The sequence below is a fragment of the Streptomyces antnestii genome, from assembly GCF_004005495.1.
Taxonomy (GTDB): domain Bacteria; phylum Actinomycetota; class Actinomycetes; order Streptomycetales; family Streptomycetaceae; genus Streptomyces; species Streptomyces antnestii.
This window is the reverse complement of sequence record NZ_RZYA01000008.1, coordinates 115,344-170,944: the sequence shown is the minus strand read 5'-3', so window position 1 is coordinate 170,944 and position 55,601 is coordinate 115,344. Positions and strand designations below refer to the sequence as shown.

At 69.9% G+C, this 55,601-nt stretch carries 56 protein-coding genes and 2 pseudogenes (2 of these 58 cut by a window edge); 25 read left to right on the top strand and 33 right to left on the bottom strand.

Annotated features, from left to right (window positions below; all coding sequences use genetic code 11):
- The 7 genes from EOT10_RS18985 to EOT10_RS18955 form a co-directional block, all read right to left on the bottom strand.
- Window positions 1-45 carry the 5' end (the start) of an ABC transporter ATP-binding protein gene (locus tag EOT10_RS18985; RefSeq protein ID WP_127829421.1) on the bottom strand. It extends 1,014 nt beyond the left edge of the window, so 45 of the gene's 1,059 nt are visible here — the first part of the coding sequence; it begins with the start codon at window positions 43-45; its stop codon lies off the left edge, out of view.
- 144 nt (window positions 46-189) lie between these two features.
- On the bottom strand, window positions 190-975 hold the full coding sequence (locus EOT10_RS18980; RefSeq protein ID WP_127829420.1) for a GntR family transcriptional regulator: 786 nt from the start codon (window positions 973-975) through the stop codon (window positions 190-192).
- Window positions 972-1,895 (bottom strand): ABC transporter permease, encoded by a 924-nt coding sequence (locus EOT10_RS18975; protein ID WP_127829419.1) that lies wholly within the window; start codon window positions 1,893-1,895, stop codon window positions 972-974. The genes EOT10_RS18980 and EOT10_RS18975 overlap by 4 nt, the downstream gene beginning before the upstream one ends.
- Window positions 1,882-2,829 carry an ABC transporter permease gene (locus EOT10_RS18970; RefSeq protein ID WP_127829418.1) on the bottom strand — a complete coding sequence of 316 codons (948 nt, stop codon included), beginning with the start codon at window positions 2,827-2,829 and terminating at the stop codon, window positions 1,882-1,884. Before EOT10_RS18970 ends, EOT10_RS18975 begins: the two co-directional genes overlap by 14 nt.
- A gap of 18 nt (window positions 2,830-2,847) precedes the next feature.
- Window positions 2,848-4,128, bottom strand: a complete 1,281-nt coding sequence (locus EOT10_RS18965; RefSeq protein ID WP_127829553.1) for an NAD(P)/FAD-dependent oxidoreductase — start codon at window positions 4,126-4,128, stop codon at window positions 2,848-2,850.
- Window positions 4,129-4,154: 26 nt separating this feature from the next.
- Window positions 4,155-4,823 carry a haloacid dehalogenase type II gene (locus EOT10_RS18960; RefSeq protein ID WP_127829417.1) on the bottom strand — a complete coding sequence of 223 codons (669 nt, stop codon included), beginning with the start codon at window positions 4,821-4,823 and terminating at the stop codon, window positions 4,155-4,157.
- A 26-nt stretch (window positions 4,824-4,849) separates the two neighbouring features.
- Complete coding sequence (locus tag EOT10_RS18955) at window positions 4,850-6,388, bottom strand: ABC transporter substrate-binding protein (RefSeq protein ID WP_223281067.1); 1,539 nt, start codon at window positions 6,386-6,388, stop codon at window positions 4,850-4,852.
- Window positions 6,389-6,701: 313 nt separating this feature from the next.
- On the opposite strand from EOT10_RS18955, the gene EOT10_RS18950 reads away from it, so the two are divergent.
- From EOT10_RS18950 to EOT10_RS18940, 3 genes are all read left to right on the top strand, one after another.
- On the top strand, window positions 6,702-7,124 hold the full coding sequence (locus EOT10_RS18950) for a hypothetical protein (protein ID WP_127829416.1): 423 nt from the start codon (window positions 6,702-6,704) through the stop codon (window positions 7,122-7,124).
- Between the two features lie 130 nt (window positions 7,125-7,254).
- Window positions 7,255-8,406 (top strand): PLP-dependent cysteine synthase family protein, encoded by a 1,152-nt coding sequence (locus EOT10_RS18945; protein ID WP_223281066.1) that lies wholly within the window; start codon window positions 7,255-7,257, stop codon window positions 8,404-8,406.
- Window positions 8,403-9,644 carry an MFS transporter gene (locus EOT10_RS18940; RefSeq protein WP_127829415.1) on the top strand — a complete coding sequence of 414 codons (1,242 nt, stop codon included), beginning with the start codon at window positions 8,403-8,405 and terminating at the stop codon, window positions 9,642-9,644. The genes EOT10_RS18945 and EOT10_RS18940 overlap by 4 nt, the downstream gene beginning before the upstream one ends.
- Before the next feature lie 102 nt (window positions 9,645-9,746).
- Here the strand turns inward: EOT10_RS18940 and EOT10_RS18935 are convergent, their stop codons facing one another.
- Both EOT10_RS18935 and EOT10_RS18930 read right to left on the bottom strand, forming a co-directional pair.
- Window positions 9,747-10,157, bottom strand: coding sequence for a (2Fe-2S) ferredoxin domain-containing protein (locus EOT10_RS18935; protein WP_127829414.1), 411 nt, complete (start codon window positions 10,155-10,157; stop codon window positions 9,747-9,749).
- Window positions 10,154-12,130, bottom strand: coding sequence for a heavy metal translocating P-type ATPase (locus tag EOT10_RS18930; protein WP_127829413.1), 1,977 nt, complete (start codon window positions 12,128-12,130; stop codon window positions 10,154-10,156). The genes EOT10_RS18935 and EOT10_RS18930 overlap by 4 nt, the downstream gene beginning before the upstream one ends.
- Window positions 12,131-12,223: 93 nt before the next feature.
- Here EOT10_RS18930 and EOT10_RS18925 point away from each other — a divergent pair, with 93 nt between their 5' ends.
- On the top strand, window positions 12,224-12,604 hold the full coding sequence (locus tag EOT10_RS18925) for an ArsR/SmtB family transcription factor (protein WP_127829412.1): 381 nt from the start codon (window positions 12,224-12,226) through the stop codon (window positions 12,602-12,604).
- A gap of 184 nt (window positions 12,605-12,788) precedes the next feature.
- Here the strand turns inward: EOT10_RS18925 and EOT10_RS18920 are convergent, their stop codons facing one another.
- The 9 genes from EOT10_RS18920 to EOT10_RS18880 form a co-directional block, all read right to left on the bottom strand.
- Window positions 12,789-13,178, bottom strand: coding sequence for a VOC family protein (locus EOT10_RS18920; RefSeq protein WP_127829411.1), 390 nt, complete (start codon window positions 13,176-13,178; stop codon window positions 12,789-12,791).
- Window positions 13,179-13,320: 142 nt separating this feature from the next.
- On the bottom strand, window positions 13,321-14,436 hold the full coding sequence (locus EOT10_RS18915; RefSeq protein WP_127829410.1) for an FAD-dependent oxidoreductase: 1,116 nt from the start codon (window positions 14,434-14,436) through the stop codon (window positions 13,321-13,323).
- A gap of 111 nt (window positions 14,437-14,547) precedes the next feature.
- Window positions 14,548-15,525 carry a PDR/VanB family oxidoreductase gene (locus tag EOT10_RS18910; RefSeq protein WP_127829550.1) on the bottom strand — a complete coding sequence of 326 codons (978 nt, stop codon included), beginning with the start codon at window positions 15,523-15,525 and terminating at the stop codon, window positions 14,548-14,550.
- Window positions 15,525-16,004, bottom strand: a complete 480-nt coding sequence (locus EOT10_RS18905; protein WP_127829409.1) for a hypothetical protein — start codon at window positions 16,002-16,004, stop codon at window positions 15,525-15,527. The genes EOT10_RS18910 and EOT10_RS18905 overlap by 1 nt, the downstream gene beginning before the upstream one ends.
- 31 nt (window positions 16,005-16,035) lie before the next feature.
- Window positions 16,036-16,851 carry an amino acid ABC transporter ATP-binding protein gene (locus tag EOT10_RS18900; protein ID WP_127829408.1) on the bottom strand — a complete coding sequence of 272 codons (816 nt, stop codon included), beginning with the start codon at window positions 16,849-16,851 and terminating at the stop codon, window positions 16,036-16,038.
- Window positions 16,848-17,855 carry an amino acid ABC transporter permease gene (locus tag EOT10_RS18895; RefSeq protein WP_223281065.1) on the bottom strand — a complete coding sequence of 336 codons (1,008 nt, stop codon included), beginning with the start codon at window positions 17,853-17,855 and terminating at the stop codon, window positions 16,848-16,850. Before EOT10_RS18895 ends, EOT10_RS18900 begins: the two co-directional genes overlap by 4 nt.
- Before the next feature lies 1 nt (window position 17,856).
- Entirely contained in the window at window positions 17,857-18,783 is a 927-nt protein-coding gene (locus EOT10_RS18890; protein ID WP_127829407.1) for an ABC transporter substrate-binding protein, read from the bottom strand.
- A gap of 118 nt (window positions 18,784-18,901) precedes the next feature.
- Window positions 18,902-19,141 (bottom strand): hypothetical protein, encoded by a 240-nt coding sequence (locus EOT10_RS18885; protein WP_431313302.1) that lies wholly within the window; start codon window positions 19,139-19,141, stop codon window positions 18,902-18,904.
- Between the two features lie 189 nt (window positions 19,142-19,330).
- Complete coding sequence (locus EOT10_RS18880) at window positions 19,331-20,407, bottom strand: aromatic ring-hydroxylating dioxygenase subunit alpha (RefSeq protein ID WP_189491764.1); 1,077 nt, start codon at window positions 20,405-20,407, stop codon at window positions 19,331-19,333.
- Between the two features lie 116 nt (window positions 20,408-20,523).
- Between EOT10_RS18880 and EOT10_RS18875 the strand changes: the two genes are divergently transcribed.
- The gene (locus EOT10_RS18875) at window positions 20,524-21,219 is read left to right on the top strand and encodes a GntR family transcriptional regulator (RefSeq protein ID WP_189491759.1); all 696 of its coding nucleotides are present in this window, start codon (window positions 20,524-20,526) and stop codon (window positions 21,217-21,219) included.
- A 152-nt stretch (window positions 21,220-21,371) separates the two neighbouring features.
- On the top strand, window positions 21,372-22,262 hold the full coding sequence (locus EOT10_RS18870) for an SDR family NAD(P)-dependent oxidoreductase (protein ID WP_127829403.1): 891 nt from the start codon (window positions 21,372-21,374) through the stop codon (window positions 22,260-22,262).
- A gap of 176 nt (window positions 22,263-22,438) precedes the next feature.
- Here the strand turns inward: EOT10_RS18870 and EOT10_RS18865 are convergent, their stop codons facing one another.
- The gene (locus EOT10_RS18865) at window positions 22,439-22,882 is read right to left on the bottom strand and encodes a MarR family winged helix-turn-helix transcriptional regulator (RefSeq protein ID WP_127829402.1); all 444 of its coding nucleotides are present in this window, start codon (window positions 22,880-22,882) and stop codon (window positions 22,439-22,441) included.
- Between the two features lie 92 nt (window positions 22,883-22,974).
- On the opposite strand from EOT10_RS18865, the gene EOT10_RS18860 reads away from it, so the two are divergent.
- The gene (locus EOT10_RS18860) at window positions 22,975-23,322 is read left to right on the top strand and encodes a DoxX family protein (protein ID WP_127829401.1); all 348 of its coding nucleotides are present in this window, start codon (window positions 22,975-22,977) and stop codon (window positions 23,320-23,322) included.
- Window positions 23,323-23,461: 139 nt separating this feature from the next.
- Here the strand turns inward: EOT10_RS18860 and EOT10_RS18855 are convergent, their stop codons facing one another.
- Window positions 23,462-24,043 (bottom strand): TetR/AcrR family transcriptional regulator, encoded by a 582-nt coding sequence (locus EOT10_RS18855; protein WP_127829400.1) that lies wholly within the window; start codon window positions 24,041-24,043, stop codon window positions 23,462-23,464.
- A gap of 149 nt (window positions 24,044-24,192) precedes the next feature.
- On the opposite strand from EOT10_RS18855, the gene EOT10_RS18850 reads away from it, so the two are divergent.
- From EOT10_RS18850 to EOT10_RS18800, 11 genes are all read left to right on the top strand, one after another.
- Window positions 24,193-24,771, top strand: coding sequence for a TetR/AcrR family transcriptional regulator (locus EOT10_RS18850; protein WP_127829399.1), 579 nt, complete (start codon window positions 24,193-24,195; stop codon window positions 24,769-24,771).
- A 355-nt stretch (window positions 24,772-25,126) separates the two neighbouring features.
- Complete coding sequence (ureA, locus tag EOT10_RS18845) at window positions 25,127-25,957, top strand: urease subunit gamma (RefSeq protein WP_127829398.1); 831 nt, start codon at window positions 25,127-25,129, stop codon at window positions 25,955-25,957.
- On the top strand, window positions 25,954-27,720 hold the full coding sequence (locus EOT10_RS18840; protein WP_127829397.1) for an urease subunit alpha: 1,767 nt from the start codon (window positions 25,954-25,956) through the stop codon (window positions 27,718-27,720). The genes ureA and EOT10_RS18840 overlap by 4 nt, the downstream gene beginning before the upstream one ends.
- A 113-nt stretch (window positions 27,721-27,833) precedes the next feature.
- Window positions 27,834-28,865, top strand: coding sequence for an agmatine deiminase family protein (locus EOT10_RS18835; protein WP_127829396.1), 1,032 nt, complete (start codon window positions 27,834-27,836; stop codon window positions 28,863-28,865).
- A gap of 60 nt (window positions 28,866-28,925) precedes the next feature.
- Complete coding sequence (locus tag EOT10_RS18830) at window positions 28,926-30,533, top strand: ABC transporter substrate-binding protein (RefSeq protein WP_223281064.1); 1,608 nt, start codon at window positions 28,926-28,928, stop codon at window positions 30,531-30,533.
- Window positions 30,530-31,489, top strand: coding sequence for an ABC transporter permease (locus tag EOT10_RS18825; protein WP_127829395.1), 960 nt, complete (start codon window positions 30,530-30,532; stop codon window positions 31,487-31,489). The genes EOT10_RS18830 and EOT10_RS18825 overlap by 4 nt, the downstream gene beginning before the upstream one ends.
- Entirely contained in the window at window positions 31,486-32,340 is an 855-nt protein-coding gene (locus EOT10_RS18820) for an ABC transporter permease (protein ID WP_127829394.1), read from the top strand. The genes EOT10_RS18825 and EOT10_RS18820 overlap by 4 nt, the downstream gene beginning before the upstream one ends.
- Window positions 32,341-32,351: 11 nt before the next feature.
- Entirely contained in the window at window positions 32,352-33,371 is a 1,020-nt protein-coding gene (locus EOT10_RS18815; RefSeq protein WP_223281063.1) for an ABC transporter ATP-binding protein, read from the top strand.
- Window positions 33,364-34,161, top strand: a complete 798-nt coding sequence (locus EOT10_RS18810; RefSeq protein ID WP_127829393.1) for an ABC transporter ATP-binding protein — start codon at window positions 33,364-33,366, stop codon at window positions 34,159-34,161. Before EOT10_RS18815 ends, EOT10_RS18810 begins: the two co-directional genes overlap by 8 nt.
- Before the next feature lie 156 nt (window positions 34,162-34,317).
- Window positions 34,318-35,769 (top strand): purine-cytosine permease family protein, encoded by a 1,452-nt coding sequence (locus EOT10_RS18805; RefSeq protein WP_127829392.1) that lies wholly within the window; start codon window positions 34,318-34,320, stop codon window positions 35,767-35,769.
- Between the two features lie 46 nt (window positions 35,770-35,815).
- A complete protein-coding gene (locus EOT10_RS18800) occupies window positions 35,816-36,988 on the top strand; it encodes an agmatine deiminase family protein (protein WP_127829391.1) in 1,173 nt (390 codons plus the stop codon).
- A gap of 92 nt (window positions 36,989-37,080) precedes the next feature.
- On the opposite strand, the gene EOT10_RS18795 is transcribed toward EOT10_RS18800, so the two are convergent.
- The gene (locus EOT10_RS18795) at window positions 37,081-38,205 is read right to left on the bottom strand and encodes an agmatine deiminase family protein (RefSeq protein ID WP_127829390.1); all 1,125 of its coding nucleotides are present in this window, start codon (window positions 38,203-38,205) and stop codon (window positions 37,081-37,083) included.
- Between the two features lie 299 nt (window positions 38,206-38,504).
- Here EOT10_RS18795 and EOT10_RS43160 point away from each other — a divergent pair, with 299 nt between their 5' ends.
- Window positions 38,505-38,639: a hypothetical protein gene (locus EOT10_RS43160; RefSeq protein WP_262985420.1), complete on the top strand. Its 135-nt coding sequence runs from the start codon at window positions 38,505-38,507 to the stop codon at window positions 38,637-38,639.
- Window positions 38,636-39,082, top strand: a complete 447-nt coding sequence (locus tag EOT10_RS18785) for a hypothetical protein (protein ID WP_127829388.1) — start codon at window positions 38,636-38,638, stop codon at window positions 39,080-39,082. Before EOT10_RS43160 ends, EOT10_RS18785 begins: the two co-directional genes overlap by 4 nt.
- Before the next feature lie 75 nt (window positions 39,083-39,157).
- On the opposite strand, the gene EOT10_RS18780 is transcribed toward EOT10_RS18785, so the two are convergent.
- From EOT10_RS18780 to EOT10_RS18730, 11 genes and pseudogenes are all read right to left on the bottom strand, one after another.
- Window positions 39,158-39,643 (bottom strand): iron chaperone, encoded by a 486-nt coding sequence (locus EOT10_RS18780; RefSeq protein ID WP_127829387.1) that lies wholly within the window; start codon window positions 39,641-39,643, stop codon window positions 39,158-39,160.
- A 45-nt stretch (window positions 39,644-39,688) separates the two neighbouring features.
- Window positions 39,689-40,354: a VOC family protein gene (locus tag EOT10_RS18775; protein ID WP_127829386.1), complete on the bottom strand. Its 666-nt coding sequence runs from the start codon at window positions 40,352-40,354 to the stop codon at window positions 39,689-39,691.
- Window positions 40,354-40,491: pseudogene (locus EOT10_RS42000) on the bottom strand (AraC family transcriptional regulator); the annotation flags it as partial. The pseudogene EOT10_RS42000 and the gene EOT10_RS18775, both read right to left, overlap by 1 nt.
- Before the next feature lie 51 nt (window positions 40,492-40,542).
- The gene (locus tag EOT10_RS18765) at window positions 40,543-41,040 is read right to left on the bottom strand and encodes a cupin domain-containing protein (protein ID WP_127829385.1); all 498 of its coding nucleotides are present in this window, start codon (window positions 41,038-41,040) and stop codon (window positions 40,543-40,545) included.
- A gap of 152 nt (window positions 41,041-41,192) precedes the next feature.
- Window positions 41,193-42,059, bottom strand: a complete 867-nt coding sequence (locus EOT10_RS18760; protein ID WP_127829384.1) for a 3-hydroxybutyryl-CoA dehydrogenase — start codon at window positions 42,057-42,059, stop codon at window positions 41,193-41,195.
- Window positions 42,060-42,075: 16 nt separating this feature from the next.
- The gene (locus EOT10_RS18755) at window positions 42,076-43,779 is read right to left on the bottom strand and encodes a CocE/NonD family hydrolase (RefSeq protein ID WP_127829383.1); all 1,704 of its coding nucleotides are present in this window, start codon (window positions 43,777-43,779) and stop codon (window positions 42,076-42,078) included.
- Window positions 43,776-45,266, bottom strand: a complete 1,491-nt coding sequence (locus tag EOT10_RS18750; protein ID WP_127829382.1) for a purine-cytosine permease family protein — start codon at window positions 45,264-45,266, stop codon at window positions 43,776-43,778. The genes EOT10_RS18755 and EOT10_RS18750 overlap by 4 nt, the downstream gene beginning before the upstream one ends.
- Window positions 45,263-46,003, bottom strand: coding sequence for an enoyl-CoA hydratase/isomerase family protein (locus EOT10_RS18745; RefSeq protein WP_127829381.1), 741 nt, complete (start codon window positions 46,001-46,003; stop codon window positions 45,263-45,265). The genes EOT10_RS18750 and EOT10_RS18745 overlap by 4 nt, the downstream gene beginning before the upstream one ends.
- Window positions 46,000-47,181: an acyl-CoA dehydrogenase family protein gene (locus EOT10_RS18740; RefSeq protein WP_127829380.1), complete on the bottom strand. Its 1,182-nt coding sequence runs from the start codon at window positions 47,179-47,181 to the stop codon at window positions 46,000-46,002. Before EOT10_RS18740 ends, EOT10_RS18745 begins: the two co-directional genes overlap by 4 nt.
- Before the next feature lie 117 nt (window positions 47,182-47,298).
- A complete protein-coding gene (locus tag EOT10_RS18735; protein WP_223281062.1) occupies window positions 47,299-49,386 on the bottom strand; it encodes an acetate--CoA ligase family protein in 2,088 nt (695 codons plus the stop codon).
- Complete coding sequence (locus EOT10_RS18730) at window positions 49,383-50,246, bottom strand: SDR family oxidoreductase (protein ID WP_223281061.1); 864 nt, start codon at window positions 50,244-50,246, stop codon at window positions 49,383-49,385. The genes EOT10_RS18735 and EOT10_RS18730 overlap by 4 nt, the downstream gene beginning before the upstream one ends.
- A 262-nt stretch (window positions 50,247-50,508) precedes the next feature.
- Between EOT10_RS18730 and EOT10_RS18725 the strand changes: the two genes are divergently transcribed.
- From EOT10_RS18725 to EOT10_RS41995, 3 genes and pseudogenes are all read left to right on the top strand, one after another.
- Window positions 50,509-51,375: a TetR/AcrR family transcriptional regulator gene (locus EOT10_RS18725; RefSeq protein WP_127829378.1), complete on the top strand. Its 867-nt coding sequence runs from the start codon at window positions 50,509-50,511 to the stop codon at window positions 51,373-51,375.
- Window positions 51,356-52,123: an NUDIX hydrolase gene (locus tag EOT10_RS18715; RefSeq protein ID WP_223281060.1), complete on the top strand. Its 768-nt coding sequence runs from the start codon at window positions 51,356-51,358 to the stop codon at window positions 52,121-52,123. Before EOT10_RS18725 ends, EOT10_RS18715 begins: the two co-directional genes overlap by 20 nt.
- 82 nt (window positions 52,124-52,205) lie before the next feature.
- A pseudogene (locus EOT10_RS41995) lies at window positions 52,206-52,289 on the top strand (GNAT family N-acetyltransferase); the annotation flags it as partial.
- 24 nt (window positions 52,290-52,313) lie between these two features.
- Here the strand turns inward: EOT10_RS41995 and EOT10_RS18705 are convergent.
- Entirely contained in the window at window positions 52,314-53,627 is a 1,314-nt protein-coding gene (locus tag EOT10_RS18705; protein WP_223281059.1) for an MFS transporter, read from the bottom strand.
- Window positions 53,628-54,093: 466 nt separating this feature from the next.
- Here EOT10_RS18705 and EOT10_RS18700 point away from each other — a divergent pair, with 466 nt between their 5' ends.
- Together EOT10_RS18700 and EOT10_RS18695 are read left to right on the top strand one after the other, a co-directional pair.
- Complete coding sequence (locus tag EOT10_RS18700) at window positions 54,094-55,116, top strand: alcohol dehydrogenase (RefSeq protein ID WP_127829377.1); 1,023 nt, start codon at window positions 54,094-54,096, stop codon at window positions 55,114-55,116.
- A 155-nt stretch (window positions 55,117-55,271) separates the two neighbouring features.
- Window positions 55,272-55,601, top strand: partial view of a CapA family protein gene (locus EOT10_RS18695; RefSeq protein WP_127829376.1) — the beginning only. The gene runs 843 nt beyond the window's last position; 330 of the gene's 1,173 nt are visible here — the first part of the coding sequence; its start codon is at window positions 55,272-55,274; its stop codon lies off the right edge, out of view.

The window sequence follows — 55,601 nt, the reverse complement described above, 5'->3', positions numbered from 1 at the left end:
GGGCTCTTTCCCTGTGGATGCGGAGGTGCGCGGGCGTAGGTGCATGATGCAGCTCCTCTGGCTGGCTGGATCGCGACGAGCAGAGGCGTGCGGGGCGGAGGTGTGTGCGGGGGCTGAGGTGTGCGGGGCAGGGTTGTACGGGGCACGGATGTACGGGGGAGGGGGTGCGCGGGGTCGGAGGCGTGCGGGTCAGGAGTAGGGCAACTGCGGAGGAGGCGGCTGCTCCTGGGTCTCGCGCAGGCGCCTGCGCAAGGTCACCGTGGCCTCGTCGAAGTGCTGGGTGAGGGTCTTGATCGCCGCACCCACGTCGTCGCCGGCGATGAGCTGGGTCAGCTCACGGTGCTCGTGCAGGAGGTCGCCGCGGGCGGGGTGGGTGTCGGCCATGATGTTGAGGCACAGCCGGGTCTCGGAGATCAGGCTGCTGTACATGCGGCTGAGCCGGGGACTGCCCGCCGCCTCGATGACCGAGGTGTGGAAGCGGAGGTCCAGATCCCCCACCGCCTCCCAGTCGTCCTGCGCCGCGGCCTGCGCGATCGCGTCGACCGTCGCATCGAGTGTCTCGATCAGACCCGGCGGCCGGGGGGAGGTGATGACGCGCTTGAAAGCCGCGGTCTCCAGGGCCAACCGTGCGTAGAAGATGTCGACGATGTCCGTCTCGGTGAGGAAGGGGACGAACACTCCTCGGTGCGGTCGGCGCTCCAACAACCCTTCGTGTACGAGGAGTTGGAGGCTTTCCCGCACCGGCCCCCGGCTCACCCCCAGGTGTGCCGCCAGCTCGACCTCGTTGAACTGGTGGCCCGGCGGGAAGTTGCCGCGGTGCACACCCTCGCGGATCCGCTCCGTCACGGTGGTGGCGAGGGTACGCCGGCTCACACGCGGAGTGGCTGCGGGCGGCAGCGAATCAAGGGTGGGCGTGAGTGGGTCGGCGGTGGGCGCGAGCGGATCGGTGGTGGGCGGGAGTGGATGGTCGGTCATGACGTCGTTCCCCGTGTGGTCGGTGGTGCGGTCTTCTGGCTGCTGCCGGTCCTGCGTCGCGGGCGGGCGGAGTCCGCGCCCTGGCCGATCATGGTGACACTCAGCGCGGTGAGGAAGATGGCCGCTCCCGGCAGGACGACCAGCATCGGCATGCGTTCCATGTAGGGCTGCGCGTCGAGCAGCATCGCACCCCAGTCGGAGTCGGGCGGCTGAACTCCGAGGCCGAGGAAGGAAAGCCCGCCGACGGTGATCAGCTTGTGCCCGAAGCGCAGGAAGCCGACGGCCAGCATCGGCCGGAGCGCGTTCGGGACGACGTGCCGGAAGATGATGAAGGACTTGGAACAGCCCAGCGTCTCCGCCGCCTCGATGTAGCCCTTGGCGTTGATCTCCAGCGTGAGGCCGCGCATGAGCCGGGCGAACGGTGTCCAGCCCACCGCCGTGAGGGCGGCGATCAGTGTGCCGTACCCGGTGCCGAACACGGCGATCAGGAGCAGCGCGACGATCACGTCGGGAACGGCGATGAGCAGATCGACCGTGCGCATCAGGATCTCGTCGAGCAGTCCGCCGCGGCGTGCGCTGACAGCGCCGATCAGGGTGCCGATGACGGCCGACGCAAGGAGCGTGACGGCGGCGATGGAGACCGAGAACCGGCCGCCGTACATGAGCCGGCTGAGCAGGTCCCGGCCGAGCTGATCGGTACCCAGCCAGTGCGCTGAACTGAAGCTGGCCAGACGGTTGTTGAGGTCCTGGGCAGCCGGGTCGTACGGCGCGATCCAGGGCGTGAGGAGCAGGGTGACGAGGACCGCCGCGAACACCACCGCGCCGATCCGCAGGGTCCAGTGCCGGCCGCGGGCGAACCGCAGTCCTTGTACGAGGCGGCCGGCGTGCTGTCGGGGAAGGGCCGGGCTAGACAGAGCCATCGTGCAACCTCACAGCCGGATTGATGAGGGCGTACAGCACGTCGGTGACCGTGGTGACGAGGACGGCCAGGGCGACGATGCTGAGGATCCCGGCCTGGATGATGGGGATGTCGTGGTTGACCACCGCCCGGTAGACGAGCTGCCCCATCCCTGGCACGGCGAAGATCACCTCGACCACCACGGAACCGCCGAGGAGCCCCGCGAACCAGAGCGAGAACAGGGTCATCACCGGCAGCAGCCCGTTGCGCAGAGCGTGCCGGAGCAGTGTCTGCGGCTGGCTGAGCCCTCGGGCGCGGGCCGCGGTGATGTACGGGGCCTTGAGCACGTCGACCATCGCCGCCCTGGTCACCTGGGTGAAGTAGGCGAGGGGGCGCAGGGCGAGGGTGAGGGCGGGCAGGACGAGGTACTGCGGTGTGCGCCAGCCCGCCGACGGCAGCCAGCCCAGATGCTGGGAGAAGACCAGCACGAGGATCGGTGCCAGCCAGTACTCGGGGACGGCGACGAAGCTCTGCGTCAGGAACGTCACCGCCGTGTCCGCCCGTTTGCCGGGGCGCAGGGCCGCGAGCGTGCCGAGCGGCAGCGCGGCCACGAACGCGGCCCCGAGGGCGACGGCGGTCAGCGTGAACGAGACACCGAGCGCGCTGCCGAGGAGCTGGTCGACCGGGGTGCGGCTGGTGAACGAGAGCCCGAAGTCACCGTGCAGCGCACGCCCCAGCCAGTCCAGGTACTGCAGGATCAGGGGCTGGTCGAGTCCCAGGTCGTGGCGCAGCGCTTCTACCGCGGAGGGATCGAGGGCCTGGCCGGCGACCCGGGAACGCAGGATGGTGCGCACCGGGTCGCCGCCGCTCGCGTACGGCACGAGGAAGGTGACGACGGACACCGTGAACAGTGCGACGACCAGGACGAGCAGACGTCGTAGAGCGAATCTGACCATTGTGCCCGCACCTCCTCGCTACTTGATGACGTCGAGCGCCCGGTAGTAGGCCCCGGCCAGCGGCAGGAACCAGGGGGGCCCGAAGTAGTGCCCGGGCACGTGCGGGAAGTGCATCCCCCGCCAGGGGTTGGCCTCGGGCCGGCCGTCGAGCACCTCCGCCATCTGGCGGCCCATGTGGGTCGACATCTGGACGCCGTGTCCCGAGTAGCCGACGGAGTAGAACAGCCCGTCCCGCTCGCCCGCGTGCACCATCTGGTCGAGGCTCAGATCGACGAGACCGCCCCAGCAGTAGTCGATTCCCACGCCCGCCAGCTGTGGGAAGACCGACACCATTCCCTTGCGCAGGATGTGCCCGCTCTTCAGGTCGGACTGCGGGTTCGACATCGCGAACCGTGCCCGCCCTCCGAACAGCAGCCGGTTGTCCGGTGTGATGCGGAAGTAGTACAGGATGTTGCGCGAGTCCGAGGCCATGCGCCGGGTGGGCATGAGCTCGTCGACGACGTGCTGCTCCAGGGGCTCGGTGACGATGATGAAACTGCCGACGGGCACGATCCGGTTGCGCAGCCAGCGGAACGGCGAGCTGGTGTAGCCGCTGGTGGCGACGAGCACCTTGTCCGCCCGCAGGGTGCCGGCCGGGGTGGTGAGGTCGTGCTGGGTGCCGCGCAGGCGCTTCGCCTTGGTGACCGGGGCCTTCTCGTGGATCCGTACGCCCAGCCGCTCGGCGGCGTCCGCGAGGCCGCGCACGAACTTGCCGACGTGCAGCCCGGCGCCCTGGGGGTCGGCCATCGCGCCGTGGTAGTAGCCGCTGCCGATCTCCGAACCGAGCTTGTGACGCGGGATCAACTCGGTCTCGTAGCCGATGAGTTCGGCGAGCGCCTCGTGGGTGCGGGCCAGGTTCTCGTAGTGGGCGGGTTTGGCCGCCAGGTTGAGTTTCCCGGTGCGGGCGAAGTCGCAGTCGATGCCCTCCTCCACGGTGAGTTTCTCCACCGTGTCGATCGCGTCGTTGTACGCGAGGTAGAACGCCTTCGCGGTGGGGATGCCGTAACGGGCGACGGCCGTACGGAAGCCGATGGCCAGGCCCGTGGTGCACATGCCGCCGTTGCGCCCTGAGGCGCCCCAGCCCACGGTCTCCTGTTCGAGGACAGTGACCTGGGCACCCTTGCGGGCGAGGTGGACGGCGGCGGACAAGCCGGTCAGGCCGGCGCCGACGACGGCGATGTCGGTGCTTCCGTCGATCTCGGCAGCGGTGCGGTCGGGCCGGGCCGGGGCGGTGTCGAGCCAGTACGGAACGGTCTTGATGTCACGCGCGGCGCCGGTCATGCCGCTCACAGCCCGAGCAGCGCGGGGAGTTCCGTCAGCGCGCTGATCTCGTCGTAGCCGTAGTACGGCACGCTCGGCTCGTAACCCCGGTTGACGTAGACCTTGTTGGTGATCCGCAGGTCGTGGGCCGGGATGAGGTCGTAGCGCAGGCTGGACGAGACGTGCAGGATGTCGCCGGTACCGCAGCCGAGCTGGTCCAGCATGTACTCGAACGCCTGGAAGCGCGGCTTGTACGCCTGTGCCTGTTCGGCGGTGAAGACGGCGTGGAAGGGGGCGCCCAGCTTCTCGACGTTCGCCCCGATCTGGCTGTCGGCCGCGTTCGAGAGGATGACCAGCGGGTAGTGGGCGGCGAGCGTCCGCAGCGCCTCCGGCACGTCCGGGTGCGGGCCCCAGCTGGGCACCGCGTCCACGATGGCCCGGCCGTCCTCGTCCCTGTACTCGATGCCCCACAGCTTGCTCGCGCGCTGCAGGGCGTTGCAGATGACCTCGGGGTAGGGCTGGTAGGCGCCGACCACCTCGTCGATGCGGTACGCCTCGAAGTCGTCGAGGAAGTCCTCCATGCGGTCCGCGGGGACACGGTCGGCGAGGAGGGTGCGGGTGAGGGCGGACATGCCGAACGCGGTGAGAGTGCCGTAGCAGTCGAAGGTGATGAACTTGGGCCGGAAGTCGGTCATCTGCGGTTCTCCTTCGTTGCGGGGGTTCACTTGGCGCCGAGTGACAGGTCGGCGGTCAGGGTGTAGTAGGGCTGGATGGTGTAGCCGCGCACCCCGGCGAGGGCGACGGACTCGGTCTCGTGGACCAGGAAGACGTCGACGGCCCGGGACTGGAGCCTGGTGGCGACGTCCGCGTAGAGGGCGTAGCGGCCGGTGGCGCTTGCCGTGGCGCCGGCCTTCTTGACGAGTGCGTCGACCTTCGGATCGCAGTGGTGCGCGAGGTTGTAGGCGCCCTTGCAGGTGTAGTCCTGGGTGAGGAAGCCGTACGGGTCGGGCAGGTCCCCGAGGTAGTTCCGGGACAGCAGCGCCATGTCGAACTTCCCGGCGAGGAGGTCCGGTTCCATCGACGCGTACTCGCCGGTCCTGATCGAGACCTTGATGCCGATGGCCTTCAACTGGTTCTGGATGACGGAGGCGAGGTCGGCGAATCCGGCTCCCTCGTTGTAGGCGAGCAGCGTCAGCTTGAGCGAGGACGGGGCGACGCCCGCTTGGGCCAGCAGTGACTTGGCCTTCGTGACGTCGGCCTTGACGGGCCTCGCGCCCTTGGGGGCCCAGGCGTCACCAGGTGCGAACGGTCCGACCGCCGGGCGGGAGACACCCGGGTAGACCGCGGCGGCGATCGCCTTGGTGTCGACCGCGGCCTGGATCGCCTGGCGGACCCTGGTGGTGTCCAGCGGCGACTTCTTGTTGTTGAGGACCAGCTCGGTGGTGCGGGACAGCTCGGTGGTCTTCGTCCTGATGCCGGACTGGCCCTTGAGTTCCTGCACGCTGGTGACCGGGATCTTCCGTGCGATCTGCGCCTCACCGGTGCGCACCTGCGTGGCACGTTTTCCGCCGTCGGCGATGAACCGCACCTCGGCGGAGGCCAGTTGGACATGTCCGCCCCAGTAGGAAGCGTTGCGCTTGAGGTCGATCGCCTGCTGCGGGATCTCCTTGGTGATGGCGAAGGGGCCCGTGCACGTGCCCTTCGGATCGATGGCACCTGCCGCGTAGGCCTTGGGCGCCAGGATGCCCGTGTTCGGGCTGGCCAGGCTCTGCGGGAGCAGGACGTCCGGCTTCACGGTCGTCACCTCGACGGTCGAGGAACCCACCGCCTTGACGCCGGAAACGGTGTCGGGGGAGAAGGCCGCGGCGGGCGTCTTCACCTTGAGGGCGTGCCGTAGCGCGCCGGCCACTGCCTTTGCGTCGAGCGGGGTGCCGTCCTGGAATTTCACACCCTGGCGAAGGGTCAACCTCCATACGGTGGGCTTCACTTGAGTCCACGAGGTGGCGAGCATCGGCGCGAGCGTGCCGCCGCTCTCGTACTTCACCAGGGTCTCCAGACAGCCGGCCTTGGAGAGGACGAACGCGTCGTCCGTCTCCAGGGCCCAGTCGGCGGCCGGGCCGAACGGCTCGTCGATCACGATGCTGCGGACGGCGGGAGCTCCACCGCCAGTGGTCGCGGCGCCGCCGCTCATACCGCACCCGGCGACGGTCACCAGGGCTGTCGCGGCCACTCCACAGGTCGTCAAGCGCAGTTTCTTCATGAGTCACGCCCACTCGGTCAGAGGTTGGGGGTGCGGGGGGTGCTGCTGCTTGGGCCACGAATGTACGCACGCCGACGGAGAGTTGTAAACAATGTTTTGTAAACAGGCAGTTGATTGTGTGTCACGGGGCGGAGTCGTAGCGGAGAGGAGGAAGTGGCGACGGTGCTCCCGCTGCGCCGTGCCGAGCCCTCCTCCGTACCGGCCGCGCCGAGCCCGCCAAGGCCGCCTGCGCCACGCCGTACGCGTCCCCCGTCGCCAATATGACATGCAGTCACCCATCGATTACGGTGCGCATGTGATCGGAGTGTGCAGCGTGGCGTCAGGCAGGCGAAGGCGGGGCCGTGCGGCCCTGCTGCTCGGCCTGGTGCTGCTCGTCGTGTGGCATGTCTCGGGCATGGTGCACGCGAGCCCGGCCGCCGGAGCGGCGTTTGTCGACGCCACCGTCGCGCACTGCGCACACCACGGACCGGCCGCCGGCCCCCACCATGCGGGGGAGGTACCTCCCGGGCACGACCATTCGGGCACCGGACATGTGGACCACAGCGTGGACCGCCCGCGGGCGTCCGACGTCGACACCCCCGCGGTGGCCGCGTCCCCGGATCCGCTGGCGCCCGGCGCGGCGGCCCTCGTGACGCTGCCGCCGGCGAAGCGATCGGCTGCCCGGGACACCACCGCGGCCGCGGCCCCACCCGAGCACGACTCTCTCCTCGACCTGCACTGCGTACGACGGCAGTAGCCGCCCCCGCACGCCCCTGACCCACGTCCCGCCCTGCCGGACAACGGGGTGTGCCCGCGTGCCACAGAACCGTCGAACCCAGCGCCCCCACCTGCGCGTACGCGATCCCGGGCGCGAAGGAGTCGTACCCATGAACGTACCCATGAACGTACCCATGCCCGTGTTCCTGCCCGACCCGTCCCTCAAGCTCATCGCCCCCGAAGCCGCCCACCGCCCGCACCGCCTCGTCGGGAACAGCCCCGTGCTGTGGGTCGACGCCCCCTTCGCCCCGCCCGGCCGGGGCTTCCACGCCAAGCTCGAGGGCGCCAACCCCGGAGGCATCAAGGACCGGCCCGGCATCCACATGGTCGAAGAGGCCCGGCGACGCGGCGAACTGGCGCCCGGCGCCCCCGTCGTCGAGTCCTCCAGCGGCACCCTCGGTCTCGGACTCGCCCTCGCCGGACTGACCTACGGCCACCCGGTGACGATCGTCTCCGACCCCGGAATGGAGCAGTCGATGCTCCGCCTGCTGACGGCGTACGGCGCCCGCGTCGAGCAGGTCCGCACGCCGCACCCAGACGGCGGCTGGCAGCAGGCCAGGCGCGAGAAGGTCGCCGAACTCCTGGCGCGCACGCCCGGCGCGTACTGCCCGGACCAGTACCACAACCCCGACAACGCCGCCGCCTACCGGTCCCTCGCCACGGAACTGATCGTCCAACTCGGCCGCGTGGACGTGCTGGTGGCCGCGGTCGGTACCGGCGGACACTCGGCCGGGACCGCTCGCGTACTGCGCCAGGCGTTCCCCGCGATGGACCTCATCGGCGTCGACTCCACCGGATCCGCGATCTTCGGGCAGCCCGCCAGGCCCCGCCTGATGCGCGGCCTGGGCTCCAGCATCCATCCCTCGAACGTCGACTACGCGGCCTTCGACGAGGTCCACTGGGTCGCCCCGGCCGAGGCGGTGTGGGCCTGCCGGCAACTGGCGCGACGGCACTACGCGTCCGGCGGCTGGAGTGTCGGGGCCGTCGCCCGCGTCGCCGGCTGGGCGGCCGGCGCCTACCCGGAAGGGACCCGCATCGCCGCGATCTTTCCCGACGGCCCCCACCGCTACCTGGAGACCATCTACAACGACGCCTGGTGCCGGGAACACGACCTGCTGACCGACGGGCCGGCCGACCGGCCCGACGAGATCGACGAACCTGACGAGCGCGAGGTGGTCACCTGGACGCGGTGCCGCACCGTCCGCGACCCGCTGTGCCGCCCGACGGCGGGCGCCGCACACACACCGGCGGCGACCCGATGAGCGGCCTGCGCGCCCAAGTGGCCTCGTTCGACCGCCCCGTACGCCTGCTGATGATCAATCAGTTCGCGATCAACCTCGCCTTCTACATGCTGATGCCCTACCTCGCCGACCACCTCGCCCACGGGCTGGGGCTCGCGGCGTGGATGGTCGGCCTGGTCCTGGGCGTGCGCAACCTGTCCCAGCAGGGCATGTTCCTCGTCGGCGGGACCCTCGCCGACCGCTACGGCTGCAAGCCGATGATCCTGGCCGGCTGCGCACTGCGCACCGCGGCCTTCGGGCTCCTCGGCGTCGCCGACACCCTGCCCGCACTGCTGGCCGCCTCCGCGGCGACCGGGCTCGCGGGCGCGCTGTTCAATCCGGCCGTGCGTGCCTACCTGGCCCAGGAGGCGGGCGAGGAGCGCCGGGTGGAGGCGTTCGCCACCTTCAACGTCTTCTACCAGGCAGGCATCCTCATTGGTCCGCTCGCCGGACTTGCCCTGCTGGCCTGGGACTTCAGCGCGGTCTGCGCGGTGGCCGCTCTTATCTTCGGAGCGCTCGCCGTCCTCCAGGCCCGTGCGCTCCCCGCCCGGCCCCCGGCCGAACGCGGCGCCGAGCCCGCCTGGCGCGCGGTCGCCACCGACTGGCGCACGATCGCGGCCAACCGGCCGTTCCTCCTGTTCGCCGCCGCGATGACCGGCTCGTACGTCCTCGCCTTCCAGGTGTACCTCGCGTTGCCGCTGCGCGCCCGTGAACTCTTCGGAGAGCGGACGGGGTTGGTGACGGGCGCGGTCTTCGCGGTCTCGGCGCTGGCCGCCCTGTCGGGACAGCTGAAACTCACCGCGTGGGCGAAGCGGACGATGGCCGGGCCCCGCGCCATCGCGTGCGGACTGGTCGTGATGGGCGCCGCGTTCCTGCCGCTGCTGCCCGGGACCCATGACACGGTGATCGGGGCCGGCGCCCTCCTGTTCTGCGCCGCACTGCTGGCCTGGGGTGGTGCACTGCTCTACCCCTTCGAGATGGACACCGTGGTCCGGCTGTCCGGCGACCGGCTCGTCGCGACGTACTACGGCGCCTACAACACGGCCTCCGGCATTGCGATCTCCCTCGGCAACCTGGCCGTGGGGGCGCTCTTCGACACCGGCGTGAGCTGGCTGCCGTGGGCCTGTCTGGCGGCGACCGGACTGGTCTGCGCGGGATTGGTGGCGTGGCTGCACCGGGCGGGGCATCTGGCGCTGCGTCCGGTGGCGTTGCCGGTGTGAGGTGCGGTGAGGTGACGCCGTGTCCAGGCCGGGTGGATGTGGGCCGGGACACGGTGGGTCACCGCTCTCCGCTCTCCGCTCTCCGCTCTCCGCCGGGGCGGGCTACTCGTGGAGTTCGGCCTGCACGCGCCGGGAGGGGCGGAACGCGTACAGGTCGAGGATGCCGGGTGGTTCGGTCAGGCCGGGGCCGCCGCCCTCGACCCAGGCGGTGATGTCGGCGGTGGCGTCCTCGTCGTTGACCAGGCCGAGCCAGACGGGGCGCCCACCGGCCTTGCGGCCGGCGGCCGAGGGCTGGACGACGACCACGTTGGCGCGCTCGCACGCGTCGAGGCAGTCGGTGACCCGGATCTTCGCCGTCCCGGCCAACGCCTCGCGCAGACCGCGGAGTTGGGCGGCGTGATCGAGGCCGGGGACCTTGGCGCTGCCGCAGCAGCAGCCGCGGCAGACCGTGACGGTGGGCTGGGCCGCGCCGGCGTGCCCGGCGGACTCCGTACGGCGGGCGCGCTTGCTCATGCGGTGCCTCGCCGGCCGGGGTTCGTCCAGGCCGCTTCGCGCAGGAGGCGGAGGCCGTTGAGACCGACGATGACGGTGGAGCCTTCGTGACCGGCGACACCCAGCGGCAGCGGCAGGGTGCCGACGAGGTCCCAGGCCACCAGAGTCGTGATGAACACGCCCGCGATGACGAGGTTCTGGACGACCAGGCGCCGGGCGGCCCGTGAGAGGGCCACGACCTTGGGGATGGTGGCCAGTTCGTCGCGTACGACGACGGCGTCGGCGGTCTCGAGGGCGAGGTCGGAGCCGGCCCTGCCCATGGCGATACCGGTGTGGGCGGCGGCCAGTGCCGGAGCGTCGTTGACGCCGTCGCCGACGACCAGCACCCGGCGCTCCTCGCCCTCCCACTTCTGGACGGCGGCCACCTTGTCCTGGGGCAGGAGGCCCGCTCGGACGTCGGAGATGCCGACCTGGGCGGCGAGGTGCCGCGCGGCGCGTTCGTTGTCGCCGGTCAGCAGGACCGGTGTGCGGCCGGTCAGTTCGGTGAGGGCGGCCACCGTGGCGGCGGCGTCCGGCCGCAGCCGGTCGGCGATGCCGATCACGCCTGCGGGGGCGCCGTCGCGCAGCACCAGTACCGCGGTCTGCCCCGTGACCTCCAGCTCCTCGACCAGGTCGCGCACCGTGTCGGGGGCGGTGGGCAGCAGACGGGCGGGGGAACCGACCTCGACGGTGTGGCCGTCGACTCCGGCGCTCACGCCCCGGCCGGGGGTGGAGGTGAAGTCCAGTGTCTCGTGCAGGGACAGACGGCGTTCGCGCGCCGCGTCGACGACGGCGCGGGCCAGCGGGTGTTCGCTGGGGTGCTCGGCCGAGGCGGCGAGCGCCAGCAGTGCGTCCTCGGTCAGCCGGGTGCCGGGCAGCGGGCGGATGTCGGTGACGCGGGGGGTGCCTTCGGTGAGGGTTCCGGTCTTGTCCAGGGCGACGGCGTCGATCTGTCCGAGGCGCTCCATGACGACGGCGGACTTGGCGAGGACGCCGTGGCGCCCGGCGTTGGCGATCGCGGAAAGCAGCGGCGGCATGGTGGAGAGCACCACCGCGCACGGCGAGGCGACGATCATGAAGGTCATCGCCCGGAGCAGCGCGGGCTGCAGTGCGGAGCCGAACGCGAGCGGGACCGCGAAGACGGCGAGGGTGGCGATGACCATGCCGATGGAGTACCGCTGCTCGATCTTCTCGATGAACAGCTGGGTGGGTGCCTTGGTCTCGGAGGCTTCCTCGACCATCTGCACGATCCTGGCGATGACGGAGTCCGACGGGTCGCGCTCGACCCGCACACGCAGGGCGCCGGTGCCGTTCACGGTCCCGGCGAACACCTCGTCGCCCTTCTGTTTGGCCACCGGCAGCGGCTCACCGGTGATGGTGGCCTGATCGACGTCGCTGGCCCCGTCGAGGACCTGCCCGTCCGCGCCGACCCGCTCACCGGGGCGGACCAGAATGGTGTCCCCGACCTGCAGCTCCTCGGCGGCGACCGTCTCTTCGGTGCCATCCGTCAGGAGCCGGGTCGCCGTGCTCGGGGCGAGATCGAGAAGGCCACGGACCGAGTCGGCCGTACGCGCGGTCGCGATCGCCTCCAGCGCGCCCGACGTGGCGAAGATGACGATGAGCAGCGCCCCGTCGAGGACCTGCCCGAGCGCGGCGGCGCCGAGCGCGGCCACGACCATCAGCAGATCCACATCCAGGGTCTTGTCCTTGAGGGCCTTGAGTCCCTCCCAGCCCGGCTCCCAGCCGCCGGTGATGTACGTGGCGGCGAACAGGGGTCCCGACAGCCAGACCGGGGCGCCGAGGAGGTGCAGCGGGAGGGCGATCAGGAACAGGAGCAGGGAGGCCAGAGCCCAGCGGGCTTCGGGCAGAGCGAGGACGCGCGTGCGCCGCTTCGCCGGAGCGGGGGAGAGGTCCGCCGGCGGCGGTGCGGACCGTCGTTCCAGGACAGAAGACATGACACAGCAACCCTTCGCGGGTGGACGGGGCAACACACCCACCATACAGGAACATGTGAATAGGTCTTCATGTGTCATAGGTATGATGTCCGCATGGGCCACGGAATCGACACCGTCAGCAGCAGCACCCGCGAGCGCCTCGACGCCGTCGGCACCGCCGATGTCGCCGCCATGCTCCAGGCCCTCGCCACTCCCTCACGGCTGTACATCCTGGCCAGACTGCAAGAAGGCCCCTGCGCGGTCAGCGACCTCGCGGACGCCGTGGGCATGGAAGCCTCCGCCTGCTCCCACCAGCTCCGCCTGCTGCGCAACCTCGGACTCGTCACCGGCGAACGCCACGGGCGCTCGATCGTCTACGCCCTCTACGACAACCATGTGGCCGAGCTCCTCGACCAGGCCCTGTATCACGTCGAACACCTGAGGCTGGGAGTCCGCGACGCCGCCCCCATGCCCGAGGCTGTCGTCGCGGACTGACGCCAGAGGCACTCGACCGAGCCTGAGTTGAAGCTCTGTCGGCGGGGGCGCGTTGGCTTTGCCGCGCGTCCGCTTCCGTCCGCTTCCGCGTCCCGCGGCTTTGCCATCGGCCGCAAGCAGCGATCGAGGGCCGCACCCGGTACTCGGGTGCGGCCCTCGATCTATGTGCTGACGAGATATGTGCTTACGAGGCCCAGCCGCCGTACGGCACCGTGATGAGTTCCATCGCGTGGCCCGCCGGGTCCATGAAGTACACGCCGCGGCCGCCGTCGTTGTGGTTGATCGTGCCAGGCTGCTGCCGGCGCGGGTCGGCGTAGTGCTCGATGCCGCGCTGTGTGATCTGCGCGTACGCCGCGTCGAACTCCTCTTCAGAGATCAAGAAAGCGTAGTGCTGGGGAGTGATCTTGTCCGCGGGGATCGTGGCGAAGTCCAGCGTGACGCCGTTACTCAGGGCGACCGCGACGAACGGGCCCCACTCGCCGGTGATCTCAAGGCCCAGCAGGGTAGCGAAGAACTCTGCGGACTCCCGGTTGTCCCGGGCGTGGACGATCGTGTGGTTCAACTCGACTGACAAGGAATGCCTCCGAGGGCATCTCCTGACACCTCCATGCCTCACCCAGCCGGTGACCGACACGCGATGTCGCCAAAGATCCTAGTCGATGTCGTCCATGAAGTGAATCGGCGGTGGTTGATGAGGGCTGCGGCGATACCGACGCTCACATCGCAGGGATGCCGAGCCTGAACCGGGGGTTGGGATCCGCCTCGCCCACGGCGAGATCGGCGAGCATGCGGCCGAGCAACGGAGTGAACTTGAAGCCGTGCCCCGAGCAGGCCGTGCCGATCACCAGGGGACCCACCCGGTCGAGCAGGAAGTCCTCGTCGGCGGTGTTGGTGTAGAGACAGGTCGTCTCACTGCTCACCACCGGCTCCACACCGGGAAGGCGCTCGGCTGCGAAGTCCAGGACGCGACGACGCGCGTCCGCGTCCACGACGCCGTCGCGACCGTCCGGGGTCACTTCGTGCCCGCCGAGGTGTTCGGCCACCTTCACGCCTTCGTCCGCGGTCGGCATCCCGTACACGATGGCGCCGTCCTCGGCCTGGAAACTGAAGGCCGGCCACACGGCTGACGGGTCGCGTGGCGGGAGATGGAAGACCTGCTCCTGCGTCACGGTCAGGGCGGGGAGCTTGACCACGTGGTCGAGGAGCCGGCTCGTCCACGGGCCTACGGTGACGACGGCGACCGGCGCGGTGAACGTGCCGGACGGGGTGTGGGCGCGCGCCCGGTCGGCGTCGATCTCCAGTGCCGTGACGGGAGTTGAGTGCCTGATGTCGCAGCCGAACCGCTCCGCCTGCCGCTGCAGGGCCGGCAGCGTCGCGTCGGGGTCGACGCGCGACGCGTCGGGGTGGAACAGCACGTCACCCGGCAGGCGAAGCTGCGGCCAGCGGACGGCGGCCTCCGCCTCTGTAAGCCGTTCGAACGCGGCCCCCTCGGCGGTGAGCGCGGCGGCCGCCCGGTCGAGGCGGTCGGCGCCACCCCCGTCCACCGCGCCGACTCGGGTGATCAGGCCGGCGCCCGTCTCGGACTCGAACCGGTGCCACATGCGCAACGCCTCAGCCGCCATACCCACGTACAGCGGATCCGGGTAGGTGAGCCGCAGAAGGCGCGACCGGCCGTGCGAACTCCCGCGCCGGTGGCCGGGTTCGAAGCGCTCCAGGAGGCAGACGCGGTGGCCGCGCGAGGCGAGCTGCCAGGCGGTGGCCGAACCGGCGGCGCCTGCGCCGATGACGAGAACGTCGTATGCGTTGTCGCGTGAGGCCTTGTGCGGAGTCATGTCGGTGAGGTCCGTCCTGCCTGTGTGTGGTGTCTTCAGCGGGTGTGTGATGGCCCACCTGATCCGGTGGCGGGTGGGTGCGGTGCGGCGGCGCTCGCAGGCCGGCCGAGGTCAGAGATCCAGGGTGAGGCGGGGGCCGCGCGACCGGCCGACGCAGATCATCATCGTGTCGTTGGCGGCCCGCTCCTCCGGCGACAAGAGGCTGTCCCGGTGCTCCGGGACTCCGTCGATCACCTTGGTCTCGCAGGTGCCGCAGATACCCTCCCGGCAGGAGTTCGGCACGTCGATCCGGTGGTCCTCGAGCGCGTCCAGGATGGAACGGCCGGCGGGCACGGTGACAGTGCGTCCGGTCCGGTGCAGGACCACTTCGAACGCCTCCGCGTGCGTGTCCGTCTCCGGGGCTGCGGCGTACAGCTTCGGAGCGAAGCGCTCTACATGGAGCGTGCCGGGTGGCCAAGACCCGCACACCTGCTCCACGGCGGCCAGCAGCGGTTCAGGGCCGCAGCAGAACACCGAGGTGTCCGGCGTCGGCGGCCCCAGGTGGTCGACCAGGTCGAGGAGGCCGTACTCGTCCTGCGGTCGGACCACCACACGCTCGCCATGGCGGGAGAGTTCCGCCAGGAAGGCCATGCTCGACCGGGACCGGCCGCCGTACAGCAGGGTCCAGTCGGCTCCGGCGGATGCGACGCGCTCGATCATCGGCAGGAGCGGGGTGATACCGATGCCTCCGGCGATGAACCGGTAGCGGGCGGTGGTGACTTGGGGGAGAGCGAAGTTGTTGCGCGGTCCGCTGACATCGACGACGTCACCGGGGCGCAGGACCTCGTGCACTTCCCGCGAGCCGCCTCGTGACGCGGGCTCGCGCAGGACCGTGATGCGCCATGTGGTCCGGTCGGCGGGGGAACCGCTGAGGGAGTACTGGCGGACGAGGCCGCCCGGCAGGTGCAGGTCCAGATGCGCTCCCGGTGTCCAGGCCGGCAGGTGCGCACCGTCAGGCCGGGCCAGGTGGACCGAGAGCACGCCCTCGGCCTCCCACACCAGCGCGCTCACCCGCAGGCGCGACGGCTGTTCGCCGCCCGTCGCCCGCATCACGGCACCCAGGCCAGGGGACCGCGCCCGGCCGCGCCGAAGCGGACGACCGCGACCCGCGAGTCCGAACCGTCCGGGCGCCGCAGGCTCACCCGCAGGGGGTCGTCGCCCTCCAGTACCATCGCGTCGGCGTCCGCCAGCAGGTGCCGGTCCTCGACCAGGACCCGGCCGCCGGAGGCGATCAGGACCACGAGCTCGTCCTCTTCGCGGTCCACCGCCGGCGAACCACTCGGGTCGACGACCTCCACTGCCGGGGTGGCGGATCCGGAGTCGGCGCAGACCTCCAGGGTCACTCCGCCCGGGAGCGCCTCGGCGACCCGGATCGCCGAGGGCGGTTTCCCGGACCGCGCCTCGGCGTCGGTCAGCAGCCGTACGTGCCACTGCCACGGCTCGCGGCGGGGGGTGTCCGGTGACGCGGCGACCTCGCGGCAGCCGGCGGCCACCTGTCGATGGGCGTTGGCGCGCAGTACGAGCCTCATCGTCGTACCTCCTCGTGCGTGGGCTGGCCCGTCATCGCACGGCCGCCAGGAAGGCCTTCGTCCGGGCATGCCGGGGATCGGTGATGACCTGCTGCGCCGGTCCCACCTCGACGGCCTGTCCGGCGTCGAAGAAGACGACCCGGTCGGCGACCTCGCGGGCGAAGCCCATCTCATGTGTGACGACGATCATCGTCATGCCGGATTCGGCCAGCTCGCGCATCACGGTCAGGACGTCACCGACGAGTTCGGGGTCGAGCGCCGACGTCGGTTCGTCGAAGAGCATCAGCTTGGGGCGCATGCACAGGGCGCGGGCGATCGCGACGCGTTGTTGCTGGCCGCCGGACAGATGGCGGGGGTAGGCGCCCGCCTTGTCGGCCAGTCCGACCTGTTCGAGCAGGGCCAGGGCCCGCGCGGTGGCCTCGTCCCTGGGTTCCCTGAGCGCCCGCAGCGGTGCCTCGATGAGGTTCTGGAGGACCGTCATGTGGGGGAAGAGGTTGAAGTGCTGGAAGACCATGCCGATCTCGGTGCGCTGCCGGCAGATCTCCCGGTCGCCGAGTTCGAGCAGCTTGCGTCCGCGCCGCTGATAGCCCACCACCTGTCCGTCGACCCATATGCGACCGCCGTCGACGGTCTCCAGGTGGTTGATGCAGCGCAGAAAAGTGCTCTTGCCCGAGCCCGAAGGACCGATGAGGCACACGACCTCGCCGCGCTCGACTTCCAGGTCCACACCCTTGAGGACTTCGAGCGGCCCGAAGTGCTTGCGGACCTTCTCCGCCCGCACCATCGGGAGTTGTCCCGAATCGAGGTCCGCGACGGTTCGTGGGTGGGCCGTTTCGCGTCGGGTCATGGTGTGCTCCTCCCGGTGGCCATCGGCGTGTGCGTGCGCAGGAGTTGGCGGAACTGCTGGACCGGGGTGGGCGGCAGCGTGCGATTGCCGCGCGAGAACCGTCGCTCGACGTAGAACTGGCCGATCGTGAGGACGGTGGTGACGGCGAGGTACCAGATGCTCGCGACGATGAGCAGCGGGATCGTCTGGAAGTTGCGCGCGTACAGGATCTGCGCGGAGTAGAGCAGATCCGGCACGGCGAGAACGCTGACCAGGGCGGTGGTCTTGAGCATGCCGATGGTTTCGTTGCCCGTGGGCGGAATGATCACACGCATGGCCTGGGGGAGGATCACCCGCCGCATGGTCTGCATCTTCGTCAGCCCGAGCGCTCCGGCCGCCTCGCCCTGACCGTGGTCGACGGACTGGATGCCGGCCCGCACGATCTCGGACATGTACGCCGCCTCGTTGAGGCCGAGTCCGAGGAGCGCCGCCAGTATCGGCGTGATGAGCTGGTTGGCGTCGAGGGAGACACCCGGTATCCCGAACGTCAACTGCGGGTACAGAGCAGCCAAGTTGTACCAGAACAGCAGTTGGACGAGAACGGGTGTGCCGCGGAAGAAGGAGACGTACAAGAAGGCCGCGGACCGTACGACCGGGTTGGCGGAGAGCCGCATCACGGCGAGCACGACACCGAGGATGATGCCGATGGCCATGCAGATCGCGGTGAGTTCGAGCGTGACGAGGAGGCCTCTGCCGATCGACACGTCGCGCAGGTAGGTGTTCACGACGTCCCAGCCGAAGCGGGGGTTGGTGAACACCGAGCGCAGGGTCGCCGCGGCGACGAGGAGCAGGGCGATCGCGGTCACCCAACGGCCGGGGTGTCGCTTGGACACGACCGTGAGGTCGTCGGCCGCCATGCCGTCGGTGTGCTCCCGCTCTCCGGCCGGGCCGGCCTCGCGCCGCGGTCCCGACGGTCCGGCGTCGTGAGCGGGTCTGCCCTCCGGGCGGGTGGTGGAGCCGGTCATGTCAGCTCCCGTCCTTGATGCGTGACGCCTTGGTGATCGCCCACTTCTTCATGAGCGCGTCCATGGTGCCGTCGGCCAGGACCGACTTGAGCGCGGCGTCCAGGGCGGGCTTGAGGGGTGAGCCCTTGGGGACGGCGAGGCCGTAGCGGTCGGGTGCGTACAGCGGTCCGTCGACGAGCGCGAACTTGCCCCCGGACGCCTCGGCCTGCAGTCCGAGCGAGACGGTGTCGGCCATGACGGCGTCGACGCGACCGCTGACGACCGCGAGGTTCGCGCCGTCCTGCGACGGAAACAGCTCGATGGCGACCGGCTTCCTGCCGTCCTCCGTACAGGACTTGGAGATCTCGGGAAGCAGGCTGAGTCCCTGCACCGATCCCTTCTGCGCCGAAACGGCGTGCCCGCACAGGGACTTCGGCTCCATCTTGAGGCCGAGCGGATTGCCGGTCTTGACCGCGATGCCAGTGCCACCACGTAGATACTCGACGAAGTCGACGGTCTTGGCGCGCTCCGGAGTGACCGAGAACGCCGAGGCTCCGATGTCGTACTTCCTGGCGGCGAGGCCCGGCAGGATTCCGTCGAAGCCGGCGTTGACGTGTCTCGTCTTCAGGCCGAGCGTGGCTCCCACGGCGTCGGTGAGGTCGATGTCGAAACCGATGATGGTCTTGCTGTCGGTGTCGAAGTACTCGAACGGACGGTAGGACGCGTCGCTGGCCACCGTGAGCGTGCCCTTGGTCCTCACGGCGGCGGGGAGCAGGGCGGCGGCCGCCTTGTCGACGTCGACCTGGGGCGCGGTGGCCGTCGGGTTCTTGGCTTTCCGGGCGGCGGAGACATCCCCGTCCGTCGATGCGTGGGTACAGGCGGCGGTGGTCAGCAGGCTGACGAGCGTCAGGCCGATCGCCAGGGCGGGGAGTCGGATCGAATGGCGCATGGGTGTGCCTTTCGGGTACAGGGAGAGGGGGTCGGCGCTTCGGAGCGGCCGTGGGTGGGGCTGCGGAGGGACCGGCTCTCGACGCGGTCGCTCTTGCCCCGTATGGCCCGGCGCCGAGTCAGCGTCCGGAGCCGGAGGCCCCGGACGCACCCGGCGTGGTGTCGGCCGCGAGGTGGTACAGGGTGTCGCCGAGGTCCACGAGGGGCGGCCTGCGGGCGATGGCGACAACGCCGTCGCAGTGCGCGAGGACGGGGGCGGAGGAGAGGTCGAGTTCCTCGACGGGGTGGACGCGGCCGATCAGTTCACCCTCCTTGACCTCGTCGCCCACGCGCGCGACGGGCTCGAACAGGCCGCGCAACGGGGTGTGGACGGCACCGTCGCCGAGCAGATCGATCCAACGGGTGGGCGCGGCGTCAGGTGTTCCGGCGGGCGCGTCGAGAGTGCCGGCGGTGGCCAGGACGCGGCGCAGTCCGTGGACGGCCGGCGGTACGGCGTCCGCGCTCTTCTGCCGTCGTCGAACCGGGAGCGTTGTCCGCCGTCAACGCGATCAGCCTCTCACCGTGTCGGCCACGGCCCGCGGGGTCTTGAAAGCCCGGTCCGCCTCCGTGCCACGGGCCTGCTCCGCCTGCTCCTTCGCGAGCAACTGGGCAAGGATGCGCCGGGCCTTGGCGACGCCGGCGTCCTGGCCGATGAGTACGTCGTGCTCGCCCGCCGGCCGCTCCCGCATGCCGGTCTCCTGCTCGCGCAGCGCATCGGCGTCCTCGCGCAGTACGGTCTCCAGGCCCGTCTCCAGCTCCTTGGTGGCCCAGTCGGCGTCGACGGCGAAGTTCCGGCTGAACGCGTAGTAGTACCAGGTGGTCTTCTCGTCGATCGGGGTGATTCCGTTGAGGACCTTGATGAGGTGGCCCTCCTCGCGCGGGCGTCCCCTGCCGGTGATTCCGGAGTGCAGTACGTGGTAGCTCGGGACGTGGAACTCGGTGGCGTGGAACCGGTCGTAGAGCCCCTCGGTGCTCATGGTGCGCGCGTACAGGGGCGGCGCCTCGACGCCGGGCATGAGCCGGTCGACGGTCACGACCCGGCCGTCCACCTCGACGGTGATGCCGTGCTCGTAGATGTAGTCGTCGCCGACGGTCGACTTGTGCAGGAACGACTCGTGGGTGAGGTCGAGCAGGTTGTCGTGGATGAGGTCGTGCCGGCACTCGAAGAGCATGGTGTGGGTGACGGTGGCCCAGCCGGGGTCGCTCATCCAGTGGGTGTCCGGGACGAGGTTCCGGTCGGCGAGATCGGCGTCGCCGGTCCACACCCAGATCCAGCCGTCCTTCTCGACGACCGGGTAGCTGCGGACGCGGGCGCGGGCGGGCACGGCCGACTGGGCGGGCACGCGGGTGCAGGCGCCGTCGGGCCCGTACGCGAAACCGTGGTAGCCGCACTCGATGGAGTCGCCGACGGTGCGGCCGGCGGAGAGCGGATAGGCGCGGTGGGCACACCGGTCGGCCAGTGCGACGGTCTTGCCGTCGGGGGTGCGGTAGAGGACCAGGGGCTGCTCGCAGATGACGCGGCGTACGGGCTTACCGGTCACCTCGGTGGACCATGCGGCGACGTACCAGGTGTTCAGGACAAACACGATCGTAGCCTCCTTGGATGCAGTGCACACACCGTATACAGTGGATTCACGGGCGACAATGGGTCTGCGGGAATGGTTTTCTTCCCCAAGGTGGACGGCAGGGACGGAGAGGGAACGTGAAGCCATTGCGGAGTGACCCGAGGGACGCGCGCCCCCTGGGGGTGCGGGTCTATGAACACCTCCGCGACGAGATCGTGTCGGGTGCGCTGGAGGCGGACGCGCCTTTGGTGCAGGAGCAGTTGGCCGAGCGGCTCGGCGTCTCACGCACCCCGCTGCGCGACGCGCTGAACCGGCTGGCCCACGAGGACCTGGTCACCTGGATGCCGGGCAGTGGCTACATCGTCAACGCCCTGAAGCCGGACGACATCGCCGAGGTCTACCAGGTACGCCAGTCGCTGGAGACGCTGGCCCTGCGGCTGGCCTGCGGCAGGCACGATCGTGCCCAACTCTCGCGGCTCGTCGCCCTGATCGAGGACATGGCGGCGTCCGACCCCCTCGACGCGGTCGCCCAGTTCGAACTCAACCGGAGTTTCCACATGGCCCTCATCGAGCCGTGCGGGAACGCGCTCCTGCTCCGCATGATCGACACGCTCTGGGACCATCCGGTCAACCGCCGGATCACCCGCTCGTACGTCGATGACGCCGGCAACGTCCCGCTCATGGTCACTGAGCACCGAGCGATCTTCGAGGCGGCCCGCGCGGGCGACGAGGACCTCCTGATCCGGCTGGCCACGGAGCACATGTACACGGGCTACCGGGAAACCCTGCCGGAGGGCAGCGACGTGGAACTGCTGCCGGGGGAAGGGGTGTAGCGCGGCGGACGGCGCCGACCGGGTTGATCGGTGGGGCGCGCCACCTTTCCTCAGGGGAGAGCGCGGACGGCAATGTTCGCGTGAGCCGTTGACATGCCTATTAGGAATACCTCTAATGAACCCCAACTCGCGTTGAAGGGTCAGGAGGATCGGTGGACGCCTCTCTTGAGAACAAGGTCGCGTTGGTCACCGGGAGCAGTCGGGGCATAGGCCGGGCGGTTGCCCAGCGTCTGGCAGCCGAGGGGGCGACCGTCGTGGTGACCGCGCGGTCCAAGTCCCCGATGCCGTCGGCGAGATCAGGCGGAAACCAGGTGGTTTCCGGGAGCCTCGACGAGACGATCGAGGTGATCGAGGCCGCCGGAGGGCGGGCGCTGAGCCTCACGGCGAACCTGGAGGACCCGGGCGAGCGGGACGAGCTGATCGGCCGTGTCGTCGAGCTCGCGGGCGGGATCGACATCCTGGTGAACAACGCCGGCTTCGCCGACTACGCGCGGGTCGAGGACATGTCGTTCGACACCTTCGACCGCACCATCGACCACTACTTGCGCGCCCCCTTCGCCCTCGCCAAGGCGGCGATCCCGCACATGCGGGCGCGCGGGGCGGGGTGGATCGTCAACATCGGCTCCGTGACCGGGGTGAGCCCGAGGCGCCCGTTCCCCGACGCCGGCATGGTGAGGGGTGGCGACGTGGTGTACGCCTCGACCAAGGCCGCGGTGCACCGGTTCAGCCAGGGCCTCGCCGCCGAGCTGCTGCGTGACAACATCGCGGTGAACTGTGTCGCGCCGTCCACGGCGATCTCGACACCTGGCGCCGCGTCACTCATCCCGGACGGCTACGAGACCGAACCGGTCGAATACCTGGCGCAGACGGTCCTCGAAATGTGCCGGCAGTCCGCCTCCGAGCGAACCGGACTGGTCGCGTTCAGCCTCCACTACCCCTGGCACCACGGTCTTGAGGTGCGGAGTCTCGACGGCCGGACGGTTCTGCCGCGCCGCGAGCCACCGGAGTTCGCCAACCCGAACATCAGCCCCTCGGGCCTTTAGCGATCCAACTGGTCGGCTGATTACGCCGGTTGGGCAGCAGCTTCCTTCCTCGGGGTCGTGGGCAGTTTTTCGGTCACTCGGGCAGGGGATCGGGTTCGAGGTCTGATGGGTTATGACGCGTACCGTTGGCCAGAGTTCGGAGTTCTGATCTGGTCCGCTACTGACCCTCGGCCCGTCTATTCGCCGCACTCATGGGCGGCGGGATCCACCACTACGCGGTCGAGCAGGCCCCGCAGCAGGGTCTGTTCGGCCTCTGTGAGGTCGCCGAACAGTTCGCGCTCGGCCGCGCTCACCGCCTCGTCGATGCGCTCCAGCGCCTCCTTGCCGGCCGGGGTGATCTCCACGATGTGGCGCCTCCGGTCGGCGGGGTCGCGGCGCCGCTCGCACAGTCCGGAGGACTCCAACTCGTTGAGGATGGCGACCAGTTGGCTGGGGTCGACCGCCATCGTGACGGCCAGCTCGCGCTGGCTGGTGGCGCCCGGGGCGAGGTGCATGAGGGTCATCGCGTTGCGCGGGTGCAGCCCGGCGACGGCCACGGCGGCGCGGATGCGCGCGCCGGTGAGCTCTCCGCGGAAGGAGAGGAGGAATCCGAGGCGGTCGTTCGGGTGTGCAGCTGCCATGACGTCCACCGTAACAGTGGCCTCATTATGGATCGACCTAAATCATTGATACTCTTCAACGGTTTCCATTCATAGATCGTTGGAGTGTTACCATGTTCATCGGTTACGTGATCGTTGCCGCGCTGCTCGCGCTCGCCTGTGCTGCGTCGGCCTTCATGACCTTCACCCGCAATCCCCAGGTCGTGAGCAGCATGACCAAGGTGGGCGTGCCCGGCTCCTGGCTGCCCTGGCTCGCGACCGCGAAGACGGCGGGCGCGCTCGGTCTGCTCGCCGGCCTGGTCGTCGCGCCGCTCGGCATCGCCGCCGCCGTGGGCTTGGTGCTCTACTTCGCCGGCGCGCTGATCTCGCACCTGCGCGTGAAGGACAACGCCGTGGCGCCGGTCGTCGTCCTCACGCTGCTGGCCGCGGCGGCGCTGGTGCTGCGCATGGCCTCGGCCTGACCCCCGTTCTCAGCGGTCCCCGCCGGCGCCGGTAGGGGTCGCGGCCGGCGGGGATATGCCTGAGTTCCCCGTTGCGCGGCGCTGGAGACTGTCGTGACCGGAGCGGTCGGCTCCTATGTCAGCTCTGCCCCGGGCGCCGTCAGTGACTCAGGTGCTGGATCTCGATGGACACCGCCTCCTTCACCAGCCGGCGGGCGTGAGACAGCGGAAGTGCGCCGCTCAACCAGCGCGTACTGAGCCCTTCCAGGAGCCCGGTGAGTCTTTCCGCGGACGCGGTGAGAGCCGGGGCGGCAGCCGTCGGCTGGATGCGGCCCAAGAGGGCCGCGACCTCGTGAATCCAGGCCAGCGTGGCACTGGCCAGATCGCCGCGCAGTTCGGGCTCGAAGATCGCGCTGGCGCGAAGCTCGCCCCACGCCGTGCTGTTTTCGCGGACTTCAGGAGTGTCCTGGAATTCCAGTAGGAGGGACTGCTCAAGCTCGTGGCGGGCGTCGTGCGGTTCGGCGGTGAAGTCCCCATCGGACGTGTACCGTTCCGCCCGGTCGCTGATGAACTCCAGAGTGTGACGCAGGGCGCCGGCCCGGTCCTTGAAGTGGTAGTAGATCAGAGCGGTGGAGACCCCGGCTTCGGCTGCCAGTTCCTCCATGCGCAGCCCGCGGACCCCGCGTCGGGCTATGAGCCGGGCGGCGCCTTCCAAGATGGCCTTACGGCGGTCCCGCGCCACGTGATCCCCTCATGGGTGGTCTGAACCACCAGTGTCGCATACTGACTGAAATCTCAGTTAGGAAGCCTTGTGGGAGTCGGTTCAGCCGTTGTGCCTCGCTTGAAGGGTGTGATTCCGCCGGTGAAAAGGGGCCAGATAAGGTTCAGGTCATGGCATCTCGCAGCACTCAGATCCTCGAAGCCGCCGCCAGGGTGATCGCCCGGCGTGGGGTCCGTGGCCTGCGCGTGGAGGAGCTGGCCGAAGAGGCGGGCGTTTCCACCGCGCTGATCTACTACCACTTCAAGGACCGCACCGGAGTGCTGCGCAGGACGCTGGAGTTCATCAGCGACCGAGCCGAGCGCTATACGACCCAGGTTGTTTCGGATGGGGAGCCGCTCAGCCCGCGGGAGAAGCTGGATCAGACGCTTCTCCTCGAACTCCAGGACACGACCGAGGTCAGGGAGAACAGCAGCGCCTGGGGCGAGTTGCGGGCCAGTGCCGTCTTCGACGAAGTCCTGCGTGAGGACCTTGCGAGGGCCACCTTGGTATGGGTCCAGGATGTGGCGGCCTTGCTGGGCCAAGTCCGGCCCATGGCCTCGGCGGCGGCTCTCGCGGCGGCCGCCGAGCGACTCACCGCCCTTCTGGAGGGGCTGAGTATGCGCTGGCTCAGTGGCATGCTCCCCATCGCCCACGCGCGCACTTTGATGAGTGAGGCCATCGAAGCCGAGGTCGACCGACTGGGCCGCTGACTGCGCGCACCGGTGTCGGCGGATCCCGGCCGACGGCCTGTTGTGGGTTTTCAGGGGTTCGCTTGGGTTCTGTGCGGCAGGCCGACGCGCACGCACGGTGAGTCTGCCTATCGACGCCTTAGCTGACGCCGGCCCGGGGCGGGAACGAGGACCTGGCACCACGCCCGGTCGATCTCGCCGGCGTCCCCCTAACCGGCCAGGCGTGTGCCCCGGACAGGTAAGGAGTCTCGGTGGGCCAGAAATCTTGACTGGAATTTCAGTCAGTGTCACTGTGAGCCGCATGCTCCACGTCTGACACTCCTGAGAAGGGATGGGACCCCATGCGTGTGACCAGGTCCGCGAGTCAGGGGGCGGCATGCCTCTGACTCCCACCGAGCGGGACCGGCTGCTGCTCTTCACGGCCGCCGAGCTCGCGCGGACACGGCTCGGGCGCGGTCTGCGTCTCAATGTGCCGGAGGCGACCGCACTGATTGCCGACACGGTGTGCGAGGCAGCGCGTGACGGCCTGCGTCTGGCGGACGCCCTCAAGCGCGGCCGCAGCCTGCTCGGACCGGACGACGTGCTCCCCGGCGTCACCGACGTCGTGACGGAGATCCAGGTCGAGGCGGTGTTCGACGACGGCACCCGCCTTGCCGTCATCAGTGCCCCGTTCGGCGATGTGGAGCCGCATGACGGCGCACCCGGCGCCGTCCTGCCCCACACGGACACCCTTCCGCAGCCGGAACCGGTCGTCGTCCTGGAGGTCCGCAACACGGCCGCGGTCCCGGTGAGCGTGACCTCGCACTTCCACTTCTTCGAGGCGAACCCACGCCTGGACTTCGACCGCGCGGCCGCGTACGGCATGCGGCTCGCGGCCCCGGCCGGGTCGTCCACCCGCTTCGACCCCGGCGCCGTCGTCGAGGTCGGGCTCGTACCGATGGGCGGAGAGCGGATCGCGATCGGCTTCGCGGGCCTGCTCGACGGGGAGCTGGACGCGCCCGGCGCGAAGGCCGACGCCCTGCGGCGCGCCGCCGCCTGCGGCTACCAGGGCGCCGTGGCACCGGAGGGATCGGTGGCACCGGAGGGATCGGAGGGATCGGGGGGACCGGAGGGACCGGGAGGTTCGGAGGGATCGGAGGCACCGGAAGGTTCGGAGGGACCGGAAGGACCCGAAGGACCGGAAACATCGGAAGGAACAGAGCGATGAGCAGGCCCACCAGACACAGCGACCACTGCGCGCCTGGCAGCAGCCGGCACATCGACCCGCACGAGTACGTCACCGTGCACGGACCGCGTGCGGGCGACCGGGTCCGGCTCGGCGACTCGGGGCTCGTCGTCCGCGTGGAGTCGGACTCGCAGGCGTACGGAGACGAGTTCCTGGCCGGATTCGGCAAGACCGCCCGGGACGGAATGCATCTGAAGGCCGCGGCCGTCCGTGACACCTGTGACGTCGTGATCACCAATGTCCTGGTGATCGACGCCGTGCTCGGCATCCGCAAGGTGTCCATCGGCATCCGCGAGGGCCGGATCCACGCGATCGGGCGGGCCGGCAACCCCGACACCCTCGACGGCGTCGACGTAGTGGTAGGCACCGGCACCACGATGATCCCCGGCGAGGGTCTGATCGCCACCGCCGGTGCGATCGACACCCATGTCCACCTCCTCTCCCCGCGGATCATGGAGGCGTCGCTGGCCTCCGGTGTCACCACGATCATCGGCCAGGAGATCGGGCCGACCTGGGGCGTCGGTGTCAACTCGCCCTGGGCGCTCAAGCTCGGGTTCAACGCCTTCGATGCCTGGCCCGTGAACATCGGGTTCCTGGCCCGGGGATCCGCCTCTCACGAAGCACCTCTGGTCGAGGCGCTGGCCGAGGGCGGGGCCTGCGGCTTCAAGGTGCACGAGGACATGGGTGCGCACACGCGGGCCCTCGATACGGCGTTGCGGGTGGCCGAGGAACACGACGTGCAAGTCGCCCTGCACAGCGATGGATTGAACGAGTGCCTGTCGGTGGAGGACACCCTGAGCGTTCTGGAGGGCCGGACGATCCACGCCTTCCACATCGAGGGCTGCGGCGGCGGTCACGTACCCAATGTGCTGAAGATGGCGGGCGTTGCGAACGTCATCGGGTCGTCGACCAATCCCACGCTGCCGTTCGGCCGGGACGCCATCGCGGAGCACTACGGGATGATCGTTTCCGTCCACGCGCTCAAGACCGACCTGCCGGGCGACGCCGCCATGGCTCGCGACCGGATCCGGGCCGGGACGATGGGTGCGGAAGACGTCCTGCACGACCTGGGCGCGATCGGCATCACCTCCTCCGACGCGCAGGGCATGGGCCGAGCGGGGGAGACCATCCGGCGCACCTTCGCGATGGCCGGGAAGATGAAGGCCGAGCTGGGCCCCCTGGACGGCGACAGCGAGCACGGCGACAGCGAGTACGACGACAATGCCCGTGTCCGGCGCTACATCGCCAAGCTCACCATCAACCCCGCGATCGCCCATGGCTTGGCCCACGAGGTCGGCTCCATCGAGGTCGGCAAGATGGCCGACATCGTGCTCTGGCGCCCGCCGTTCTTCGGCGCGAAGCCGCAGATGGTCATCAAGAACGGCTTCCCCGCCTACGGGGTCACGGGCGACCCGAACGCCGCCACCGACACCTGCGAGCCGCTGGTCCTGGGCCCGTTGTTCGGCGGCCACGGAGCCGCTCCGGCCGACCTCTCCGTCGCCTTCGTCAGCCGTGCCGCCGCCGAAGCGGGCTCCTTCGGCTCGCCGCATGACGCGCTGAGCACCCGGCGCAGACGCGTGGCCGTACGGGGAACCCGCGGTATCGGCCCGGCCGACATGGTGCACAACGCCCGCCTCGGGCGGGTGGATGTCGACCCGCGCGACGGCCTCGTGACCCTCGACGGCGAGCCGATGCGCTCCGAGCCGGCGCAGGAAGTCTCGCTGAGCCGTCTGTACTTCCTCTGAGCCGTCGGCACCTCCTCTGAATCTGCCGCTGCCGGCCGAATTCTCAAAGGCTTGCCCCTTCTCTTGACTGAATTTTCAGTCGGGATCAGATGCGAAACGAAGAGAGATCCGTGATGACTGCATTCCGTATGCCTGCCGAGTGGTCCGAGCACGAGGGGTGCCTGATGGCCTGGCCGGTGCGTGAGGACCTGTGGGGCGGCGTGCTGGACGACGCCAAGGAGGAGTACGCGAACGTCGCCCGCGCGATCGCCGAGTTCGAGCCGGTGACCATGGTCGCGCCGCCCGGCCACGGCGAGGACGCGCGGACCAGGTGCGGCGACGGGGTCACCGTCGTGGAGATGGCGCAGGACGACTCGTGGTTCCGTGACTCCGCCCCGCTCTTCGTGCTCGACGGTGACGGCAACCGCGCCGGAGTGGACTTCCGCTTCAACGCCTGGGGCCGCAAGCACCACCCGTACGACTCCGACGACCGGGTGAGCGCCCTGCTGCTCGAGCACCTCGGCGTCGAGCGCATCGCCTCCGACATGATCCTGGAAGGCGGGGCGATCACCGTCGACGGCGAGGGCACGCTGATCACCACGGAGCAGTGTCTGCTGCACCCGAACCGGAACCCGGGGTTGAAGCGGGACGAGATCGAGACCGAGCTGAAGTCCCGGCTCGGCGTCGAGAAGGTCGTGTGGCTCCCGTACGGCGGTCTCCTGGATACGGAAACCGACGGGCACGTGGACGGCGCCTGCGCCTTCGCCGCTCCCGGCAAGGTCGTCCTCTCCCTGCCCGACGACCCCGACCACCCCGACTACGCCCGGATGCGTGCCAACCGCGCGGTACTTGAGGCCACCACCGACGCTCACGGCCGGTCGTTCGAGATCATCGACCTCCCGCAGACCGCGTTCGTCGACATGGCCGAGGGCCAGGTCGAGGTGTCCTACCTCAACTACTACGTGGCCAACGGCGGCGTCGTCGTCCCCGTGGCCGGTGTCCCCCAGGACGCCGACGCCCTCGCGGTCATCGCCGGCGCGTATCCCGGGCGCAAGGTCGTCGGGGTGCGGGCGCCCGTGATCGCTTTCGGTGGCGGTGGTGTCCACTGCATCACCCAGCAGATCCCCGCCGTACCCGCCATATCTGCCGTACCCGCCACCGCCTGAATCGAGTACGTGACGATGACCACTCCTCAACTCCGCGACAGGAGACGTCCCCCCGGACGGATGGCAGTGACGGCGACAGTCGCCCTGACCTGCCTCGCCGCCGTCGCGGCCTGCTCAGGACCGCCCAAGGACTCCGGCACCGGCAGCGATTTCAAACTGTCGGCGTCCACGCCCGAGGCCCGCGGCCAGATCGACTCGTTCACCTGGGCCGTCTACGCGGAACCGCCCACGCTCGACTACACGGCGGCGTTCGACTACCCGCAGAACACCATCCTGTCCAACGTGTGCGAGAGCCTGATGCGCTGGACGCCCGGGCTCGCCATGGAGCCGGGCCTGGCGAAGAAGGCGTCCAACCCCGACCCCAGGACCTGGGTCTACGATCTGCGCGCGGGGGTGCGATTCCACAACGGCAAGGAGATGACGGCCGACGACGTCGTCTACAGCCTCGGCCGCCAGATGGACCCGAAGAACGCCGCGGCCTGGGCCCAGGTCTTCCAGAACGTCGCCTCCATACGGAAGACGGGCCCTCTGCAGGTCACCGTCAAGCTCAAAAAGCCCGACTCCCAGTTCCCGCAGTACATGGCGACCGCCGCGGGCGTGGTGGCTTCCAAGGCCGGCGTAGAGGCGGCGGGCAAGGACTACGGCACCTCCGGGGGCCTCGCCTGTACCGGGCCGTTCAAGCTCGGTGCCTGGGACAAGGGGCAGTCGATCGAGCTCGATCGCTTCGACGGCTACTGGGGGAGGAAGGCCAAGTCCAAGAAGGTCGTGTTCCGGATTCTGACCGACCCCTCCGCGCGCACCAACGCCATGCTCAGCGGGGAGGCCGACGGCGGCTACCTGATCCCCACCGAGAGCTATGGCCGTCTGCGCGACAGCGGCGTGGGCTCCCTGTACTTCGGCGAGGGGCTGACCACGGTCAACGTCAACGTCACCAACATGCGGGGCCCGCTCGGCGACGTCCGCGTACGCCGCGCACTGTCCCTGGCCATGGACCGCTCCGGGTTCGTCAGGGCCGGGCTCGGCGGCGCGGGCACCAGCAGCAGCTCGATCACCCCGCGAGCCGTCTGGGCCGCGGCCTCGGAGCCGACCCGGAAGGCCGCCCTTGGTGCGCTGCCGCCCGCCGAACAGGACATCGAGAAGGCCAGGGCGTTGATCAAGGAGGCCGGTGCCACCGGCAAGACCCTGACCGTGGCCACCAGTCCCATCGGCCAGGACGTCTCCCTCCTCGCCACCGCGGTCCAGGCGGCCGGCACTCAGATCGGCCTGAACATCCGCCTCAAGACCATCGCCCCGAACGCCTTCACGGCCCTGTTCACCGACCCCAAGGCGCGCGAGGGCATCGACCTCTTCCCGTACACCTCGTACTACAACATCAGCGACCCGCTGGACCTCCTGGCGGACTTCAAGACCGGCGCCTACCTGAACTTCGCCGGCTACAGCGACAAGGGTTACGACAAGCTCGTAGACCAGGCAACCGCCGTCTACCCGCGGGAACCGCGGATGAAGATCGAGGCCGAACTGCAGAAGCAGGCCGCAGACAAGGTGCTGTGGATACCGGTCGCCGAGTGGCCCACGTCGGTCTTCCTCAACAAGAGGATCACCGGCGCCCCCACCACCATCTCCTACATGTACTACCCGTGGGCCGCCGACGTGGGGGCCGCGAAGTGAGCTTCCTGAGATTCGCCGTACGCCGCCTTGCGGAGATGGCGGCCACCCTGCTCGGCGCGTCGTTCGTGGTGTTCGGCGCCATGTACCTGGCGCCGGGCGACCCGGCCAGCTTCCTGCTCTCAGGACGCTCCGCCTCACCGCAGGCCCTCGCCGCGATCAAAGCCCAGTACCACCTGGACGACCCGTTCTTCGTCCGGTACCTGCACTGGCTCGGCGACATCGTGCGGGGAGACTTCGGGCGGTCCATCACCTACCGCACCGACGTCTCACGGCTGTTGGCCGACCGTCTCCCCACCACGCTGCTGCTCGTCATGATGGCGCTGGTCGTGGTCGCGGTGATCGGCCTGGCACTGGGCTGGATCGCCGCCGTGCGCGGCGGCGGCATCGACTCCACCGTCCTGGTCGGCACCACGCTCGCCGTCGGGACCCCGTCCTTCGTCGCCGCCGTACTGCTGCAGGGCCTGTTCGCCGTGAAGCTGGGATGGTTCCCCAGCAGCGGTGCCGGCGACGGCTTCGGCGACGAACTCTGGCACCTGACGCTCCCCGCGATCGCCCTGGCGCTCTACCTGATCGGCATGCTCGCCCGGGTGACCCGCTCCACCATGCTCGAAGCCCTCGACAGCGAACATGTCACCGTCGCCCGCAGCCGCGGCGTCCCCGAGCGCCAGGTCATCCGCCGCCACGTCTTCCGCAACTCCCTGGGCACCGTCCTCACCACCGGCGGACTGATCGTCTCCACGCTCCTGATCTGCACGATCCTCGTGGAGACCGCCTTCAGCATCGGCGGCGTCGGCCAGCTCCTCGAACTGTCCACCACGACAAAGGACTTCCCGACCGTCCAGGCCATCTCCCTGATCATCGTCGCTCTCTTCATGGCCGTGAACCTGATCGTCGACCTGCTGCTGCCCCTGGTCGACCCGCGGATCGCCCTCGGAACGAGGAGTACCTCCGTATGACCGCCGTCCTGACCCGCCGCCCCGGCCTCTCCAGGATCCGCGCCGCCGGGCCCCCGCTGTACCTGATCTGCCTCGCCTTCGTCGCCCTGGTCACCACTGCCGCGCTCCTCGCCTCATGGCTCGCGCCCTACGACCCCAACGTGGTCGATCTCGGCAACGCGATGGCCGCTCCTTCCGCGGAGCACTGGCTCGGCGTCGACGCCGCCGGACGCGACACCCTCTCCCGGCTCCTTCTCGGTGCCCGCACCTCGCTGTTGGGACCGCTCGGGGTCGTGGTCTTCTCCACACTCGCCGGTGTCGCGGTCGGTATGGCGGCGGGCTGGCGGGGCGGCTGGCTCGACTCGGTCCTGTCGCGCAGCACCGAGCTGGTCTTCGCGTTCCCCGGGATGCTCCTGGCGATCCTGATCATCGCGGTCTACGGAGAAGGGCTGTTGGCTCCCGTCGTCGCCCTCTCCATCGCCTACCTGCCCTACGTCAGCCGACTGACCCGCTCCCTCGTCCTGGCCGAACGCAAACGCCCCTACGTCAACGCCTACCAGGTCCAGGGCCATTCGGCGCTCCAGATCTGCCTGCGCCACATCCTGCCCAACATCGCCCCCGTCGTCCTCGCCCAGTCCACGATCAACTTCGGCTACGCCCTCATGGACCTCGCCGGCCTGTCCTTCCTCGGCCTCGGGATCCCCGCGCTCACCCCGGACTGGGGCCGCATGGTCTTCGACGGCCAGACCGCCATCCAGCACGGCTACCCGCTGTCGGCGATCTGGCCCTGCGTGTTCATCGTGCTGACCGTCGTCGCCTTCAACGTGGTGGGCGAGCGCTGGGCCGACCACGTCGCCAGGAGGACCCCATGAATGAGGGCCCCATGAAGGAAGACCCCATGAATGCGGTGGACCCGGCCACATCCACGTACACACTCGACATCCAAGGGCTGCGGATCAGCCTGCCCGGCACCGCCCGCCCGGTCCTTGACGGCATCGACCTGCACGTCGGCGCCGGCGAGACCGTCGCCCTCGTCGGCGAGTCCGGGTCCGGGAAGACGCTCACCTCGCGCAGCGCCTTGAACCTGCTGCCGCCCGGCGCCACCGTCGAGGGCGCCGTCCGCGTGGGAGGCCAGGACGTCCTCACCATGAACGCCGACCAGTTGCGCGCCCTGCGCACCAACACGGTGGCCATGATCTTCCAGGACCCCCGCGCCGCCCTCAACCCACTGCGCCGCATCGGTGACTTCCTCATCGAGAGCGTCACGCTGACCAGGAGCATGAGCCGCCCGGACGCCACCGCCCGAGCCACCGAACTCCTCCAGGCCGTCGGCCTTGACGCCTCCGCGCTGCACAAGTACCCCGGCCAGGTCTCCGGCGGCATGCTCCAACGCGTCATGATCGCGGCCGCGTTGATGGGAGATCCGGCCCTCCTGCTCGCCGATGAACCGACCACCGCGCTCGACGTCACCACTCAGGCCGAGGTCATCGCCCTGCTGACCGAACTGCGCGAACGCTTCGGCACCGGCCTGCTCTTCGTCACCCACGACCTGGACCTCGCCGCCGCCATCAGTGACCGCGTCTACGTCATGTACGCCGGACGGATCGCGGAGAGCGGACCCGCGCAGGTCCTCTTCGCGCAGCCCCGACACCCTTACACCGCAGCGTTGCTCGCCTCCACCCCGCGTCTGGAAGCCCCTGCGGGACGGCTTGCCGCCATCGACGGCCAACCCCCGGACCTGCGACAGGAGTCGCACGGCTGCCCGTTCGCCGCCCGCTGTCCCCTGGCCATGGAAATCTGCGAGCGGCAGGCCCCCGAGCCGCTCCACGCACCGGACCTGCCGGACCACCGGGCCGCCTGCCATCACACCGACCGCCTCGAAGGGAGCCCCGTCGATGTCTGAGCACGTACTGGAGGCCGTCGGTCTCCACCGCGCCTTCGCGGACGTCCGCGCCGTCGACGATGTCTCCTTCACGCTCCCCGAGGGCGGCTCCCTGGGCATCGTCGGTGAATCCGGGTCCGGCAAGACCACCACCGCCCGGATCATCGTCGGACTGGAAAGGGCCGACGCCGGCCAGGTCCGCGTACGCGGCCGGGAACGCGGCGCGCGAAGCCGCGGCCGGGCCCAGCGCCTGGCCAGGGCCCGCGAGGTCCAGATGGTCTTCCAGGACCCGTACCTCTCCCTCGATCCCCGGACGAGCGTCGAAGACGTCCTGCGCGAAACCCTGCGCCTGCACTTCCCCCGCACCGACCACGACCGGCGCGTCCGCGAGCTCCTCGACCAGGTCGGCCTGGGCACCCGCGCCGCCGACGCACGCCCACGGCAGCTCTCCGGCGGCCAGCGCCAGCGCGTCGCCATCGCCCGTGTCCTCGCCGTCGAACCGGCCGTCCTCGTCCTCGACGAGGCGGTCGCCGCGCTCGACGTCTCCGTACAGGCGCAGATCCTCAACCTGCTCGCCGACATCCGGGAGGAGACCCGGATCGGCTACCTGTTCATCACCCACGACCTCGGCGTGGTCCGGTGCGTCACCGACGAGGTCATCGTCATGCGCCAGGGCCGCGTCGTCGAGGCGGGGCCCACGGCCGAGGTGCTGGCCGCACCGCAACACCCCTATACGCGACTCCTGTTGGAGTCCGTGCCGCGGCCCGGCTGGGACCCCGAGGCGATCGCCGCCGCCCGCCGGGCACTCTGACGTTCCTCTTGGGCAGCCTCATGCCCCAAGTTGATTCGTTGGGGATGTTGACTGAAATTTCCGTCAGTCCCTAAGGTGAGCGCACTCCATCGGCGCCGCACGGTCATCTGGCGCTGAACGCATTCACGTAGGCACCCCAGGACAGGAGCAGCCCACATGGGGCATGGCACCACGCAGGCGCATGATTCCGCACCACTTGCGGGTATTGAACAGCACTCTATCGACTGGGTGCCCCTCGAGGAACGGCACGGCAAACCCTCGAGCGTGGGCGCCATCTGGTTCGTCGGCAGTCTCAACCTCACCGGCCTGGCGACCGGCGTCGTGACGCTTTCCATGGGGGCCTCGCTCGTCTGGACGGTGGTCGCCACCGTCCTCGGCTCGCTCTTCGGCACGTTCTTCATGGCGTTCCACTCGGCCCAGGGTCCCCAGCTGGGCCTGCCCCAACTGGTGCAGTCACGGCCGCAGTTCGGCTACCTGGGTGCCGCGCTCACCGTGTGGGTGTTCGCCCTCGTCAACTACATCGGCTTCAACACCTCGGACGCCCTGCTGTCCGGCCAGGCCATGAACCTGCTCACCGGGATCCCCAACTGGCTCGGCTATCTGCTCGCCGCCGCGGTCGCGACGGTGATCGCCCTGTACGGATACGAGTGGATCCACCGGCTGAACCGGTGGCTCACCTGGCCCTTCGTCGTGGTCACGGCCGTCATCACGGTGGCCGCCCTGTTCGGCGGCGGGCTGCCGCGCGGCGTCTGGGACGCGGGCCCCTTCGAACTCGCCCCGTTCATGCTGGTGTTCGTGTTCGTCGCCGGCTTCCAGCTGGGCTGGGCGCCGTACGTCTCGGACTACTCGCGCTACCTCAGACCCGACGTCCCCGTGCGCAGCACCTTCTGGTGGACCTACCTGCCCAGCGCGATCTCCGGGATCTGGGTGTTCCTCCTCGGTGCCGTGGTCTCGGCCGGAGCCCCCGAGGGCACCGACCCGGTGACCGCGCTGAAACTCGCGGCCGACCGGCTGTTCGGCGGATTCGGCACGGTCGCGGTCGTGGTGCTGCTGGTCGGGCTGCTCTCGATCATGGCGATCAACCAGTACGGCGGCAGCCTCACCATGATCTCCATCGTCGACTCGTTCCGTCCGGTGAAGCCGACGCGGGCCATCCGGGTCACGACCATCGGGATCATGCTGGTCTCGGTCGGGGCGATCTCCACCCTCGTCGGCATCGACCGGTTCAACTGGTTCTTCGCCAACGTGGTGGTGGTGCTGACCTACCTGTTCATCCCCTGGACGGCCATCAATCTGGTCGACTTCTTCTTCGTCCGCCGCGGCCAGTACGTCGTGAAGGAGATCTTCAACCCGGACGGCATCTACGGCCGGTGGGGCTGGCGCGGCAACCTCGCCTACGTGATCGGTCTGGCCTGCATGGTCCCGTTCATGGTCGTCACCGGCCTCTTTGTCGGGCCTGTCGCGGAGCGCCTCGGCGGAGTCGACTGCTCGGTATTCGTCGGCCTGCCGGTGGCCGGCGGCCTCTACTGGGCCTTCGCCCGAAGCCTCGATCTGGCAACCGAACGCCGGATGGTCCAGGAGGAGGGGCTGCTGGAAGCGCTCCACTGAGCAACTCGGCCTGCACGTACAGAACTTCTGCGAAGAGGAGCACCACGTGAAGACACAGTACGACGGCGACAGAGCGGGCATCAGCCGCAGGACATTGCTGACCCGGACCGGAGCGGCCGCGGCCGCGCTGGTGGCCGCGCCGGTACTCGGCGGTGTTCAGCCGGCCCGGGCCGCGGGGTCCTGGCGCGTGCCCGGGGAAGAGACGCCGCACAAGCGGACCTGGATGGCCTGGCCGTCCAGCTCCACGATCTGGGGCAGCAGCCTGTCCCTGATCCAGGCCGACATCGCCAAGCTCGCCAGGACGATCGCCACCTACGAGCCGGTCATCATGTGCGCGGACGGCCCGACGGCCGCGGCGCGGGCCGGCACCATCTGCGGGCCCACGGTCACGGTGATCAGCTCGATTCCCGTCTCGGACTGCTGGATGCGGGACACCGGCCCGCTGTTCCGGGTGGACGGGACCGGCGGCCTGGACTCCTTCGGCCTGAACTTCAACGCCTGGGGCGAGAACGCCACGAGTTTCTACGGCATCCCGGCCTCCGCCTACGACAAGGACCGCACGGTCGCACAGCAGGTCGCCGCCTACGCGGGCGCGTCGTTCGTCAGGGCGGACGTGGTCGGCGAAGGCGGCGGCGTGGAGTACGACGGCGACGGCACCCTGATGGCGACCGAGAGCTGCTGGGTGAACAGCAACCGCAACCCCGGCAGGACGCGCGATCAGATCGAGGCGGAGCTGCTCTCCCGGTTCGGCGCCTCGAAGATGATCTGGCTGCCGGGCGTCACCGGGAAGGATGTCACCGACGGCCACATCGACGGGACCGCCCGCTACATCAAGCCCGGCGTGGTGATGGTGCAACTGGCGGGCGCGGTGCGGCCGGACGTCTGGACCGCCAACGCCCAGGCCATCCACGACGTGCTGGTGAACTCCACCGACGCCAGGGGGCGGCAACTGCAGGTCCTCACCATCGAAGGCCCCGACACCCTGCCCCGGATACCGGCGGGCAAGCAGAAGCAGTTCCTCAGCTCCTATATGAACTGGGCGGTGACCGACCAAGCGGTGATCACCACCCAGTTCGGCGACACCACCAAGGACGAGGCGGCAAAGGCGGCCATCGAGGCCGCCTACGGCAGACCCGTCATCCAGCTCGACCTCGACAACCTCTACGGCAACGGGGGCGGCGGCGCGCACTGCGTCACGATGCAGGAACCCAACTCCTGAGCAACCAGCCCGGGTCCCGCCTTCGAGACCCGGGCTGTCCCGGCCGGCTCCGCGGCATTCATGCACAACCGTTCCGTGGGGCAGGCCGTGGGTCAGTCGACCGGCTTGCCGGGTTCGTCGTGGGTGGAGCAGTGGATGCCGCCGCCCCCGGAGGCGATGGTGTCGATCTGGACCTGCACGATGTCGCGCTTGGGGAAGTGCTCCTGCAGGATGCTCCGGGCGCGCTTGTCGGCCTTGCGGTCCCCGAACTTGGGCATGAACACGGAGTCGTTGGCGACGTAGAAGTTGGCGTACGTCGACACGAAGTCGTCGCCCTCGCCGGTGATCTCGTACAGGTCGGGCTGCGGCAGATCGATGATCTCGAAGGGCCTGCCCTTGGCGTCGGTCGCCTTGCTGAGCACGGCCCTCGCCTGGTCGGACGAGCGCGACCAGGAATCCGGGGGTGTGTCGGGGTGCGCCGTGTCGAGGAGCACCACGCCGGGTGCGGTGAACCGTACGAGGCTGTCCACGTGCGCGTCGGTGATGTCCTCGCCGCGCACGCCGGCCAGCCAGATCACCTTCTTGATGCCCAGCGTCTGCTTGATCTCGGCCTCGATCCGGTCCCGGCTCTTTCCGGGGTTGCGGTTCTCGTTGACGATCGAACTCTCGGTGATGAGGAGGGTGCCCTCGCCGTCGGTCTCGAAGGAGCCGCCCTCGGCGACCAGGGGAGCCTTCCGGCGCGGGATGCCGTACTTCGCCAGCAGTGTGCGGCCCACCTGGGCGTCATTGGCGTGTGTCTGCTTGTTGCCCCAGCCGCTGAAGTTGAGGTCGACGCCGGTGACCTTGCCGTCGTCCTCCACGAACACCGGCACGGTGTCGCGGGCCCACAGGTCGTCGACCTCCAGCGGGATGACCTCGACATCGCGCCCACACGCCTTCTGAGCGGCCCTCTGCTGGTCGGGCCTCGCCATCATCACGACGTACTCGTACTCCGCGATGGCACGGGCGACGCGGGCGATGTCCTCGCGTACGTAGGGGAGGTCCTCGCCCCACACCGACTGCAGGGCGGGCCACGACATGAAGGTGCGTGCGTGACTCTCCCATTCGGCGCCCATGCGCAGTCCCTTCGCCGCCGTGTCCTGGTCACCGGGGCCGCAGGCCGAGGCGCCGAGGATGCCGGCACCGATTCCGGTAAGCGTGCGAAGGGCTGTACGGCGGGTGGGGTGAAGGGGAGACACGGTGAGCTCCGTTGATCGTGAGGGTCGGCGTGGACGGATCCGATCGCTGCTTCGACTCTGGCACAAACTGAAAATTCAGTCAAAGAAGGGGTGGGTGCCCGAAGTGGATGGCGGAAGCGGGTGACGGGCTTGTGGGCGGGTGGGTAGCGCACCGCTGGTGATCACGCCGCTCGGCGCTTCGACGCTTCGACGCTTCGCGCGGCGACCGAGCCAGCCGTCGTGAGCGCTCCGGCATCGCCCGCGCGGCCGACGCCATCGGTCTGACCGGCACCGGGCTGCGCATCGGCACCGCCGCCTACATGGCACCGGAACAGGCGATGGGGCAGACGGTGACCCCGGCGACCGATGTCTTCGCCCTCGGCGTGCTCGCTGCGTACGTGGCCGGGGGAGTGCTCCCCTTCGGAGGTGGCCCCGAGTCCGCCGACGGGTCGTGACGGTGCTCGCGGCCGCGCTGCTCGTGGCCTTCGCCGGCACGGCCTACTACTTCCTGGACCACCGCAAGGCCGCGGCGGGAGACTCCTCGTATGCCGAACTCACCGCCCGCGACTCCGACTACGAATTCGATCTCGCGGCCGGGAAGGCCGTCCCGGCCGAATCCGCCGACTGGTATCTGGCGGTGACCGAGGGCGAGTTCGTCTTTCCGAAGGACAGCGATGCCTTTGTCGCCGCCGGATACGTGCTGAGCCCCGCCGACTGCCTACGGGGCATCGAGACCGAACCGGTGACCACGCTCCCGCTCGACGACCTGGCCGACGAACGTCCTTTCTGCGTCCGGAGCCCTGACGAGAAGAGCATCGTCATCGTGCGGTTGATCGAGGCCGATCCGGACGAAGGACCCGTCACCGTGGTCATCAGCCGCCACGACATGAGGGGCTGACGCAGGTAGTGAGGCGCCGGTTCTCCATCTTCCACGGCGCGGTCGCGTTGCCCACCGGTTCTGCCCTGGCCGGCCTCAGCCCACTGCCTTCCTGACAAGCGCGCTGATGCGCTCTTCGTCGGCCGCGGTCAGCTCCCTCACGGCGTAGGTGGTCGGCCACATGGCGCCGTCGTCGAGTGCCGCCTCGTCGCTGAAGCCGAGCGTGGCATACCTCGACTTGAACTTCTCCGCGCTCTGGAAGTGGCAGACGACCTTGCCGTCTCTGGCGTACGCGGGCATCCCGTACCAGAGCTTGGGCGCGAGGTCCGGAGCGGCGGTCTTGATGATGGCGTGGATCCGCTCGGCGAGGACGCGGTCCGCCTCCGGCATCTCGGCGATCTTCGCGAGCACGTCCCGCTCCGCCGCCGCCTCCTTCTCCGCCCGGGACGAACTGCGCCGCGCCGCCGCCTTCTTCTCCTCGCGTGCGTGCTCCTTCATCGCGGCCCGCTCGTCGGCGGTGAATCCGTTGTACTTCTCGGTGGTCGTGCCGGAGTCCTCGGCGGGCGACTTCGTGGACGGCATGGCAGTTTTCCTTTCGTACAGGGGCAGGCGGGCGGGGGCCGGGAGTCAGGACGGCGTGGGGGCGAGCGACGCGGCGGCCTCCCAGGCGAATCCGTCCGGGTCGGCGAAGGTGTCGGCGGTGCTACCGAGGACGATGCGGTGCGAGCCGGTGCCGTCGGCAGGGACGCCGAGGTCCTTGGCCAGGCCGCTGCGCTTGTACAGGGCCAGCTTGACGGGGCTTGACTCGTCGGCGGTGAACTCGGCGTACTTGCCGCCGAAGCTCCTGGCCACGCTCAGGCCCCGGCCGACGTAGAACTGCTTGGTGGCCTTCACGTCCTCGACGCCGAGCAGCAGGACGACCTCGTCGATCTCGCGGGTGGCGGGGCCGGTGTCCTTCTTCGCCGAGGTCGCGATCTTCCAGATCGTCCCGTCCGGGGCCTGGACGACGCCGCCGTAGCCCCACAGCGACTTCGCGGCGGGCTTCAGCACCGTGGCGCCGGCGTCCACGGCGGCGCCGACGAAGCTGTCGACGGTGGCCGGCCCGGACACCGTGAGCGCCAGGGTGAAGCCGCGGAATCCGGTGGAGTGCGCCTCGGACGCCCGCAGGCGTATGTACGTGTCCACGCCGAAGGCGGTGTAGAAGCGGCGGGCGGCCTCGAGGTCGGCCACCTCGAGGGTGACGGACGCGAGGGACGTGTGGGCTGCGGTGGAAGCGGTGGTTGCCATGGCCATCACGTTAGGGGCCGCGCGGTGGCCAGGGCTTCTCCATTCCTGACCGGTCTTGAGACTCGCTTCGCCACGCACACCGGCATGCCGACCAGCTCGGTGAAGCGGGTGGTGAACGTGCCCGGCGACGCGCCGCCGACCGCGCCCCGCGGACATCGCGGCAGCACTCGGCACGTTGATCCGTACTCTCCGGGTTATCCGCGTGCGGCGTCCCAGACCGCGCTGGTCCCGAAGTAGGAGTCGTACAGTTCCTGGACTTCGAGAAGGCTCTCCGGCGGCACCTTGCCGTAGCGGATGCGTTCGAGGTGGCGGAAGTATTCGAAGCGCTCCACTCCGGGCGTGATGATGACGAGCATGTCCGCGATCTCGCCTGGCGCGGCGGCAAAGGCATGCTGTGTGCCGGGCGGTACGACGACCACGTCTCCGCGCTCCGCGGTGACCACTTGATCGCCGGACAGCAACTGGGCGGTGCCATCGAGGACGTAGAACATCTCGGCGGACTTGCCGTGGTGGTGCGGGCGGGCGCCGTTCGCGCCCTTGCCGAGGGTGACACGCATGCTGGAGAGCGCACCGCCCGTGGCGGGGCTGTCGACGAGCAGCTGGTTGGTCACCGGGCCACCCGCCCCTGTCAGTTCGGCGTCAGCAGCGCGTACGACGACGGTCTCGTCGAAGTCTGGGATGAAGAGAGACATGGCTTGCTCCTGAAATGTTGATCACGCCGAAACGTACGTCATGCGCCATGTCGCAGGCCACCAGCAGCTTCTGACGGACAGTGATCATCGGCCGAACGGTCGGGATGACGTCGGGGCCGGTGGGCATGACGGGACGAGCGGCTGTCTGCTTCTCAAGTGCCCGCGTAGTCGTGGAAGCCGCGGCCGGTCTTCTTGCCGAGCAGGCCGGCCTCGACCATGCGCAGTAGCAGCGGGGGCGGAGAGTACAGCGGCTCCTTGAACTCGGCGTACATCGACTCGGCGATCGCGTGCGTGGTGTCGAGTCCGATCAGGTCGGCGAGCGCCAGCGGGCCCATCGGGTGTGCGCAGCCGAGCACCATGCCCTGGTCGATGTCCGCGGCGGAGGCGAAGCCGGATTCCAGCATGCGGACGGCGGACAGCAGATAGGGGATGAGCAGCGCGTTCACCACAAAGCCGGCGCGGTCCGTCGAGCGGATGACCTGCTTTCCCAGTACGCCGGTGACAAAGCCCTCCGCGCGCTGCCGGGTCCGTTCGCCGGTGAGCAGCGAGGGCACGAGTTCGACCAGGGGAAGCACCGGGACCGGGTTGAAGAAGTGGATACCGACGACCTGTTCGGGCCGGGTGGTGGCCATGGCGAGCTTCGTGATCGGTATCGATGAGGTGTTGGACGCGAGGATGGCGTCCCTGCGTTCGACGACCTTGTCCAGGGTGGCGAAGATGTCGACCTTGAGCCGCTCCGTCTCCGCGACGGCTTCGACGACCAGGTCCCGGTCGGAGAACTCACCGAGGTCGGTGGTGAGGCGCACCCGGGCCTGCGCTTCCTCGCGGTCCGCGTCCGACAGCTTTCCGCTGCGTACGCCACGTGCCAGTGACTGCTCGATGCGCCGCCGCCCAGCAGCGAGCGCATCCGGTCCGGTCTCGCCGACGAGGACGTCAAGCCCGGCCCTTGCACAGACCTCCGCGATCCCCGAGCCCATGTGTCCGGCGCCCACGACGCCTATCCGGCAGATGGTGTCCATGCGGTCACCGGTCCTTTCACTGGTGGCCGACACCGTCGGTCTCGGCGGTTGGGGGTGTATGTGTGGCGGGCAGCACGGTGAGTTCCAGGTACGCGCCGTCCTGCCCGCCGACCATCAGCCGCTGGGTGCTGCCGACGGCGCGGCGTGCCCGCCACGGGTCTTCGGTTCCGCCGGTGTGCGGGAGGTACAGCGGGAAGCAGCTGGATGCCACCTGGATCCGGAGCCGGTGTCCCGGGTCGAGCCGGTGTCCGGTGTCACCGAGTTCGATGTGTGCCCGGTGCCACGCCTCGATACCGCCGGACATCCGGTACGGCGCCTCGAGGATGCGTCTGCTGGTGCCGTCAGGTGCCACATCGCAGAGCTTGACGACGAGGTGGCTCACGGCCGCGGTGGAGGTGGCCGGCAGCACCAGGCGGGCGGGGCCGGCGAGTTGCAGCGGGTGCCGCCGGGCGGAGCCGGTGAAGGTCAGCACGTCGGGCCGCCGCTCGATGCTTCGCTCGTCGGGCAGCGCGAGCAGGGGACGCCACCAGTTGAGGTCGGTGGTCGGTACGAGGTTCTCGGGGTCGTGTTCCCAGTTCGCCCGGCCCGGCGTGCGGCTGGGGTGCGGCGACAGTGCTCCGCCCTCCGGGCCTGCCGCCGCGGCGGGGGCGTCGGCGAGGTGGAGTCGTACCGTGGCCGCGCCGGGCGGCGGCCAGCACGGGGCCGATCGCACCCCGGCTCCCGTGCTCTCCCAACGGACGGCCGGCGAGGGCGACCGGGGTACGCCCTTTCCGAGGTACCGCAGCAAGAAGTCGATCACCGGGCCGAGCGAACGGTCCAGCATGGCCTCACGGGCGGCCGGATCGGTGAGGTGGTCCGGGCTGCGTCCGCTCGCGGTGAGCACATCGTCCTGGTGGTCGGTGGCGGTCGCGACCAGATACTGCGGTGTGCGTGCCACCTGTCGGGCCCGCCGCCAGTCGCGCAGCTGGCCGCTCCGGAACAGGTCGTACCAGCCCGTCCAGTGCAGGGTGGGCACCCGTCCGTGCCCCGCGGCCCGGCCGCCGAACGCCAGCTGCTGCCAGCGTCGGTCGCCCGGCGGCGCAGTGGCCCACTCGGCCGGTGGCAGCACCCAGGGCATGGTGTGAAGCCCGTCGAGCAACTGGGCGAACGGCCGCCGGGACCAGTCCGGGCCGGGCACCACATTGGCGCGGCCGGCCCAGGTGGAGGTCAGCCACTCCACCATGGGCCCCAGCCTGAACACCCCGTTGCTGTGGAGCAGTTCACCCCTGATGTCCGTGGTGGTCAGGCGTGAGACGAGCGCTCTGACGGCCGGGTGGCCCGCGGCGACCGCGGCCCAGGCGGTGTAGCCGTAGTAGGAGTTGCCCCAGCAGCCCACCGTGCCGTTCGACCAGCGCTGCGCGATGATCCACTCGAGTGTGTCCCAGGCGTCACCGACCTCGGAGGTGAAAGGTGCCGGCACGCCCTCGGAGCGGATCTTGCCGCGGACGTCCTGCGTCACCACCGCCAGTCCGGCCTCGCTGAGTCTGGCGGCGATGTCCGGCAGCAGAGTGTCCGGGTGCGTCTTGTCGTACGGCGTCCGGATCAGCACAGCCGGAAGCCTCATGGGTGACGGCGGCAGGTAGACCTCGGTGTGCAGCCGGACGCCGTCCCGCAGGGGCACCCAAAAGGGCTCCGCCTGCGGGACCGGCGTACCGAAGGGCACGGGGACGGCCGTGCTCACCCGGCGTGCGCCGTGAGGGACGTACCGGCCGGGACGTCCGGGTCCAGGCCGTCGTCGGCGGTGTCGACCACGGCCCGCTCGGCCGGCAGATCAAGGGACCGGCAGACCAGCAGATACAGGCCGGCCGAGACGACCAGGCCGACGATCATGGTGATGTCCAGGCCGCCCATCCACCGCGCCACCGGCCCCATGCTGTCGCCCACGATCGCGAACGGCATCATCGAGGCGAACCCGACGCCGTACGAGACCAGACCGCGCCAGCTCCACCGTCCGTAGATGCCCCGCGGGTTGAAGATCTCCCGGATCGAGTAGTGGCCCTTGCGCACCACATAGAAGTCGACCAGGTTGATCGCCGTCCACGGGGTGAAGAGATAGCCGAGCACGACCAGGAAGTGCTCGAACTCATGGAGGAACGTCTCGTCCGAGCTGAAGGCGATCGCGGTGGACAGCGTGCCTATGACGACCAGCGTGGCCACGCGTTTGGCCACCGTGGGCCGGATCTGCCGGACCGAGTCCATGCTGGACAGCAGGGTCAGGCTGCCGCCGTAGAAGTTGAGCGTGCCGATGGTGATCAACGGCACCACCGAGACCAGCAGCAGCGCCATGCCGAACCCGTGGAAGACCTCGTCACCCGCGGAGATGACCGACTCGACGAGGGCCAGCTTCGGAAACAGCCCGGCCGCCACGGTGCCCACCAGCATCATCCACGCACCGCCGATGGTCGCACCCAGATACGTCCACCAGAACGAGGAGCGCACGCCCACCGTCGGCGGCAGGTAGCGGGAGTAGTCGGAGACGTAGATCGACCAGGACAGCTGGTAGACCGCCGCGGTGAAGAACTGGACCAGGAAGGGCGCGAGGGCGAACGAGCCCAGGTCGAGCTGGGCCGGGCTGAACGGGTTCACCGCGATGATGCCCACGGAGAACACCACCAGTGCCACGAACATGAGATACGTCAGCCAGCGTGACGCCCGGTGGATGAAGTCGTAGCCGACCACCGCCAGCACGATGCCCACCACCGCGTAGCCGATGTAGCTCGCCGAGTTGGGCACCTGGGCCAGATGCTCCAGTGTGCGGCCCACCAGGATCTGGTTGAACGCGGTGTAGCCGATGTACGTCACCAGCGCGGTGATCCACACCAGCAGGGCGCCGACGAACCCGAACTGCGGGCGGGACTGCACCATTTGCGGGAGCCCCAGCTGCGGGCCCTGGGTGGAGTGGAAGGCCATGAAGAACGAGCCGAAGGCGGAGCCGAGGACGACGGCGATCGCCGTCCAGATCAGATTGCCGCCGAGCGCGACACCGATGGCGCCGGTGGCGACGGTGGCCAGGTGGGCGTCGCCGGCGAACCACACAGGGAAGAGATGCCACACCTTGCCGTGGCGCTCGGCGAGGGGGACGTAGTCGATGGAGCGGGTCTCGATGACCGGGCGGCCCCCGGCGGCGGGCACAGCCGCCGCCTGGGGCGAGTTCGAGGTGACGGTCATGTCGGGTCCTCGGTGGGTGGGTGGGTTGCCTGGTTGAGGGACGCGTACGCGAGCTGTTCAAGGAGCAGGGAGGACTCGCGGGGTGAATCCGCCGCGACGTCGATGACGCGCTTGGTGACGGCGACCGCGAGCGGGGGGAGTGCGGCCAGTTCCTCGGCGAGCCGCAGGGCGTGGCCGAGGTGCGCGCCCTGCTCGCTGACCTCGGTGAGCAGGCCCCACGCGTGAGCTTCGGCGGCCGTCAAGCGGCGTCCGCGCAGGACGAGTTCGCGGGCGCGGGCCGGGCCGACGGCGCGGACCGTCCGGTAGGTGCCGCCGGAGCTGGGCAGGATGCCGATGCCGACCTCGGGCAGTCCGAGCTGCGCGGTGGGGTCCGCGACGCGGAAGTCGGTGGCGAGGGCGAGTTCGAGGCCGCCGCCGAGGCAGTAGCCGGCGATGGCGGAGACGGTGGGCTGCGGCAGCGCGGCCACCTTTTCGTACACCGCTCCGGAGTCGCGGTAGTACGCGGTGATGGCCTCGGGGGTCATCTCGCGCAGCTCTCCGGTGTCGGCGCCCGCGGAGAAGACTTTGTCGCCGCCGGTGAGGACGACGGCGCGGCTGGTGGTGACGGCCTTGTCGTCCAGGGCGCGCAGCAGCGCGCGTTCCAGGTGGGTGGAGAGGGCGTTGAGTTTCGCCTCCCGGCGCAGCGTCAGCACGGCGGTGCTGCCGCTGCGCCGGATCTCGACGGTGCCGGCGCTCACACCTGGGCGCTTGCGGTCGTCGGGAAGTCGAGCATGCCGAGGCCGCGCTTGCTGATCTCGTTGGCGATGACGAGGCGCTGGATCTCGGAGGTGCCCTCCCAGATGCGGTCGACGCGCAGTTCGCGGTAGAGCCGCTCGACGGGGTAGTCGCGCATGTAGCCACGGCCGCCGAAGATCTGCACGGCCCGGTCGACGACCCGGCCCGCGGCCTCGGAGGCGGACAGCTTGGCCATGGCCGCCTTGGCGTGCAGGGTCTTGCGGTCGCCGCCCTGGTCGAACTCCCAGGCCACCTGGTGGACGAAGGCGCGGTTGACGGCGATGTCGACGGCCGAGTCGGCCAGCATGGCCTGAATCAACTGACGCTCGATCAGGGCCTCTCCGCCCTGAATCCGCTCGCGGGCCCACTCGGTGGCCAGGGCGAGGGCGCGCTCGGCGGCGCCGACCGTGCGGGCGCCGATCATCAGGCGCTCCTCCGTGAACCAGCTGCGCGTCAGGTCGTAGCCGCCGCCGATCTCGCCGAGGACCGCGTCCCGGCCGACCTCGACGCCCTCGAAGATGTACTCGGGGTGCTCGTAGACGAAGGTGTGCATGTAGCGCGGGACGCGCTTGACGCGGATGCCCGGCAGGTCCTTGTCGACGAGGAAGAGGGTGGGTGCCTTCTCTTCGCCGGCCAGGGCGAGGACGAGGAAGAAGTCGGCGACATCGCCGACCGTGACGAACCACTTCTCGCCGTCGATGCGGTAGCCGCCGGCGGTCGGGGTGGCGGTGGTGGTGATGCCCTGCGGGTCGGAGCCGGCGTCGGCCTCGGTGATGGCGACGGCGTCGCGGCGCTGCCCGAGGATGTCGGGGACGAGGTAGCGCTCGCGCTGCTCGGGGGTACAGGCGGACAGGGCGTTGGCGGGCCGCCAGACGGTGTCCCACAGCGCGTTGGTGAGCTTGCCGAGCTCCTCCTGGACGACGACCTGCTCCAGGATCGTCAGACCGGCGCCGCCCCACTCGGTCGGCATGTTGACGGCCTGCAGTCCGCTGGCGAGTACCTCGTCGCGGATGGTGCGCAGCGCCTCGGGCGAGAGTCCGTTGTCGGCCTCGCAGGCGTCCTCATGGATCACGATCTTGTCGGCGAGTGCGGCGGCGCGCTCCTTGAGCTCGGCCAGGCGCGGGGAATAGGCGAAGTCCATCCGGGTGTCTCCTCGTGATGTGTTCTGGCGGGTGTACGTGGTGGTGGAAGTGCAGACGGGCGCCGGGGCCGTGGTCCCGATCCGGCGTCGGCCGTCGGGGGCTCGGGGGCCCTGCGGTCAGGAGCCGAGGACGATGCGGGCGTCCAGGCCCAGACACCCCTTCGGGGTGACGAGCAGGGGGTTGACCTCCAGCTCGGCGATCTCGGGGTGGGCGGCGGCGACGGCGGTGATGGCCTCGACGGCCCGTGCCGCGGCCGCCAGGTCGACGGCGGGCCGGCCTCGTACCCCGCGCAGCAGGGGCGCGGCGGCCAGGCGGGCCAGCAGCTCCTCCGCCTCGGCGGCGGTCACGGGCGCCAGGGCGAGGCGGATGTCGCGCAGTACTTCCGTGAAGATGCCGCCGAGACCGACGAGAGCGACCGGGCCGAAGCGGGGGTCGCGCCGTACGCCGACGATGAGTTCGACGCCGTCGGCCGTGTCGGCCATGGCCTCGACGCAGTAGCCGGGCGGGGCGAGGCGCCGCGCCATGTCGGCGTGCGCGGCCCGTACGGCCGCCTCGTCCGCGAGGCCGAGGGCGACCCCGCCGGCGTCGGACTTGTGCAGCAGCCCCATGGCCTTGAGGACGACGGGCCCGCCGATCTCCGCAGCGGCCGCGGCCACCTCGTCCTCGGTGCGGACCAGGCGGGCGGCGGGGAAGGTGAGGCCGCCGTTGCGCAGCAGTTCGCGGGCGGTCCAGTAGTCGTCATCGGCAGCGGGTTCCGCGGACGGCGGCAGCACCGGGACGTGCGGGACGGGCCGCTCGGCGCGGTCGGCGATCCGGCCGAGGACCTGGGCAGCGTGTTCCACGGAGCCGAAGACGCTCACGCCCTGGTCGTGCAGCTCCCTTGCCGCGGGCCGGTCCGCGTACATGGTGTGGACGGCGACCGGCTTGCCGTGGGCGCGTATGCGCTCTGCCATCACGCGGGCGGTTGCCGTCTCGGCGTCCGCGAGCGCTTGGCCGTAGCCTCCGTAGCCGCCGAAGTAGCCGGTGACCAGGACGGCGTCGACCTCGTCGGCGCTCAGCGTCAGGTCGAGGACCCGGCCGAAGGAGGTGATGTCCTGTTCTCCGGCCCCGGCGAGGTCGACGGGGTTGGCGGTGCCCGCGGAGGGCGGGAGCTCAGCGGCCAGACCGGAGGTGAGGGCGTCGCCGAACTCCGGGACCAGCAGGCCGTGCGCCTCGGCGACGTCGCTGGCGAGCGAGGCGTGGCCGCCGCCGTCCGCGATGACCGCGACCCGCCGCCCACCGCCGCGGCGGTTGCGGTGCAGGGTGCCCAGCAGCCGGGCGAGCTCGGCGACGCCCGTGACGCGGTCCACGCCCGCCGCGCGGCATGCGGCATCGATGACGGCCGAGTCGCTGGTGAGTGCGCCGGTGTGGGAACGGGCACCGCGCATCGACGCCTGGCCCGCGCCGACGGTCAGCAGCACGACCGGCTTCCCGGCCCGCACGGCGTCCGCCGCGGCCTGCGCGAAGGCGCGTCCGTCGCCGAAGTCCTCGCAGTACAGGGCGATCAGCTCGGTGCCGTCGTGCTCGGTGTAGCTGCGGATGAGGTCGGCGGCGGTGATGTCGGCCTGGTTTCCCAGGGAGGCGAACCGGGAGAAGCCGAGCCCGTCCCGCTCCAGACGGCGGCTGAGCTCAAGGGCCATGTTGCCGCTCTGGGAGACGAATCCGACTGTGCCCGCGGGCATGTCGTTGGACGCCAGCCGCAGTCCGCTGGTGGTGTCGAGCACCCCCAGGCAATTCGGCCCCAGCAGGACGGCGCCGGCCCGGCGGATACGTTCCGCGAGGGCTGCCTCGCGCTGCCGGCCCTCCTCGCCGAGCTCGGCGAAGCCCGCGGTGATGCCCACGATGGCGCGGGCGCCGGCGGCGAGCGCGTCGTCCACGGCCTCCTCGAATCCCGCGGCGGGGACGGCGATGACGGCGAGCTGGACGCCGCCCGGGGCATCGGTGGCGCGGCGGTGGACGGCGCGGCCGAGCACCGGTTCGCCGCGCCTGTTGACCAGGTGGACGGGGCGCTCATGGGTACTGCGCAACGCCTGGACAGCGATCCAATTGCCGTACTTGGTCTCGTCGTTGCTGGCGCCGATGATGGCGACGGAGGCCGGGTCGAAGAGCGCGGAGAGGCCGCAGGCGGCGGTGATCGCGTCGGTTGCGGGAAGCGTGAGGGTCACGGGGCCACCTCCAGGGCGTCCAGGCTGTCGAGGTCCGTCGGGTGCTTCGAGTGCTTCGAGTTCTCCAGGGCCGGCACCGGATATCCGGTACCCCAGGCGTCGGTGCCGCCGTCGACGGTGATCGTCGTGCCGGTGATGTACGAGCCGCCGGGCGACGCGAGAAAGGTCAGAAGGCCGGAGACCTCGTCGGGGCGGCCGAGCCGGCCGAGCGGGACCGCCTGTTCCCAACGGCGCCGGTCCGCCTCGGAGTACGCGTCCTCCATCCCCTCGGTGGCGATGGTGCCGGGGGCGACGCACACGGTGCGGATGCCGTAGCGGCTCCACTCCAAGGACAGTCCGGCAGCGAGGTTCTCCAGGGCGGCGCGGGCGGACGTCGCATGCACCATGCCCGGAATGCCGCGTCGCGGAGAGAACGCGATGAAGAATATGTATCCGGAGCGGTTCGGGATCATCGAGCGGACCGCGACCTCGCGGGTCATGGCCCAGCCGGCGTCGACGGCGAGATCGTGGACCGCGCGCCAGCCCCTGGGGCTGATGTCCTCGGCAGGGGCGGTGAACTGGCCGCCGGCGTTGTTGACGAGGACGTCGATCCGGCCGAACGCCGCGAGGGCGGCGTCCACGACGTGCGTGACCGCACCCTCCTCGCGGATGTTCGCCGGGACGGCCAGGCAGGCGCCTCCGGCGGCCTCGATCTCGGCGCGTACGTCCTCCAGGGGGCCGGGGCGACGGCCGCAGACCACGACCCGCGCCCCGCAGGCGGCGAAATCGATGGCAACGGCCCGGCCGATGCCGGTGCCTCCCCCCGTGATCAGCACGACCTTGTCGTCGTGCACATCAGGGCGCAGTGGTGTCGTTCCCACAGTGCTCTCTTTCTCTGCCTGAGGTCCGGAAGATGGGGGACCTGACATGCGTGCGTCGCGGTACACGCGACCGAATGTCCCGGGCCGGGCATCTCGACTGACTGATGCGCCGGTTGGAATTGAGCTTCACTCTGGGACTCGTCGAGGATGCTGTCAATACCTCTAGCAACCTGGGCATTTACAGATCCCGAGAGGATCTGGCGCAAGGCGCTGTACGCACGAGTGTTGCGATTTCAGCAACATCAACCTACTGTTCGGCAGCATGGACGAGACAGCGCAACGTGTACGCCACGTCATCGATGTGGCCGCGGACACTCACCGCGAGTTCGCCGCCCGGATCGGCCTGGAACCGACCAAGCTCTCCAAGTCGCTCAAAGGCAACCGGCGCTTCACCGCCGACGAACTGTCCGCGGTAGCCGCAGCCGGCGGGGTGAGCGTCGACTGGCTGATGCACGGGCAGGGCCCCGGGCCCGCCGAGCAGCAGCCGGATCCGGCCTCCGACCCCGAACGGACGGGTGACGAGCGGCGCCGCGCCGAGTTTCTCGAGGCTGCCTGGAAGCTGATCTCCGAACACGGCTATCACGCCGTACGCATCTCCGACATCGCACGCACCTGCGGCACCAGCAGCGGCGCCGTGCACTACTACTTCCCCACCAAGCAGGACCTGCTGAGCGCGGCCCTGCGGCACTGCGTGGAGTGCGCCTTCGAGCGCCAGAGCAACAGACTCAGATCCGTGGACGGCGCACACGCACGGCTGCTGGCCCTCATCGACATGCAGCTGCCACTGCCGGGCCGGATTCACGACGAATGGCTGGTCTGGCTGCAGTTCTGGGCCGAGACGGCGCTGCGCCCCGAACTTCGGGCCATCCACAACGACTTCTACGCACGCTGGCGGGAGGCCGTCGTGCGGATCGTCCGCCGCGGACAGCGAGAGGGCCAGTTCCGGGCCGACGCGGATGCCGAACAGCTCGCTCTGGGCCTCACCGCGCTCACCGACGGCCTGGCCATCCAGGTGCTGACGGGAGCACCGGGAGCCACCCCCGAACGGATGCGCGGCGTCCTGCTGGACTTCATCGAGCGCGAACTCCTTGTAACGGATGGAGGATTCCATGACCGAGCCGACGTCTGACACCACACACGGTTCGACTGCCGCCGGTGCCGGTGCCGGTGCCGGTGCCGGTGCCGGTGCTGGTGCTGGTGCTGGTGCCGTCGACGGCGGCCGCACCGCCGGGATCGCCGAAGTAGCGGCCGAGCCACCCGACTTCACCGGTCTTGCTCAGGTCGCACACCGGGTCCGGACCCATCTCGCGGCATTCGAGCGGCGCGAGGCCACCGCACCGCCGGACGCCCGCCGCGCCGGCGTATGTGTGACCCTCCTCGTCCACCGGGGCGAGGCCCACGTACTGCTGATCAAGCGGGCCCCCCGAGGCCGGAACGCCGGGCAATGGGCCCTGCCCGGCGGGCGGTTGGACGGTGCGGAGACCCCCGTACAGGCCGCGCTGCGCGAACTGGGCGAGGAGACGGGCATCCAGGCGACACCGACGGATGTGGCAGGCGTACTCGACGACTTCGTCACCGACTCGGGCTTCGTCATCACCCCGGTGGTAGTGATCCCCCACGAGCCCGTACGCCCCGTACGCGACCGCCGCGAGGTGCACTCCCTGCACCCCATTCCGCTGCGACGGCTCACCGACCCGGACATTCCGCGCTGGCACACGGATGCCGACGGCCGGTCGCTGCTCCAGATGCCGCTGCGCCGCGGGATGGTGGTGCACGCCCCGACGGGCGCTCTCCTGTGGCAGTTCCGGGAGGTCGCGCTCCTGGGCCGCACGACGCGTGTGGCCGACCTGGTCCAACCGGCCTTCACCAGCAGATGAGCGTTCGTGCGGGCCCGGATACGAGTGCCTGGGCACGCCTGAGCCGACCGGAGGGCGTGGCCTCCGGACACCTCCTGGAGGGCACGCCCTGCTCGCTGAGCGGGACGAGCCGCACGTCACCCTCGTGGTGAACCCGGCCGCCGGCGCCGGGAAGGTACACGCGCTGCGGTGAAGAGGTTGAGGAGGGCGGTCAGCGGAGCGGTTCGTGGGCGGTCTCGCGCAGTGTGAGGATCGTGAGGAATGCGATGACCGCGCCGACGGTGACGTAGACGAAGAACAGTTCGGGGTGGCCGGCGTTCGCCAGGGAGGTGATCACCAGTGGTGCGGTCCCGCCGAATGTCGCGACCGTGATGTTGTACCAGGCGCCGATGCCCACGCCACGCAGTTCGGTCGGGAACAGCTCGCTCATGATGGCCGGCGCGATGGAGGACATCAGGGCGTACAGGCCAAGGCCCGTGCAGAAGACCACAAGCAGCTGTGGAAGCCCGGCACCGGGGGTGATGAGCCTGGACAGCGGGATCACGAGGCAGGCGACGGCCGCGGACCAGACCAGCAGCTGCGGCTTGCGGCCGAACCGGTCCGACAGCTTGCCGAACGGATACTGCAGCACGACGAAGAGCGCCGTTCCGGCCGAGAGCGCGATGAACACGTCGCTGTCGTCGGCTCCTTGGGACTTCACGGCGTACGGCGTGAGAGCGCTGAAGAACGTGTAGTAGTTGAGAGTGTTCAGCAGCGTGATGCCGACCAGTTGTCCCACCGCCTTGGGGTGGGCCTTGACGGTGGTGAGCAGGGGCCGCTTCGTGCGTACGGCCTTGTCCTTGTTCTGCTCGAACTGCTCGGTCTCCGAGATGGTGCGCCGCAGGTACACACCGACGACCGCCAGGAGGCCGCCCACGATGAACGGGATACGCCAGCCGTAGCTGCGTAGTTGGGCGTCGGTCAGCGTGGTCGAAAGGAACATCCCCAGCAGCGAGGCGAGCAGCAGCGCCGAGCCCGTCGAGGTGTAGAAGAAGGCCGAGTACCGGCCGCGGCGGCCCTGAGGGGCGATCTCGGCCAGGTACGCGGAGGAGTTGGAGACCTCCCCACCGAGCGACAGGCCCTGGGAGATACGGGCCAGCAGGAGCAGCACCGGAGCCAGCCAGCCGACCTGGTCGTAGGTGGGCAGCAGGCCGATCGCCAGTGAGCCGCCCGCCATCAGCAGGATGGTCAGGATCATGGCCGCCTTACGGCCGCGGACGTCGGCGAAGCGGCCCAGCAGCCAGCCGCCGATCGGGCGGAAGAAGAAGGCGACCGCGTAGGTCGCGGTCGTGTTCACCAGGGCGAGCCCGGGGTTGTCGGAGGGAAAGAACTGCGTGGCGAAGTAGATGAGGAACGTCGCGTAGACAGTCCAGTCGTACCACTCGATCGCATTGCCGATGCTGGCCGCGACGAGGGTCTTGACCGGCAGCCTGTGAGGGGTCGAATCAGGGGTGGTCGCCGCCATGCCCTGCCTGGTGTCGTTCACTGGCGCTCCGAGTGGGTGAGTCTGGGATGAGCCGTACGAATGTCGCCACGATGTAGTGGCGGTCGGGTGGCGGCCGGAACGGTGTTTGCGTGCCGCATGCGGTCGTGTACGTGTGCCTGGTCTGCCCGTCTTCTCTCGGTGCTCGACCATGAGGGTTGGTCCTGCCCGGTCCCTGGAGTTCCGTGGCCCAGTGATCCTGGGCCGGACGTGGCCGGGAGGCAATGGTGCTGATCCACACAGACCGGGGCCGCGCCATGTGGCACGGCACCCTCCAAGGTCGCCGACGCGGGAGTTACGGCCAGCGGCGTGACTGCCGTCGTGGACGTGTCGTCGGCGGATCTGATGCCGAGGGGACCCACCTTCTTCCCCGGCGTGCGTGATCGGGCCGGGGCTGGTGTGCTGGTTTCGGGGGGTGTCATGGGGGGTGTCACGGGGGGCGTCATGCCAGTTCCCGGGAGGGATCGAGATGAACACCTATCGAGTCGCGCAGGTCGCCGCCGCCGGTGCTCCGTTCGAGATCGTCGAGCGTGAGGTGCTGCAGCCGGGCCCAGGCCACGTACGGGTGGCGGTGGACGCCTGCGGGATCTGCCACAGCGACTCCTATTTCGTGAACGCCGAGTTGCCGGGCGTCCGGTTCCCGCTGGTCCCCGGGCATGAGATCGCCGGGCGCATCGACGAACTCGGCGAAGGAACGCAAAACGGACGGCAGGTGGGCGACCGGGTGGCGGTGGGCTGGTTCGGCGGCAGCTGCGGCCACTGCAAGCCCTGCAGGCAGGGCGACTTCATCGTCTGCGAGAACCTGAAGGTCCCCGGCTGGGCGTACGACGGAGGTTACGCGGAGGCCGTGATCGCGCCGGTGGACGCCCTGGCCCGGATCCCCGACGCGCTGGCGGCGACCGATGCGGGGCCGATGGCCTGCGCGGGCGTGACCACGTACAACGCGCTGCGGCGCAGCTCCGCCCGACCGGGCGACCTGGTCGCCGTACTCGGCATCGGCGGCCTCGGCCACCTGGGGGTCCAGTACGCGGCCGCGATGGGCTTCGAGACCGTGGCCATCGCCCGCGGAGCCGCCAAAGCGGACTTCGCCAAGCAGCTCGGCGCGCACCACTACATCGACAGCACGGCGGACACCCCCGTCGCGGACGCCCTGCAATCCCTCGGCGGCGCCAAGGTCGTCCTGGCCACCGCCGCCAATTCCGACGCCATCACGGCGACGGTGGGAGGACTCTCCCCTCGGGGTGAGCTGGTGGTCATCGGCGCGGACCCCCAGCCGCTGGGAATCAGCCCGACCCAGCTGCTCCTGGGCGGCACGATCGTCCGGGGCCACCCGTCCGGCACCGCGCAGGACGTGGAGGACACCATGGCGTTCAGTGCCCTGCACGGGATCCGCCCGACGGTCGAGGTCATGTCGCTGGAGCAGACCGATGAGGCGTACCAGAAGATGATGTCCGGCGCCGCCCGCTTCCGGATGGTTCTCACCACCAGCTGACGCGCACTCGCCGCTCGGCTGTCTACGCGGAACTCTGCGGCCCGGAGCCGGCGGTTGCCCCCACCCGAGCCACACGAGCCACACGGCAGGGGCGGCGAACGGGTTCCCGTTGCCACCCGGAAGCAATACTCGCCGGACGGGCCTAGCCTGGAGGAATGGGCGGTGACCTCGTCACGCTGTGCCTGGCCGGCGATGTGATGCTCGGCCGCGGAGTCGACCAGATCCTTCCGCACCCCGGCGATCCGTCGCTGCCGGAGTCGTACATCAAGGACGCCCGCGCCTACGTGGAGCTGGCCGAGGCGGCGAACGGCAGGATTCCCCGGCCGGTCGACTTCTCCTGGCCCTGGGGCGACGCGCCGGACGTCATGGCCGGGGTGGCGCCGGACGTCCGGATCGTCAACCTGGAGACCGCCGTCACGCAGAGCGACGAGATCGCGCCCGGCAAAGAGGTCCACTACCGGATGCACCCGGCCAACCTTCCCGCC

What these genes read in the sequence shown, in the direction of transcription:
- EOT10_RS18895 (WP_223281065.1), bottom strand. Translation starts at nt 17,855, where the DNA reads ATGACCGGCTCCACCACCCGCCCGGAGGGCAGACCCGCTCACGACGCC.
- EOT10_RS18830 (WP_223281064.1), top strand. Translation starts at nt 28,926, where the DNA reads ATGGCAGTGACGGCGACAGTCGCCCTGACCTGCCTCGCCGCCGTCGCG.
- EOT10_RS18850 (WP_127829399.1), top strand. Translation starts at nt 24,193, where the DNA reads ATGGCATCTCGCAGCACTCAGATCCTCGAAGCCGCCGCCAGGGTGATC.
- EOT10_RS18835 (WP_127829396.1), top strand. Translation starts at nt 27,834, where the DNA reads ATGACTGCATTCCGTATGCCTGCCGAGTGGTCCGAGCACGAGGGGTGC.
- EOT10_RS18900 (WP_127829408.1), bottom strand. Translation starts at nt 16,851, where the DNA reads ATGACCCGACGCGAAACGGCCCACCCACGAACCGTCGCGGACCTCGAT.
- EOT10_RS18865 (WP_127829402.1), bottom strand. Translation starts at nt 22,882, where the DNA reads ATGGCAGCTGCACACCCGAACGACCGCCTCGGATTCCTCCTCTCCTTC.
- EOT10_RS18765 (WP_127829385.1), bottom strand. Translation starts at nt 41,040, where the DNA reads ATGTCTCTCTTCATCCCAGACTTCGACGAGACCGTCGTCGTACGCGCT.
- EOT10_RS18740 (WP_127829380.1), bottom strand. Translation starts at nt 47,181, where the DNA reads ATGGACTTCGCCTATTCCCCGCGCCTGGCCGAGCTCAAGGAGCGCGCC.
- EOT10_RS18805 (WP_127829392.1), top strand. Translation starts at nt 34,318, where the DNA reads ATGGGGCATGGCACCACGCAGGCGCATGATTCCGCACCACTTGCGGGT.
- EOT10_RS18925 (WP_127829412.1), top strand. Translation starts at nt 12,224, where the DNA reads ATGGGCCACGGAATCGACACCGTCAGCAGCAGCACCCGCGAGCGCCTC.
- EOT10_RS18975 (WP_127829419.1), bottom strand. Translation starts at nt 1,895, where the DNA reads ATGGCTCTGTCTAGCCCGGCCCTTCCCCGACAGCACGCCGGCCGCCTC.
- EOT10_RS18815 (WP_223281063.1), top strand. Translation starts at nt 32,352, where the DNA reads ATGAAGGAAGACCCCATGAATGCGGTGGACCCGGCCACATCCACGTAC.
- EOT10_RS43160 (WP_262985420.1), top strand. Translation starts at nt 38,505, where the DNA reads ATGGCACCGGAACAGGCGATGGGGCAGACGGTGACCCCGGCGACCGAT.
- EOT10_RS18960 (WP_127829417.1), bottom strand. Translation starts at nt 4,823, where the DNA reads ATGACCGACTTCCGGCCCAAGTTCATCACCTTCGACTGCTACGGCACT.
- EOT10_RS18750 (WP_127829382.1), bottom strand. Translation starts at nt 45,266, where the DNA reads ATGACCGTCACCTCGAACTCGCCCCAGGCGGCGGCTGTGCCCGCCGCC.
- EOT10_RS18955 (WP_223281067.1), bottom strand. Translation starts at nt 6,388, where the DNA reads ATGAAGAAACTGCGCTTGACGACCTGTGGAGTGGCCGCGACAGCCCTG.
- EOT10_RS18970 (WP_127829418.1), bottom strand. Translation starts at nt 2,829, where the DNA reads ATGGTCAGATTCGCTCTACGACGTCTGCTCGTCCTGGTCGTCGCACTG.
- EOT10_RS18780 (WP_127829387.1), bottom strand. Translation starts at nt 39,643, where the DNA reads ATGCCGTCCACGAAGTCGCCCGCCGAGGACTCCGGCACGACCACCGAG.
- EOT10_RS18700 (WP_127829377.1), top strand. Translation starts at nt 54,094, where the DNA reads ATGAACACCTATCGAGTCGCGCAGGTCGCCGCCGCCGGTGCTCCGTTC.
- EOT10_RS18980 (WP_127829420.1), bottom strand. Translation starts at nt 975, where the DNA reads ATGACCGACCATCCACTCCCGCCCACCACCGATCCGCTCGCGCCCACC.
- EOT10_RS18810 (WP_127829393.1), top strand. Translation starts at nt 33,364, where the DNA reads ATGTCTGAGCACGTACTGGAGGCCGTCGGTCTCCACCGCGCCTTCGCG.
- EOT10_RS18915 (WP_127829410.1), bottom strand. Translation starts at nt 14,436, where the DNA reads ATGACTCCGCACAAGGCCTCACGCGACAACGCATACGACGTTCTCGTC.
- EOT10_RS18890 (WP_127829407.1), bottom strand. Translation starts at nt 18,783, where the DNA reads ATGCGCCATTCGATCCGACTCCCCGCCCTGGCGATCGGCCTGACGCTC.
- EOT10_RS18725 (WP_127829378.1), top strand. Translation starts at nt 50,509, where the DNA reads ATGGACGAGACAGCGCAACGTGTACGCCACGTCATCGATGTGGCCGCG.
- EOT10_RS18935 (WP_127829414.1), bottom strand. Translation starts at nt 10,157, where the DNA reads ATGAGCAAGCGCGCCCGCCGTACGGAGTCCGCCGGGCACGCCGGCGCG.
- EOT10_RS18945 (WP_223281066.1), top strand. Translation starts at nt 7,255, where the DNA reads ATGAACGTACCCATGAACGTACCCATGCCCGTGTTCCTGCCCGACCCG.
- EOT10_RS18860 (WP_127829401.1), top strand. Translation starts at nt 22,975, where the DNA reads ATGTTCATCGGTTACGTGATCGTTGCCGCGCTGCTCGCGCTCGCCTGT.
- EOT10_RS18840 (WP_127829397.1), top strand. Translation starts at nt 25,954, where the DNA reads ATGAGCAGGCCCACCAGACACAGCGACCACTGCGCGCCTGGCAGCAGC.
- EOT10_RS18715 (WP_223281060.1), top strand. Translation starts at nt 51,356, where the DNA reads ATGACCGAGCCGACGTCTGACACCACACACGGTTCGACTGCCGCCGGT.
- EOT10_RS18910 (WP_127829550.1), bottom strand. Translation starts at nt 15,525, where the DNA reads ATGCGGGCGACGGGCGGCGAACAGCCGTCGCGCCTGCGGGTGAGCGCG.
- EOT10_RS18760 (WP_127829384.1), bottom strand. Translation starts at nt 42,059, where the DNA reads ATGGACACCATCTGCCGGATAGGCGTCGTGGGCGCCGGACACATGGGC.
- ureA (WP_127829398.1), top strand. Translation starts at nt 25,127, where the DNA reads ATGCCTCTGACTCCCACCGAGCGGGACCGGCTGCTGCTCTTCACGGCC.
- EOT10_RS18905 (WP_127829409.1), bottom strand. Translation starts at nt 16,004, where the DNA reads ATGAGGCTCGTACTGCGCGCCAACGCCCATCGACAGGTGGCCGCCGGC.
- EOT10_RS18820 (WP_127829394.1), top strand. Translation starts at nt 31,486, where the DNA reads ATGACCGCCGTCCTGACCCGCCGCCCCGGCCTCTCCAGGATCCGCGCC.
- EOT10_RS18775 (WP_127829386.1), bottom strand. Translation starts at nt 40,354, where the DNA reads ATGGCCATGGCAACCACCGCTTCCACCGCAGCCCACACGTCCCTCGCG.
- EOT10_RS18930 (WP_127829413.1), bottom strand. Translation starts at nt 12,130, where the DNA reads ATGTCTTCTGTCCTGGAACGACGGTCCGCACCGCCGCCGGCGGACCTC.
- EOT10_RS18940 (WP_127829415.1), top strand. Translation starts at nt 8,403, where the DNA reads ATGAGCGGCCTGCGCGCCCAAGTGGCCTCGTTCGACCGCCCCGTACGC.